This window comes from Streptomyces sp. NPDC035033, from assembly GCF_040636735.1.
Classification (GTDB): domain Bacteria; phylum Actinomycetota; class Actinomycetes; order Streptomycetales; family Streptomycetaceae; genus Streptomyces.
On record NZ_JBEZUZ010000024.1, the window covers coordinates 1 to 55,903 of the forward strand.

52 protein-coding genes (1 of these 52 cut by a window edge) are annotated in these 55,903 nt (G+C 72.8%); 12 read left to right on the plus strand and 40 right to left on the minus strand.

The genetic code is table 11. The features are described from left to right. Positions 1–11 precede the first annotated feature (11 nt). The 4 genes from AB0E83_RS12740 to AB0E83_RS12755 all read right to left on the minus strand — a co-directional run bounded on the left by AB0E83_RS12740 (position 12) and on the right by AB0E83_RS12755 (position 3,758). Complete coding sequence (locus AB0E83_RS12740; protein WP_362109553.1) at positions 12–1,313, minus strand: tape-measure protein; 1,302 nt, start codon at positions 1,311–1,313, stop codon at positions 12–14. Beyond that, entirely contained in the window at positions 1,310–2,515 is a 1,206-nt protein-coding gene (locus tag AB0E83_RS12745; RefSeq protein WP_362109555.1) for a phage tail protein, read from the minus strand. Before AB0E83_RS12745 ends, AB0E83_RS12740 begins: the two co-directional genes overlap by 4 nt. Before the next feature lie 25 nt (positions 2,516–2,540). Continuing rightward, positions 2,541–3,452: a hypothetical protein gene (locus AB0E83_RS12750; RefSeq protein WP_362109557.1), complete on the minus strand. Its 912-nt coding sequence runs from the start codon at positions 3,450–3,452 to the stop codon at positions 2,541–2,543. Between the two features lie 93 nt (positions 3,453–3,545). Beyond that, positions 3,546–3,758, minus strand: a complete 213-nt coding sequence (locus AB0E83_RS12755) for a hypothetical protein (RefSeq protein WP_362109559.1) — start codon at positions 3,756–3,758, stop codon at positions 3,546–3,548. Between the two features lie 303 nt (positions 3,759–4,061). Between AB0E83_RS12755 and AB0E83_RS12760 the strand changes: the two genes are divergently transcribed. Further along, complete coding sequence (locus AB0E83_RS12760; protein ID WP_362109561.1) at positions 4,062–4,895, plus strand: hypothetical protein; 834 nt, start codon at positions 4,062–4,064, stop codon at positions 4,893–4,895. A 36-nt stretch (positions 4,896–4,931) separates the two neighbouring features. Here AB0E83_RS12760 and AB0E83_RS12765 read toward each other — a convergent pair whose 3' ends face one another. From AB0E83_RS12765 to AB0E83_RS12780, 4 genes are all read right to left on the minus strand, one after another. Further along, positions 4,932–5,273, minus strand: coding sequence for a hypothetical protein (locus AB0E83_RS12765; protein ID WP_362109676.1), 342 nt, complete (start codon positions 5,271–5,273; stop codon positions 4,932–4,934). A 65-nt stretch (positions 5,274–5,338) separates the two neighbouring features. Then, positions 5,339–5,629 carry a hypothetical protein gene (locus tag AB0E83_RS12770; RefSeq protein WP_362109563.1) on the minus strand — a complete coding sequence of 97 codons (291 nt, stop codon included), beginning with the start codon at positions 5,627–5,629 and terminating at the stop codon, positions 5,339–5,341. A gap of 89 nt (positions 5,630–5,718) precedes the next feature. Next, on the minus strand, positions 5,719–6,330 hold the full coding sequence (locus AB0E83_RS12775; RefSeq protein WP_362109565.1) for a phage tail protein: 612 nt from the start codon (positions 6,328–6,330) through the stop codon (positions 5,719–5,721). A 216-nt stretch (positions 6,331–6,546) separates the two neighbouring features. Then, positions 6,547–6,954 (minus strand): hypothetical protein, encoded by a 408-nt coding sequence (locus AB0E83_RS12780; protein WP_362109567.1) that lies wholly within the window; start codon positions 6,952–6,954, stop codon positions 6,547–6,549. A gap of 336 nt (positions 6,955–7,290) precedes the next feature. On the opposite strand from AB0E83_RS12780, the gene AB0E83_RS12785 reads away from it, so the two are divergent. Further along, positions 7,291–8,121 (plus strand): hypothetical protein, encoded by an 831-nt coding sequence (locus AB0E83_RS12785; protein ID WP_362109569.1) that lies wholly within the window; start codon positions 7,291–7,293, stop codon positions 8,119–8,121. A gap of 102 nt (positions 8,122–8,223) precedes the next feature. Here the strand turns inward: AB0E83_RS12785 and AB0E83_RS12790 are convergent, their stop codons facing one another. Genes AB0E83_RS12790 through AB0E83_RS12800 form a run of 3 tightly spaced genes read right to left on the minus strand, consistent with a single transcriptional unit; the run spans position 8,224 to position 9,553 of the window. Further along, on the minus strand, positions 8,224–8,427 hold the full coding sequence (locus AB0E83_RS12790) for a hypothetical protein (protein ID WP_362109571.1): 204 nt from the start codon (positions 8,425–8,427) through the stop codon (positions 8,224–8,226). Further along, positions 8,421–9,155 (minus strand): hypothetical protein, encoded by a 735-nt coding sequence (locus tag AB0E83_RS12795; protein ID WP_362109573.1) that lies wholly within the window; start codon positions 9,153–9,155, stop codon positions 8,421–8,423. Before AB0E83_RS12795 ends, AB0E83_RS12790 begins: the two co-directional genes overlap by 7 nt. Then, positions 9,152–9,553, minus strand: a complete 402-nt coding sequence (locus tag AB0E83_RS12800; protein ID WP_362109575.1) for a WhiB family transcriptional regulator — start codon at positions 9,551–9,553, stop codon at positions 9,152–9,154. Before AB0E83_RS12800 ends, AB0E83_RS12795 begins: the two co-directional genes overlap by 4 nt. 242 nt (positions 9,554–9,795) lie before the next feature. Between AB0E83_RS12800 and AB0E83_RS12805 the strand changes: the two genes are divergently transcribed. The 5 genes from AB0E83_RS12805 to tuf all read left to right on the plus strand — a co-directional run bounded on the left by AB0E83_RS12805 (position 9,796) and on the right by tuf (position 14,912). Next, positions 9,796–10,245, plus strand: a complete 450-nt coding sequence (locus AB0E83_RS12805; protein ID WP_362109577.1) for a helix-turn-helix transcriptional regulator — start codon at positions 9,796–9,798, stop codon at positions 10,243–10,245. Between the two features lie 300 nt (positions 10,246–10,545). Continuing rightward, the gene (gene rpsL / locus AB0E83_RS12810; RefSeq protein ID WP_003948652.1) at positions 10,546–10,917 is read left to right on the plus strand and encodes a 30S ribosomal protein S12; all 372 of its coding nucleotides are present in this window, start codon (positions 10,546–10,548) and stop codon (positions 10,915–10,917) included. Positions 10,918–10,919: 2 nt separating this feature from the next. After that, on the plus strand, positions 10,920–11,390 hold the full coding sequence (rpsG, locus tag AB0E83_RS12815; protein WP_030494244.1) for a 30S ribosomal protein S7: 471 nt from the start codon (positions 10,920–10,922) through the stop codon (positions 11,388–11,390). Positions 11,391–11,429: 39 nt separating this feature from the next. Further along, on the plus strand, positions 11,430–13,556 hold the full coding sequence (gene fusA / locus AB0E83_RS12820; protein WP_362109579.1) for an elongation factor G: 2,127 nt from the start codon (positions 11,430–11,432) through the stop codon (positions 13,554–13,556). Positions 13,557–13,718: 162 nt separating this feature from the next. Continuing rightward, positions 13,719–14,912: an elongation factor Tu gene (tuf, locus tag AB0E83_RS12825; protein ID WP_031012088.1), complete on the plus strand. Its 1,194-nt coding sequence runs from the start codon at positions 13,719–13,721 to the stop codon at positions 14,910–14,912. 323 nt (positions 14,913–15,235) lie between these two features. Here tuf and AB0E83_RS12830 read toward each other — a convergent pair whose 3' ends face one another. Continuing rightward, entirely contained in the window at positions 15,236–16,198 is a 963-nt protein-coding gene (locus AB0E83_RS12830) for a 2-hydroxyacid dehydrogenase (RefSeq protein ID WP_362109581.1), read from the minus strand. Positions 16,199–16,273: 75 nt separating this feature from the next. On the opposite strand from AB0E83_RS12830, the gene AB0E83_RS12835 reads away from it, so the two are divergent. Both AB0E83_RS12835 and AB0E83_RS12840 read left to right on the plus strand, forming a co-directional pair. Next, complete coding sequence (locus AB0E83_RS12835; protein WP_362109583.1) at positions 16,274–17,275, plus strand: aldo/keto reductase; 1,002 nt, start codon at positions 16,274–16,276, stop codon at positions 17,273–17,275. Positions 17,276–17,408: 133 nt separating this feature from the next. Continuing rightward, complete coding sequence (locus tag AB0E83_RS12840) at positions 17,409–18,548, plus strand: PQQ-dependent sugar dehydrogenase (RefSeq protein WP_362109585.1); 1,140 nt, start codon at positions 17,409–17,411, stop codon at positions 18,546–18,548. A gap of 38 nt (positions 18,549–18,586) precedes the next feature. On the opposite strand, the gene AB0E83_RS12845 is transcribed toward AB0E83_RS12840, so the two are convergent. The 5 genes from AB0E83_RS12845 to AB0E83_RS12865 form a co-directional block, all read right to left on the minus strand. Beyond that, a complete protein-coding gene (locus AB0E83_RS12845; protein ID WP_362109587.1) occupies positions 18,587–21,646 on the minus strand; it encodes an AAA family ATPase in 3,060 nt (1,019 codons plus the stop codon). 7 nt (positions 21,647–21,653) lie between these two features. After that, positions 21,654–21,827 carry a hypothetical protein gene (locus AB0E83_RS12850; RefSeq protein WP_362109589.1) on the minus strand — a complete coding sequence of 58 codons (174 nt, stop codon included), beginning with the start codon at positions 21,825–21,827 and terminating at the stop codon, positions 21,654–21,656. Between the two features lie 136 nt (positions 21,828–21,963). Further along, positions 21,964–22,560 (minus strand): GNAT family protein, encoded by a 597-nt coding sequence (locus AB0E83_RS12855; protein ID WP_362109591.1) that lies wholly within the window; start codon positions 22,558–22,560, stop codon positions 21,964–21,966. Next, positions 22,538–24,781, minus strand: a complete 2,244-nt coding sequence (locus AB0E83_RS12860) for an MMPL family transporter (protein ID WP_362109593.1) — start codon at positions 24,779–24,781, stop codon at positions 22,538–22,540. The genes AB0E83_RS12855 and AB0E83_RS12860 overlap by 23 nt, the downstream gene beginning before the upstream one ends. A gap of 149 nt (positions 24,782–24,930) precedes the next feature. Continuing rightward, complete coding sequence (locus AB0E83_RS12865; RefSeq protein ID WP_362109595.1) at positions 24,931–27,021, minus strand: phosphocholine-specific phospholipase C; 2,091 nt, start codon at positions 27,019–27,021, stop codon at positions 24,931–24,933. Positions 27,022–27,301: 280 nt separating this feature from the next. On the opposite strand from AB0E83_RS12865, the gene AB0E83_RS12870 reads away from it, so the two are divergent. Further along, the gene (locus AB0E83_RS12870; RefSeq protein ID WP_362109597.1) at positions 27,302–29,302 is read left to right on the plus strand and encodes a protein kinase; all 2,001 of its coding nucleotides are present in this window, start codon (positions 27,302–27,304) and stop codon (positions 29,300–29,302) included. Positions 29,303–29,374: 72 nt separating this feature from the next. Here the strand turns inward: AB0E83_RS12870 and gatB are convergent, their stop codons facing one another. From gatB to AB0E83_RS12930, 12 genes are all read right to left on the minus strand, one after another. Beyond that, positions 29,375–30,886 carry an Asp-tRNA(Asn)/Glu-tRNA(Gln) amidotransferase subunit GatB gene (gene gatB / locus AB0E83_RS12875; RefSeq protein ID WP_362109599.1) on the minus strand — a complete coding sequence of 504 codons (1,512 nt, stop codon included), beginning with the start codon at positions 30,884–30,886 and terminating at the stop codon, positions 29,375–29,377. Positions 30,887–30,902: 16 nt separating this feature from the next. Next, positions 30,903–31,136, minus strand: coding sequence for a hypothetical protein (locus tag AB0E83_RS12880; protein WP_362109678.1), 234 nt, complete (start codon positions 31,134–31,136; stop codon positions 30,903–30,905). A gap of 5 nt (positions 31,137–31,141) precedes the next feature. After that, complete coding sequence (gene gatA / locus AB0E83_RS12885; RefSeq protein ID WP_362109601.1) at positions 31,142–32,635, minus strand: Asp-tRNA(Asn)/Glu-tRNA(Gln) amidotransferase subunit GatA; 1,494 nt, start codon at positions 32,633–32,635, stop codon at positions 31,142–31,144. A gap of 2 nt (positions 32,636–32,637) precedes the next feature. After that, a complete protein-coding gene (gene gatC, locus AB0E83_RS12890; protein ID WP_030492502.1) occupies positions 32,638–32,934 on the minus strand; it encodes an Asp-tRNA(Asn)/Glu-tRNA(Gln) amidotransferase subunit GatC in 297 nt (98 codons plus the stop codon). Between the two features lie 111 nt (positions 32,935–33,045). Next, the gene (locus tag AB0E83_RS12895) at positions 33,046–35,193 is read right to left on the minus strand and encodes a bifunctional diguanylate cyclase/phosphodiesterase (protein WP_362109603.1); all 2,148 of its coding nucleotides are present in this window, start codon (positions 35,191–35,193) and stop codon (positions 33,046–33,048) included. Between the two features lie 324 nt (positions 35,194–35,517). Next, positions 35,518–37,719, minus strand: coding sequence for an NAD-dependent DNA ligase LigA (gene ligA / locus AB0E83_RS12900; protein ID WP_362109605.1), 2,202 nt, complete (start codon positions 37,717–37,719; stop codon positions 35,518–35,520). A gap of 32 nt (positions 37,720–37,751) precedes the next feature. Then, entirely contained in the window at positions 37,752–38,750 is a 999-nt protein-coding gene (locus AB0E83_RS12905; RefSeq protein WP_362109607.1) for a methionine synthase, read from the minus strand. 10 nt (positions 38,751–38,760) lie between these two features. Further along, a complete protein-coding gene (locus AB0E83_RS12910; protein WP_362109609.1) occupies positions 38,761–39,450 on the minus strand; it encodes an SDR family oxidoreductase in 690 nt (229 codons plus the stop codon). 22 nt (positions 39,451–39,472) lie between these two features. Then, positions 39,473–40,048 carry a hypothetical protein gene (locus tag AB0E83_RS12915; protein ID WP_362109611.1) on the minus strand — a complete coding sequence of 192 codons (576 nt, stop codon included), beginning with the start codon at positions 40,046–40,048 and terminating at the stop codon, positions 39,473–39,475. Continuing rightward, entirely contained in the window at positions 40,045–41,844 is a 1,800-nt protein-coding gene (locus tag AB0E83_RS12920; RefSeq protein ID WP_362109613.1) for an alpha/beta hydrolase, read from the minus strand. The genes AB0E83_RS12915 and AB0E83_RS12920 overlap by 4 nt, the downstream gene beginning before the upstream one ends. Next, positions 41,841–42,269 (minus strand): hypothetical protein, encoded by a 429-nt coding sequence (locus tag AB0E83_RS12925; RefSeq protein WP_362109615.1) that lies wholly within the window; start codon positions 42,267–42,269, stop codon positions 41,841–41,843. The genes AB0E83_RS12920 and AB0E83_RS12925 overlap by 4 nt, the downstream gene beginning before the upstream one ends. Before the next feature lie 91 nt (positions 42,270–42,360). Continuing rightward, positions 42,361–42,894, minus strand: coding sequence for a TIGR00730 family Rossman fold protein (locus tag AB0E83_RS12930; protein ID WP_362109617.1), 534 nt, complete (start codon positions 42,892–42,894; stop codon positions 42,361–42,363). A 97-nt stretch (positions 42,895–42,991) separates the two neighbouring features. Here AB0E83_RS12930 and AB0E83_RS12935 point away from each other — a divergent pair, with 97 nt between their 5' ends. Beyond that, positions 42,992–43,660 carry an alpha/beta fold hydrolase gene (locus AB0E83_RS12935; protein ID WP_362109619.1) on the plus strand — a complete coding sequence of 223 codons (669 nt, stop codon included), beginning with the start codon at positions 42,992–42,994 and terminating at the stop codon, positions 43,658–43,660. A 92-nt stretch (positions 43,661–43,752) separates the two neighbouring features. Here AB0E83_RS12935 and mnmA read toward each other — a convergent pair whose 3' ends face one another. Next, positions 43,753–44,883 carry a tRNA 2-thiouridine(34) synthase MnmA gene (gene mnmA, locus AB0E83_RS12940; RefSeq protein WP_362109621.1) on the minus strand — a complete coding sequence of 377 codons (1,131 nt, stop codon included), beginning with the start codon at positions 44,881–44,883 and terminating at the stop codon, positions 43,753–43,755. Positions 44,884–44,943: 60 nt separating this feature from the next. On the opposite strand from mnmA, the gene AB0E83_RS12945 reads away from it, so the two are divergent. Next, positions 44,944–45,621, plus strand: a complete 678-nt coding sequence (locus AB0E83_RS12945; protein ID WP_362109623.1) for an N-acetylmuramoyl-L-alanine amidase — start codon at positions 44,944–44,946, stop codon at positions 45,619–45,621. On the opposite strand, the gene AB0E83_RS12950 is transcribed toward AB0E83_RS12945, so the two are convergent. The 10 genes from AB0E83_RS12950 to AB0E83_RS12995 all read right to left on the minus strand — a co-directional run. Further along, positions 45,618–46,781, minus strand: a complete 1,164-nt coding sequence (locus tag AB0E83_RS12950) for a cysteine desulfurase family protein (protein WP_362109625.1) — start codon at positions 46,779–46,781, stop codon at positions 45,618–45,620. The genes AB0E83_RS12945 and AB0E83_RS12950 overlap by 4 nt on opposite strands. A 70-nt stretch (positions 46,782–46,851) precedes the next feature. Next, a complete protein-coding gene (locus AB0E83_RS12955; protein WP_362109627.1) occupies positions 46,852–47,715 on the minus strand; it encodes a thioesterase family protein in 864 nt (287 codons plus the stop codon). Positions 47,716–47,737: 22 nt separating this feature from the next. After that, positions 47,738–48,412, minus strand: a complete 675-nt coding sequence (locus AB0E83_RS12960; protein ID WP_362109629.1) for a trimeric intracellular cation channel family protein — start codon at positions 48,410–48,412, stop codon at positions 47,738–47,740. Between the two features lie 69 nt (positions 48,413–48,481). Then, positions 48,482–49,780 (minus strand): oligopeptide/dipeptide ABC transporter ATP-binding protein, encoded by a 1,299-nt coding sequence (locus AB0E83_RS12965; protein ID WP_362109631.1) that lies wholly within the window; start codon positions 49,778–49,780, stop codon positions 48,482–48,484. Next, positions 49,777–50,769 (minus strand): ABC transporter ATP-binding protein, encoded by a 993-nt coding sequence (locus tag AB0E83_RS12970; protein WP_362109633.1) that lies wholly within the window; start codon positions 50,767–50,769, stop codon positions 49,777–49,779. Before AB0E83_RS12970 ends, AB0E83_RS12965 begins: the two co-directional genes overlap by 4 nt. Before the next feature lie 2 nt (positions 50,770–50,771). After that, positions 50,772–51,734, minus strand: coding sequence for an ABC transporter permease (locus AB0E83_RS12975; protein ID WP_362109635.1), 963 nt, complete (start codon positions 51,732–51,734; stop codon positions 50,772–50,774). After that, complete coding sequence (locus AB0E83_RS12980) at positions 51,734–52,738, minus strand: ABC transporter permease (RefSeq protein WP_362109637.1); 1,005 nt, start codon at positions 52,736–52,738, stop codon at positions 51,734–51,736. The genes AB0E83_RS12975 and AB0E83_RS12980 overlap by 1 nt, the downstream gene beginning before the upstream one ends. Positions 52,739–52,830: 92 nt before the next feature. Next, positions 52,831–54,501, minus strand: coding sequence for an ABC transporter substrate-binding protein (locus AB0E83_RS12985; protein WP_362109639.1), 1,671 nt, complete (start codon positions 54,499–54,501; stop codon positions 52,831–52,833). A 226-nt stretch (positions 54,502–54,727) separates the two neighbouring features. Next, the gene (locus tag AB0E83_RS12990) at positions 54,728–55,522 is read right to left on the minus strand and encodes an enhanced serine sensitivity protein SseB C-terminal domain-containing protein (protein WP_362109641.1); all 795 of its coding nucleotides are present in this window, start codon (positions 55,520–55,522) and stop codon (positions 54,728–54,730) included. 96 nt (positions 55,523–55,618) lie between these two features. Next, positions 55,619–55,903, minus strand: the end of a protein-coding gene (locus tag AB0E83_RS12995; RefSeq protein WP_362109643.1) for an enhanced serine sensitivity protein SseB. 456 nt of this gene lie beyond the right edge of the window; the window shows 285 of its 741 coding nt (coding positions 457–741); its start codon lies off the right edge, out of view — the gene reads right to left on this strand; it ends in the stop codon at positions 55,619–55,621.

The window sequence follows — 55,903 nt, forward strand, 5'->3', positions numbered from 1 at the left end:
CCGGCGGCGGCTCAGGCGCGGGCGCCGGTGAGGGCCGGCCAGTCGGCCGCGTCCTGCGGCCCGGTGTGGGCGGTCAGCAGGAAGAGCAGGTCCTCGGCGGCCGACCGGGGGCCGGCCCCGGGCTCCTCGTGGAAGTCCCGGATGCGGTGCGGCCGCGGCGGCGCCTCGGTGAGGGCCGGGACGCGGCGGTTCTCCAGCTGGGACAGCGGGTCGATGCGGTGCTCGTCCGGGGTGCCGGGCGAGACGATGCCGCCCTCGGCGAGCATCGGGAGCTTGTCGAGTTCGACGCCGAACTTCTTGCCGGTGAGCGGGATCTCGAAGGACAGCTTGTCGAGTCCGTCGATGATCCAGTTGGCGAAGGCGATGAGGCCGTTGACCGGCCCTTTGACGACGCCGAGGACGGCGCTGAGGCCGCCCTTGACGAGTTCGCCGATGCCGCGCAGGGCCTTCGAGACGGCGTCCTTGGCGGTGCGGAAGAAGCCGGGGATCTTGTCGGTGATCCACCGGACGACGGGCTGGACGGCGCTCTTGACGCCGCCGATGGTGCGGGAGGCGATGGAGCGCAGGGCGGTGGTCGCGGAGCGCACGGCGGAGCCGATCCTCGCGATCCCGCCGATGGCCGCGCCGACGATCCGCAGAGCGCTCTTGAAGACCGTCAGGTACGCCTTGGCGTAGGTGGTGACGGCCTTGCCGATGAGCTTCAGGACCGGCTGGAGGAAGGTCCAGACCGCCCGGAAGCCCTTGAGGGCCTGCTGGAGGCCCTGCCGGACGATCCGCTGCCCGGTCCGGGAACTGACGGCCAGTTCGACGAGGTACGCCGCGACGGGCACGATCAGGCCGACGAGGAAGCCGAGCGGGTTGGCCCGCATGGCGACGTTGACGCCTGTCATGGCGACCGAGGCGACGGTCATGACGGTGCCGAAGGTGCCCATCAGGCCGGCGATGACGTCGGTGACGGGGAGCAGGGGCAGCAGGACGCCGAGGACCGCGCCGGCGCCGGTGGCGATCCTCCGGGTGGCGGTGCGGGCCTTGCCGGCCGCGGTGCCGAGCCGCTTGACGCGGGCGGTGGCGGGGGAGCGGCGGAGCTTGTCGAGGGCGGTGCGGGTCCCGGCGGCGTTCTGGCCGAGGGTGCGCACGGCCGTGCCCGCGGTGCGGGCCGCGGTGCCGAGGGCGCCGGTGCCGCCGGCGGCCCGCTGGACGGCCTGCCGGAGGTTCCGGGCCGCGCCGCTCGCCCCCGCGGCCCCCTGCTGGAGGCTCCTCATGGGGGAGAGCGCCATGCGGAACCGCGGCATGGCGACGGCCGCGGCACTCATGCGCGGGCTCCCCGCGCCTTCACCAGGTACATGAGGGCGTCGGCGGTGGCCTTCGGGTTGTTGTCGCGGGCCGCGTGGTAGTGCTCGATGTGCAGTCCGCCGCCGGCGGAGGCGGCCGGGCCCTGGGCCTGGCGGGCCCGGCGGGCGGTGAGGGCGAGCAGCCGGTCGAGCTTGGAGAGCGGCAGGACGGCCTCGGCCTCGCCGGCCTCGGCGAGGATCGCGGGGACGCCGCCGGTGCGGGGCATGACGACACCGCCGGTGGCGAGCATCGGGATGGTCGGGATGGAGACGCCGAAGGTCTTGCCGCCGACGACGGGCACCCAGCCGGGGACGCTGACCTTGACCTTGTTCAGGGCGCCGATCATGCGGTTGATGAGGCCGATGACGGAGTTGATCGGGCCCTTCACGCCGTTCTTGATGCCGTCGAAGGCCCGGGACGCGATGGACTTCAGTCCGTTCCAGATCGAGGACATCTTGTCCTTGACCGCGCTGAACGCCCGGGGGATCGCGGACTTGATCCAGTTGACGACGGGGGTGATGACGCGCTTGATGCCGTTCCAGACGGTGCTGATCACCGTCTTGATCGCCTTCATCACCGTGGTGATGACCGTCTTCCAGACCTTCACATAGGTCTTGATGACGGTGGCGACCGCCTTGACGACGGTCGAGATGGCCTTCTTGATGCCGTTCCAGACCGTCTTGATCAGCGATCCGGCCTTCTTCATGATCGGCCCGATGGCCTTCATGACCGAGCTGATCACGCTCTTGATCGCGCTGAACGCCTTCTTCAGGACCGTCTGCATCGTCTTCGAGCGCAGCGCCATGTCGACGATCGCCTCGATGAGCGGCATGAAGAGTTCGAGCAGCCGGACCAGGAAGTTGCCCTTCATGGACCTGTTGAGCCTGTCCTGGCCCTTGGCGGCCTTGCCGGCGCCGGATTCGTACCGGGCGAGCTTGCCGCCGGCCGACTGGGCGGTGGAGCCGGCCTTCCGCATGGCCCGCTCGGCCTGGTCGGACGCGGTCTTGAGGTTCTTGAGCTGGGTGCCGGCGCCCTGGGCGTTCGTACGCAGCGTCCTGAGCTGACCGGACGCGGACCGGCCGGCGTCCCCGACCTTCTTGACCGAGGTGCCGGCGTTCGCCGCCTGGGACTTGAAACCGCTGAGGGCGGTCGACGCGTTCTTGAGGTTCCTGACGAGAGACATGGTGTACCTCCTTTCGTGGGTGGGGTCAGCGGGCGCCTGAGCCGGCGATGACGTCGTCGAGGGAGCTGATGCTGCCGCGCAGACCCTGGAACTTCTCCCGGAGGGACTCGGTCTGGGTGACGAGGTTGCTCATCGCCTGGGCGGTGTTCCCGAGCTGGGTGTCCGTGGGCAGCTTGGTGGGCTGGAAGGTGTCCAGCTCCCTGTTGAGTTTTTCGAGGCCGTCGGCGATCTTCTTCAGCTTCGCGGTGTTGACCTTCTTGATGGCCTCGCCCACCGTTCCGAGGACGGTCGCCGCCTTGTCGGCCTTGCTCTGGTTCGGCAGCCTCTGGAACGAGTTCAGGAACGAGGGGGCTTTCGCGTCGAACCTCTCCACCTGCGGGTTCAGCTTCTCGAGCGCCCTGGCCAGCGTCTCGGCCTGCTGGGCGTTGGCCGGGTTGCTCACGAGGTCGGCGAGGCTGGTGCCGCCGTTGGCGACCCGGCGTTCCCGGTCCTCGATCGCCCGGCGGGTCTGCCGGGTGACGTCGCCGTTCGCGTCGTAGCCCCGGATGAGGCCGTCGCGACTGAAGAACTCCTGGATCGACCGCTGGATGTTGGTGAGCTTGCCCGAGATGTAGAGGGCGACGCCGCCGATGACGATGGCCGCCAGGGCGCCGGCGCCGTTCGACAGCCAGTAGTTGATGGCGGTGCCGATGCCCTCGCCCTCGTACAGCTTCTCGATGCCGGCGGCGATGCCGCCGAAGCCGGCGGCCTCCCAGTACTCCGTGACGGGGTTCTTGACGATCTCCTTGTGCATCTCGTCGACCTTCTCCTTGAGGTAGGAGAAGTTGATCGACAGCTCGCCGAGGACCTCGGCGTGCTCCAGGATCTGCCGTATGTGCCCCTGGACCACCGTGATCTTGAGGTCCGCGATCAGGTCGGGGACGTTCGTTTCTGCCATGGTTGCTCCGCTTCCGGCCCGTGCGGGCCAAGCGCCGAAAAGCCCCTGCCGGTCTCCGGCAGGGGCTCGTTCGCGGGGGCGGTGCGCTGGGGGCTAGGCGTCGGGGGCCCGGCGGGGGCCGCGCCGCACCGCCGCCAGGGCGTCGTTCCAGCCGGCGGCGTACGCACGGGCCTCGTACCGGGAGACCTCGGCGCACAACGTGCCGAGCAGCGCTCTCCGGTCGAGGGCGACGGGGCCGTCGAGGAGCCGGCGGAGGCGGTCCTGGAGCGGGATGTGCGGTCGCGATGCCTCGCCCGGCTGAGTCATGGACGCCTGCCTTCCGTTGCTTGCCCGTGCGTGCGTGGCGGCGCCGCGGGGTGGGGAGCGGGGGCACCACGTTTTCGAACTGTTGTGCGAACAGAGTGTGGGACATCTGTTCGGGGTTTGTCGAGCGGGATAGGTCTGACGGCGTGTCTTCTCGTCACGTTCCCGAACGAGTTGGCGGTGATCGAAGGAAAAGTTCGAGCAGGTAATCTGGACGACGCGTTCCCTCGAACCGACCGCTCGGGGGGCGAGGGGCGCGAGGGGCGCGCGGGGGATCCCCAGGGGGCTGGAAGGCAGCACTGACGCATGGACACGGAGCCCGGAGCGAACCGGCGGGAGCGGGTGGTCGACTGGCTCGCCTCCCATCCCGATCTGCCCCACCTCTTCGCACGCCTTTCCGAGCTCGTCCACGTCCACGGGCACGCCCCCGAGGAGCTCGTGGTCATCCCCCGGTCCGAGATCGACCGCCGGGAGACCACCGCCTTCACCTCCGGCTGGGCCGAGGCCGTCTCCGACGAACTCCCCCGGATACGCCGGGAGTACGAGCGCCGGGTCGCCGACGCGTACGCCCAGGGGCAGAGCGACGCGCGGGGCATCCGGCGGCCGCAGCGCCGGACCGACGACGGCCCCCGGGACGGGGCCCGCGTCATCGCGCTGCCCTTCGCCCGGCTCCTCGAACCGCCGGCCGCCGTCGTCGAGGCGGAGGAGCGGGTGCGCCGGGAGCGCGAGCTCTTCGAACAGCGCCCCGCGCGCGAGGAGCCGTACGACCAGCGCCCCGCGCGCGAGGAGCCGTACGGGCAATCCGCCGCGTACGAGCCGGAGTTCGGCGCGCGCGAGCCGGAGCCCGAGCACGACAAGGAGCCCGCCCCCGGCCCGGAGCCGGAGTTCCCGCCCGCGGCCCAGGAGGGCCGCACGCGCCGGAACCCGCAGCCCGTCCGGAAGGTCGTCCGCGGCAAGGGCGGCCGCCCGATCGTCCCGCCGCTCTCCCACGTCCCCGGCCAGCAGGGCGCGGGCGGCGAGCGCAGGGAGCCCGACCAGCGCCCCGGCCGGGGCCGGCGCCTCTCCGAGCGGGCCAAGGCCCTGGAGGAGGACCTGGCCGCCGAGCGGACACCGGAAGCGCCCCCGGAGTCCGCCCCCTGACGGGAGCCGGACCCCGGGGGCCGGGGCGCGGACCGGTCAGCCGAAGAAACGGGCCAGCTCGCCGGCGGAGACCGCCTCGGCGGGCCGTTCCGGCTCTCCGTCCCGGCTCTCCTCCCCGTCCCCTCCGGTGCCCGGCCGGGGCACCGGCTTCGGGGGTTCGGGCTGGTCGCCGTCCTCGGTCCCGTTGACGGACAGGAACATCCAGTTGGCGACGGCCAGGTGGTCCACCGCCGCCGCCAGCAGGTGGTCGGTGACCGACCACCCGGCCGCCTCGCCGTGCAGCTCGTGCTGGACGGCGCTGCCCGGGGGCAGGTGCTTGATCAGCAGCAGCAGCCGGCGGCTGGAGAGCTCACCGCGGTGCCAGTCGAGGAGGTCGATCCCGTAGTGGCGGAGGAGGTCCGCTTCGAGGGCCTCGGCGTGTTCGTCGACGAACTCGACGAGGCTCAGTCTTCCCCCAGGCCGAGCCCGGTCTCCTTGCCGTACGCCTCCAGGACGGCGGCGATGTCCTGCATGGTGACGTCGTGCTCCTCGAAGCGGGCGAACTGCTCCTCGCCCAGCAGGAGCGCGAGCAGGCCGTCCACGTCGTTGTCGTCGAGCTTGCGCAGCGCCTTGGCGGTCGCGCGGGAGAGCTCCGTCGGAAGGGTGAAGGCGTCACCGTCCAGCTCGAAGGACCAGGTGCGGCCGTGGGCCTCCTGGCGCTGGGCACGGGCGGCGTTGACGTCGAAGCGGGCCATGGCGATGCGTACTCCTTGATCGGGTGCGTGCGAGGGGAGAGGGGGCCCGGGGCGGGACGGCGGCCGGCCGTCCCGCCCCGGAGGAGGGGTCAGGCCGAGGCGCCGGTCTTGTACTGGTCGTCCTTCATGAGGAAGGTCGCCAGCGGCTTGCCGTCGCCGTTCGACATGGCGGTGAAGGTGATGCCCAGGGTGGACGCCGCCTTGCGGGCCAGCTTGATGTCGTCGGAGGCGGTGACCTGGCCGCGCGGGATGATGAAGCGGTACGTGACTGCGGCGCCGCCGACCTTGACGTCGGTGAACTCCAGGCCGAGGGCGCGGACGTCCGCGTACGGGCGCTCGGCGATGTCGTACTTGTACGTGTCGGTCGACGCGGCCGGCTCCGCCTCGACCTTGCCGCCGCCCATGAAGAAGGGCAGCGTGTCCTCGTTGAACTGGAGCATCGAGAACTTCAGCGAGAGGTCGCGGCTGGAGTAGATGAAGTGCACCGGGGAGACCGACTGCCAGGTGTCGATCGGCTCCAGCTTGTCCTTCTTGGAGAAGGTGACGCCGTCGCCGGTGGTGTAGCCGAGGTTCGTCCAGGTCGCCGAGGCCCAGTCGGCGGCCGGGTCGGTGCCGAAGGACGGGGCGGTGGCGCCGGCGGCGGCCACGAAGAGCTTGCCCTGTCCGGCGACGCGGATCTCGGCGGAGTTGTTTCCTGCCATGGTGGTGTTCTCCTTGGGTTGGGTGAGGGCGCCGAGCCCGGGGAAGGGAAGGCCCGGGTACGGCGAAGGCCCCGCCGGTCGGCAGGGCCTGGTCTGTGGGCGAGCGGCCCGGGGGCGCGCTCGGAGGGCGGCCGTCGGGGACGGCCCGGGTCCGCCGGGGGGCGGCGGGCGGCGTCGGGAGACGGCCCGGGTCCGCCGGAAGCCGGCGGGGCGCCGTCAGAAGACGGTGAGGGAGAGGCGCAGCACGCAGAGGTAGCGGTTGGCGCCCCGGTAGAGGTAGTCGGGCAGCCAGCGCGGCCCGTCCTGCTCCTCCACGTCGTGGAAGACGTTGGCGCCGAACCGCTTGCCGATCATGGCGAGCAGCGCGCGCCGGGCGCCGTTGGCGAGCACGTGGGCGGCCTCCTTGGTGGGGCCGTACACCTCGAACTCGACGAGCGGCATGTCGACGTGCAGGTCGCCGATCCAGGCGCCGCCGCGGCGGTTCACGAGCACGGCGCTCTGCGTGCCGTCGAAGCCGGCCGGGGCCTGGACGGCGATCACCGCCCCGGCCAGTGCCGGGTCGGCCTTGAGGACGTCGACGACCAGCTTCTCGACGTCCGGGAACGCACTCGGGGGAGTGGTCATGACGGTTCTCCTCGGGAGGGGCGGTGGGGTGGCGGGGGCCGTCCGGGGGTCCCGGCGGGAGGGGGAGGGGCGCGCGGCGGCCGCCCGGACGGCGAACGGCGGAGCCGCGGCCCGTCTCGCGGGCACAGCTCCGCCGCTGCACCAACTGTGACAGAGAGCGTGCGCGCACGCAACTAAAACCGGGAGGGGACTGACCGGATCCCAGGGACACGGCCCTGACCTGCTGCGACACCTGTCCGACCACCGGCACCGGCCGATAGGTTGACCCTCCCCGACCCCTCTTCCGTCCCTCCCCGACCTTTCCCCATCCCCTTCCCGCCCCCCGAGGAGCCGCCCGTGTCCGCCCCGCGCCCCCGCCTGCTCTACGTCACCGACCTCGCCTATCCGGCCCGCGGGCGCCGCTACTGCGACGAGGACATCGACCTCACCGCGCGGCTCCGCGCCTCCTTCGACCTCGCCCTCTGCCACCCGCGCGAGGCCGCCGCCCTCATGGACGGCTTCGACGCCGTCGTCGTCCGCAACAGCGGCCCGGTCCTCCACCACCAGGAGGCGTACGACCGCTTCCGCGAGCGCGCCGGCGCCCTCGGCACCCGCGTCTACAACCCGCTCCACGGACGCGGCGACATGGCCGGCAAGCAGTACCTCGTCGACCTCACCGCCGCCGGCCGCCCCGTCATCCCCACCGTCGACCGGCCCGAGGACCTGCACCGCCTCCCCGCGGCCCGGGAGTACGCGGTCAAGCCCAAGGCCGGCGCCGACTCCATAGGGCTGCGCTTCCTCCCGCGCGAGGAGCTGTCCGGCCTCGCGGCGGACGGCGGCCTCCTCGTCCAGCCGCGGATCGACTTCGCGTACGAGGTCTCCTTCGTCTTCGTCGACGACCTCTTCCAGTACGCGCTGTACGCCCCCGACCCCGAGCGCCGCTGGGTCCTGGAGCCGTACGAACCCACCGAGGCCGACCTCGCCTTCGCCCGCGCCTTCGTCGAGTGGAACACCCTGCGCCACGGCGTCCAGCGCGTCGACGCCTGCCGCACCCGGGACGGCGACCTGCTCCTGGTCGAACTGGAGGACCTCAACCCGTACCTCTCGCTCGACCGCGTCGGCGAACCCGTCCGTGCCCGCTTCACCGAGGCGCTGACCCGCTCGCTCCACGCCTTCCTCGCGGCATGACGGAGCGCCCCGCGTCCGGTGACGGACGCGGGGCGCTCGGGGTCGTACGGAAGGTCCGCCGGCGCTCGCCGGCGCCCATGGGGGCTCGCGGGGGCTCGCGGATCAGGCGGTGCGGGTACGGCGGCGGGCCGCCCGCTCCGCCGCGAAGACGTCCTCCAGGCGGAAGAGCTGCGCCCGGCCCGCCTTGCCGGCGGCCCGCAGGTGGCCCAGCTGGACCCACTTGCGGATGGTCGCGGGGGCGACCCCCGCCTCCTCGGCGGCGAGCGGGCCCGGGACGAGGACGGGCAGGTGGGGCGAGCTCAGCACGGGGTCTCCTCCGGTTCGTCCATCGCGGCTTCGATCTCTTCCGTACGGGCCCCGGAGGCGTCCGCCAGCTCCGCCCACGCGTCCTCCCGCCACAGGTGCCGGTAGGCCGGGTCGTCCTGGCAGCCGCACACCGGGTCGGCGCACATGCAGGCCGGGTTCACGCACAGCACCGCCCGGCGGTCCGGGAAGGCGCGCAGCGAGACCGAGTCGCACCACGGGCAGCGCCCGGCCACCCGGACCACGCTCTCCGCCTCGCCCAGCGTGCGGGCGCACCGGCGGGCCATCCGCCGGACCTCGTCCCGCACGTGCCGGGCGAGGACCGGGTGCGCGGCGATGTCGTCGAGCAGCCCGACGATCCGGCGCAGCCGCTCGATGACCCCGGCCCGGGGCGGGCGGGGCAGCCCGAGGCGGGCGCGGACGGCCTCCTCCAGCTCGACCACGCCGTCCGTGACGTCCCGGATGCAGTCGGAGACGTGCAGCCGGATCGGGGCGGCGCCGTGCCCGGGGACGGCGAGGCCGTGCCGCTGCTCCAGGAGCAGCGCCTCGCGCCGCTCCTGGCGCAGGAGTGCGCCGGCGCCGGGGGGCGGGGCGGCCGGCGCGGTCCCGGCGGGGGAGCGGCGGCCGGGCGCCAGTTCCTCGGCGAGCTCCGGGAACTGGCGGACCAGGGCGGCGGCCCAGAGCGCGATGTCGCGCGGGACGGCCTCGGCGCCGCCGGAGCGCCCGCTCACGCCGTCACCCCGCCGCGCCCCGCCCCGGCCCCCGCGAGCACGCCGTCGAGCCGCGCCGCGACGGCCCGGGGGTCGAAGGGGTCGAAGGAGTCGAAGGGGTCGGAGGAGTCGGCGGGGCCGGCGGCCCCCGGGGCCCCGGCGGCCGCGTGCCGCCGGCCCGGCTTCGGGCGGGGCTTCTTCACCGGCCGCCCGTTGCGCCAGAGGCGGCCCGCGCAGACTCCGTCGAACCAGCTCTCGGCGGGGGCGACGGCCTCCTCGCACTCGCGGGGGACGGGACAGGCGGCGCAGGCCCGCAGCGCGGGGGCGGCCTGCCGCTCGCGGCGGGCGAAGACGACGGACGGGGAGAGGCCGGCGCACGCGGCGGCGGCCTGCCAGGGGGTGGGGTCGGGCTGGGACAAGACGGTTCTCTCCACGGTCCGGGGCCACCGGGACGCCGGGGACCCCGGAGGGGCCCGGCGCGCGGGGCCGGCGAGTGCGGCGGCAGCAGACTCGCATGTTGCGTGCGAGCTCGCAACTAGCGATGTGGAGGGGTCTCCATCGATTCGACACGATTGCGTGCCCGAAAGCACGTAATTCCGTGCGCGCAAGCACGCTACAGTGAGGGGCCCGGAGGGTGGGGATGATGAGGGAGCGGTAGAGCATGAACAGTCAAGGACTCGACGAGTTCGCCGGCTGGGTCGAAGGCCTGATGAGACGGCGCGGATACGACATCGACAGCCCGCGCGGCGGCGGCAAGTCCCGGATCGCGGACGAGGCCGGCGTCCACCGGGCCGCGGTGACCCGCCTGCTCCAGCGGCAGAGCATGCCCGACCTGGAGACCATGCGCCGCATCGCCCCGCTCCTCGGGGTCTCCGTCCGGGACATGCTGATCCGCTCCGGCCGGGTCACCCCGGAGGAGCTGCCGCTCGCGGCGGACCTGCTCCCGCCGACCGACTGGCAGCCCACCATGGAGGACTTCGCCCGCTGGCTGGGCGTCCCCGACGAGCGCATGGGCGTCTTCGTCAAGGTCGTCAGCCAGTTCCTGGAGCCCGACGCGGCCGACGAGCCCGACGAACCCCGCGCCGAACCCCGCCGCAGCGCCCGGGATTGACACGGGGCCGCGATTGTGCCCCACCGGGGCGGGTCCAAGATCCACCGGGCGCCCGCCCCGGCGGCGTGGCCTTTTCTTTTGACCGCAGTCCGTGCGATAGGTACGCTCATGCCTTGTGCCTGGGGTGTGCCTGGGCTCCTGTGCGTGTCCACAACCGCACGGCGAGTCCGATGTCGGCCACCGTGATCCGCGCCCTTTCCGCGCTCTGCGGAGGTCCGCCGGGTCCGACACGCCCGACCGCGTGGGTCGGTGAATGTTCCAGGTTAGTAGTACTTACGGCACACAGAAACCGGAGAAGTAGTGCCTACGATCCAGCAGCTGGTCCGGAAGGGCCGGCAGGACAAGGTCGAGAAGAACAAGACGCCCGCTCTCGAGGGTTCGCCCCAGCGCCGTGGCGTCTGCACGCGTGTGTTCACGACCACCCCGAAGAAGCCGAACTCGGCCCTCCGTAAGGTCGCGCGTGTGCGTCTGACCAGCGGCATCGAGGTCACGGCCTACATCCCGGGTGAGGGACACAACCTGCAGGAGCACTCCATCGTGCTCGTGCGTGGTGGCCGTGTGAAGGACCTGCCTGGTGTTCGTTACAAGATCATCCGCGGTTCCCTCGACACCCAGGGTGTCAAGAACCGCAAGCAGGCCCGCAGCCGCTACGGCGCCAAGAAGGAGAAGTAAGAATGCCTCGTAAGGGCCCCGCCCCGAAGCGCCCGGTCATCATCGACCCGGTCTACGGTTCTCCTCTTGTCACGTCGCTGATCAACAAGATCCTGCTCGACGGCAAGCGCTCCACCGCCGAGCGCATCGTCTACGGCGCCATGGAGGGCCTGCGCGAGAAGACCGGTGCCGACCCGGTCGTCACGCTGAAGCGCGCCCTCGAGAACGTCAAGCCGGCTCTTGAGGTCAAGTCCCGTCGTGTCGGTGGCGCCACCTACCAGGTGCCGATCGAGGTCAAGCCCGGTCGTGCCTCCACCCTCGCGCTGCGCTGGCTCGTCGGTTACTCCCGCGCCCGCCGCGAGAAGACCATGACCGAGCGCCTCATGAACGAGCTCCTGGACGCCTCGAACGGCCTGGGTGCTTCGGTCAAGAAGCGTGAGGACACGCACAAGATGGCCGAGTCCAACAAGGCCTTCGCGCACTACCGCTGGTAGTCGCAACCCCCATCGAGACCGAGAGAAGACTGAAGCCTTATGGCTACCACTTCGCTTGACCTGGCCAAGGTGCGCAACATCGGCATCATGGCCCACATCGACGCGGGCAAGACGACCACCACCGAGCGGATCCTGTTCTACACCGGTGTCTCGTACAAGATCGGTGAGGTCCACGACGGCGCCGCCACGATGGACTGGATGGAGCAGGAGCAGGAGCGTGGCATCACGATCACGTCCGCTGCCACCACCTGCCACTGGTCGCTCGAGAACGTCGATCACACGATCAACATCATCGACACGCCGGGCCACGTCGACTTCACCGTCGAGGTGGAGCGTTCGCTGCGCGTGCTCGACGGTGCCGTGACCGTGTTCGACGGCGTGGCCGGTGTCGAGCCCCAGTCCGAGACCGTCTGGCGTCAGGCGGACCGCTACGGCGTTCCGCGCATCTGCTTCGTCAACAAGCTCGACCGCACGGGCGCCGACTTCTTCCGCTGCGTCGACATGATCGTGAGCCGCCTCGGCGCGACCCCGATCGTCATGCAGCTCCCGATCGGTGCCGAGGCCGACTTCCAGGGCGTCATCGACCTCGTGAAGATGAAGGCCCTCGTCTGGTCCGCCGAGGCGACCAAGGGCGAGATGTACGACGTCGTCGACATCCCGGCCGACAAGCAGGAGCTCGCCGACGAGTGGCGCGCCAAGCTCGTCGAGGCCGTCGCCGAGAACGACGAGGAGCTCATGGAGCTCTTCCTCGAGGGCGAGGAGCCCACCGAGGAGCAGCTCTACACCGCGATCCGTCGCATCACCATCGCCTCCGGCAAGGGCGGCGACACCACGGTCACCCCGGTGTTCTGTGGCACCGCGTTCAAGAACAAGGGCGTCCAGCCCCTGCTCGACGCCGTCGTCCGCTACCTGCCGTCGCCCCTCGATGTCGAGGCCATCGAGGGCCAGGACGTCAAGGACGCCGAGGTCGTCGTCCGCCGCAAGCCGTCCGACGACGAGCCGCTGGCCGCCCTCGCGTTCAAGATCGCGAGCGACCCGCACCTCGGCAAGCTCACCTTCGTCCGGATCTACTCCGGTCGCCTGGAGGCCGGCACCGCGGTGCTGAACTCCGTCAAGGGCAAGAAGGAGCGCATCGGCAAGATCTACCGCATGCACGCCAACAAGCGTGAGGAGATCGACTCGGTGGGCGCCGGCGACATCGTCGCCGTCATGGGCCTGAAGCAGACCACCACCGGTGAGACGCTGTGCGACGAGAAGAACCCGGTCATCCTGGAGTCCATGGACTTCCCGGCGCCGGTCATCCAGGTCGCGATCGAGCCCAAGTCCAAGGGTGACCAGGAGAAGCTGGGTGTCGCCATCCAGCGTCTCGCGGAGGAGGACCCCTCCTTCCAGGTGCACTCGGACGAGGAGACCGGCCAGACCATCATCGGTGGCATGGGCGAGCTCCACCTCGACATCCTCGTCGACCGCATGCGTCGCGAGTTCAAGGTCGAGGCCAACGTCGGCAAGCCGCAGGTGGCCTACCGCGAGACGATCCGCAAGGCCGTCGAGCGCGTCGACTACACGCACAAGAAGCAGACCGGTGGTACGGGCCAGTTCGCCAAGGTCCAGATCGGCATCGAGCCGATCGAGGGCGGCGAGACCTCGTACGAGTTCGTGAACAAGGTCACCGGTGGCCGCATCCCCAAGGAGTACATCCCCTCGGTGGACGCGGGTGCGCAGGAGGCCATGCAGTTCGGCATCCTCGCCGGCTACGAGATGACCGGCGTCCGCGTCATCCTGCACGACGGTGCCTACCACGAGGTCGACTCCTCCGAGCTCGCCTTCAAGATCGCCGGCTCGCAGGCCTTCAAGGAGGCCGCGCGCAAGGCTTCGCCCGTGCTCCTCGAGCCGATGATGGCCGTCGAGGTCACCACGCCCGAGGACTACATGGGTGAGGTCATCGGCGACATCAACTCCCGCCGTGGCCAGATCCAGGCCATGGAGGAGCGGGCCGGTGCCCGCGTCGTGAAGGGCCTCGTGCCCCTCTCGGAGATGTTCGGCTACGTCGGCGACCTGCGCAGCAAGACGTCCGGCCGTGCCAGCTACTCCATGCAGTTCGACTCCTACGCCGAGGTTCCGCGGAACGTCGCCGAGGAGATCATCGCGAAGGCCAAGGGCGAGTAACGCAACCGCGTTCAACGCACCGCGTTCACACGCTTTAGGCTTGACACCGACCGGTGGGGGGCCGTCCCGAGAGGGAGGACCCCCTGCCGGGCGGCACCCCAGCAAAGATCACCTGGCGCCGATGAAGCAAGGCGTTCAGAACCACTCCACAGGAGGACCCCAGTGGCGAAGGCGAAGTTCGAGCGGACTAAGCCGCACGTCAACATCGGCACCATCGGTCACATCGACCACGGTAAGACGACCCTCACGGCCGCCATTACCAAGGTGCTGCACGACGCGTACCCGGACCTGAACGAGGCCTCGGCCTTCGACCAGATCGACAAGGCTCCCGAGGAGCGCCAGCGCGGTATCACGATCTCGATCGCGCACGTCGAGTACCAGACCGAGTCGCGTCACTACGCCCACGTCGACTGCCCCGGTCACGCGGACTACATCAAGAACATGATCACGGGTGCCGCGCAGATGGACGGCGCCATCCTCGTGGTCGCCGCCACCGACGGCCCGATGCCGCAGACCAAGGAGCACGTGCTCCTGGCCCGCCAGGTCGGCGTTCCGTACATCGTCGTCGCCCTGAACAAGGCCGACATGGTGGACGACGAGGAGATCCTGGAGCTCGTCGAGCTCGAGGTCCGTGAGCTCCTCTCCGAGTACGAGTTCCCGGGCGACGACCTGCCGGTCGTCCGCGTCTCCGCGCTCAAGGCCCTCGAGGGCGACAAGGAGTGGGGCGAGAAGCTCCTCGGCCTCATGAAGGCCGTGGACGAGTCCATCCCGCAGCCCGAGCGCGACGTCGACAAGCCGTTCCTGATGCCGATCGAGGACGTCTTCACGATCACCGGTCGTGGCACCGTCGTCACCGGCCGCATCGAGCGTGGTGTCCTCAAGGTCAACGAGACCGTCGACATCATCGGCATCAAGACCGAGAAGACCACCACCACGGTCACCGGCATCGAGATGTTCCGCAAGCTCCTCGACGAGGGCCAGGCCGGTGAGAACGTCGGTCTGCTCCTCCGTGGCATCAAGCGCGAGGACGTCGAGCGCGGCCAGGTCATCATCAAGCCGGGCTCGGTCACGCCGCACACCTCCTTCGAGGCCCAGGCGTACATCCTGTCGAAGGACGAGGGTGGCCGTCACACCCCGTTCTTCAACAACTACCGCCCGCAGTTCTACTTCCGTACCACGGACGTGACCGGCGTCGTGACCCTCCCCGAGGGCACCGAGATGGTCATGCCGGGCGACAACACCTCCATGTCCGTCGAGCTGATCCAGCCCGTCGCCATGGAGGAGGGCCTCAAGTTCGCCATCCGTGAGGGTGGCCGGACCGTCGGCGCCGGCCAGGTCGTCAAGATCAACGCCTGATCTTGAACTGACCTGGTGGCTCGCAGGAGCCGCTGAGCAGTACCGGCACCGAACGCGCGAGACCGGCAGCGAGGCGCGGGAGGGTCGCCGGCGGCGTCGCCGCGCGGGGCCGCTGGTCCGTCGGCCGTGTTCCACCCGTCACCCCCCTCGGAATCTGATGTCCCGTCACTTCGCTCCCCGGCGTCAGCCCGTACACGACGCAGTCCCCCGATCCGGGACGATACACCAGGATCGTCACACAGGGACAGGGGTGAAGTACTCTCCGTGACGATCTGGGGGCTTGCGGGCGGCGCGCGGCGGGGGCGCGCGCCGCCGGACCGGCCTCAGGTGACGCGGAGGACGTTCGCGAGCTCCTCCCCCGCCGCGAACCGTCCGACCTGCGCCGCGATCAGCCGCTTCGCCCTCGGCATGAAGGCGGAGGTGGAGCCTCCGACGTGGGGCGTGACGAGGACACCGGGAGCGTGCCACAGCGGATGCCCGGCCGGCAGCGGTTCCGGGTCGGTCACGTCCAGGGCCGCCGTGATCCGCCCGCTCTCCACCTCCTTGAGCAGCGCGTTCGTGTCGACCACCGGGCCGCGGGCGACGTTGACGAGGAGCGCTCCGTCCTTCATCCGGGCGAGGAAGCCCGCGTCGGCCAGGTGCCGGGTCTCCGGCGTGAGCGGGGTGGAGAGCACGACCACGTCGGCCTCGGGCAGCAGCGCGGGCAGGTCGGCCAGGGCGTGCACGGGGCCGCGGGGCGCGGGGCGGGCGGAGCGGGCGACGCGCACCACCCGCGCGCACTCGAAGGGCGCGAGCCGGTCCTCGATGGCCGAGCCGATCGATCCGTACCCGACGATCAGGACGGACTTGTCGGCGAGCGCCGGGTAGAAGCCGTCCCGCCACTCCTCGGCGTCCTGGCCGCGCACGAAGCGGGGGATGCCGCGCAGCGAGGCGAGGATCAGGGCGAGGGTGAGTTCGGCGGTGCTGGCCTCGTGGACGCCCTTGGCGTTGCAGACCGAGACGCCGGGGGCGAGCGCGCCGAGTCCGGGGACGACGTGGTCGATGCCGGCCGAGAGGGTCTGGACGACGCGCAGCGAGGTCATCGCGGCGAGCGGCCGGACCGCGACCTCGGCGCCCTTCATGTACGGGACGACGTAGAAGGCGCAGTCGGCGGGGTCGGCCGGGAAATCGGCTCCGCCGTCCCAGAGGCGGTAGTTCAGCCCCGACGCGCCCGGATCGGGCAGCCCGTCGATCTCTTCGGCGGGGATCGGAAGCCACACGTCGGCGGTGGCGGGTGCGAGTGTCATGACCGGGAGGCTATGCGAAGAATCCGGCACGTCATTGGTTACTTTGGGGGGCGGCACAAGGAGGGGTAGCGGCACGTGGAGCGCAGGACTATCGGGGCGACGGCGCTCGACGTGGGTGCGATCGGCCTCGGATGCATGCCGATGAACTGGGCCTACAGCCGTTCGGAGCAGCGGGGCGACCGCTCGCTGCGGGCCGTGCACGCGGCCCTCGACGCCGGGGTGAGCCTGCTCGACACCGCCGACATGTACGGCCCGTTCACCAACGAGCTGCTGCTGGGGCGGGTACTGAAGGAGCGTCGGGCGGACGCCTTCGTGTCGACGAAGTGCGGGCTGCTCGTCGGGGACGGGCACGTGGTCACCAACGGCCGTCCGGAGTACGTGCGCCGGGCCTGCGACGCCTCGCTGCGGCGGCTCCAGACGGACGTCATCGACCTCTACCTCCTGCACCGGGCGGACCCGGAGGTCCCGGTGGAGGAGACCTGGGGGGCGCTGGCGGAGCTGGTGGCGGCGGGCAAGGTGCGGGCGCTCGGCCTGAGCGCGGTCGGGGTGCGCGGGGGCCGGCGCCCGCGCACCGGCGACCTGTACGAGGGAACGATCCGTCAGCTGGCGCGGGTGCAGCAGGTGTTCCCGGTGGCGGCGGTCCAGGCCGAGCTGTCGGTGTGGGCGCCGGAGGCGCTGGCGCGGCTGCTGCCCTGGTGCGCGGCGCGCGGGATCGGGCTGCTCGCGGCGATGCCGCTGGGCAGCGGTTTCCTGACCGGGAAGCTGACGCCGGGCGGCGGCTTCGAGCCGGACGACCCCCGGGCCCGGCACCCCCGCTTCACGGCCGAGATGATGGCGGCGAACCAGCCGCTGGTGGCCGGGCTGCGGCGGGTGGCCGCCCGGCACGGGGACGGGGTGACGGCGGCGCAGGTGGCGCTGGCGTGGGTGCTGGGGCAGGGGCGGCACGTGGTGCCGGTGCCGGGGACCAAGCGGGAGCGGTGGGCGGTGGAGAACGCCGGGGCGGCGGGGGTGCGGCTGACGGCCGGGGACCTGGCGGAGCTCGCGGCGCTGCCGGCGGCCCGGGAGTCCTGGGACTAGCACCGCCCTGACCTGCGGTTTCGGCGAAGATCCGAGAAAGGTCGCCGGGGACGGGAACGCGATCGGGGCGAGCGGTGTATCAAGGGTGGAAGGGATGCCGCTCGACCTCTCGTACCGTCGAAGGGACCGGATCATGAGCCGTCCTGCTGTTCTGAAGGCCCTGGGGGGCGTCGCCGCGCTGGTGTTCGCGGCGGGGTGTTCCTCGGGCGGTGACACCGGCGCCCGGGGCACCTCGCCGCCGCCCGGTTCGGCGTCGTCCCCGGTCTCGTCCTCGGCGCCCGCGCCCGTGCGCGGGGACGGGCGGGTGACGGTGGCGGGGACGCTCGCCGAGGGGCTGCGCTCGCCCTGGGGGCTCGCCGCGCTGCCGGGCGGCGACCTGCTGGTCTCCTCGCGGGACGAGCGGACGATCACCCGGGTGGACGGGCGGAGCGGGGCGAAGCGCTCGCTGGGCGAGGTGCCGGGCGTGGTGCCGGGCGGCGAGGGCGGGCTGATGGGCCTGGCCGTGCGGGACGGATGGGTGTACGCGTACCTGACCGCCGCCTCGGACAACCGGATCGTGCGGATGCGGTACGACGGCGGGGACGGCGACCGGCTCGGGCCGCCGCGGCCGGTGCTCACCGGCATCCCCAAGGGCACGGTCCACAACGGCGGGCGGATCGCCTTCGGGCCGGACGGCATGCTCTACGCGGGGACGGGCGAGACGGGCGAGACGGGGCTGGCGCAGGACCGGGAGTCGCTGGGCGGGAAGATCCTGCGGATGACCCCGGAGGGGAAGCCGGCGCCGGGCAACCCCTTCGAGGGCTCGGTGGTCTACTCGTACGGCCACCGGAACGTGCAGGGGATCGCCTGGGACGCCGAAGGGCGGCTGTGGGCCGCCGAGTTCGGGCAGAACACCTGGGACGAGCTGAACCTGGTGGAGCCGGGGCGGAACTACGGCTGGCCGGAGGTCGAGGGCGGGGCCGGGCGGTCGGGGTTCGTGGATCCGGTGGCGCAGTGGCCGACCTCGGAGGCGTCCCCGAGCGGGATCGCGTACGCCCGGGGCGCGATCTGGATGGCGGGGCTGCGGGGCGAGCGGCTGTGGCGGATCCCGCTGGACGGGGAGCGGCGGTCCGGGGAGCCGGAGTCCTTCCTGAGCGGGGAGTACGGGCGGCTGCGGACGGTCCTCGCGGACGCGGACGGGGACGGGCGGCTGTGGCTGGTGACGAGCGAGACCGACGGCCGTGGCACGCCCGGGTCCGGTGACGACCGGATCCTCCGGCTGGAGGTGAGATGACGGCCCCGGCCCGGTCCGGTGCGGGCGGGGGCGCGGGGTCAGCGGGGGGTGTCGAGGAGGTGGAGGCGGTGGGCCATGGCGGCGGCCTCGCCGCGGCCGGAGACGCCGAGCTTGGCGAGGATGTTGGAGACGTGGACGCTGGCGGTCTTCGGTGAGATGAACAGCTCCTCGGCGATCCGCCGGTTGGTGCGGCCGGCCGCGACCAGGCGCAGGACGTCCTGTTCGCGGGGGGTCAGGCCGAAGGCGTCGCCCTCGGGCCCCGGCTCCGGTGCGCCGGGGGCGGGGGTCTCGGCGAGGGCGATCCGGGCGCGGGCGGCGAGCAGTTCGACGTCCTCGCGGAGGGGGCGGGCGCCGAGGGCGGTGGCGGTGGCGTGGACCTGCCGGAGGAGGGCCGCGGCCTCCTCGCGCCGGCCTCCCTCGACGAGGAGGGCGTCGGCGAGCCGGTGGCGGGCCCGGGCCAGCTGGTGGGGGCGTTCGAGCGGCTCGTGGGCGGCGACGACCTCGGCCCAGCGGGCGGCGGACTCGCGGCCCTCGGCGCGGGCGAGCTCCTCGGAGACGTGCAGGGAGTAGGCCCTCCAGACCGGGGCCGGGGTGGCGAGGCCGCGGACGCAGCGGCGGATGGTGGCGAGGGCCTCCGCGCGGCCCTCGGCGGCGGCGGGCAGCCCGCGGCTGTCGGCCTCGGCGGTGACGGCGGTGAGGACCAGCGGCCAGCCGTAGCGGTGGGTGGCGGGCGGGAAGCCGGCCTCGGCGGCGGACGCGAGCTCGGCGCGCACGTCGGCGAGGCGGCCCTCGGCGGCGGCCAGGGCGGCGGTGACGTGGCTCAGCTTCAGGGCGTACTGCGGGATGGGGTCACGGGTGCCGTAGACGGCGCGGGCCTCGGCGAGGCGGTGTCCGGCGGCTTCCAGGTCGCCCCGGGCCACGGCGATCTGGGCGAGGCGGAGAGAGGCCGAGCCGCGGGGCTTGGTGCTGGTCGCCGAGTGCAGCAGCCGCTCGGCGAGTTCCCGGGCCTCGTCCCAGCGTCCCAGGGAGAAGAGGGAGTCGGTGCGGTTGGCCTCGACCCAGCCGACGCTCTCGACGAGTCCGTAGGAGCGGGCGAGACGGATGCCGGCGTCGGCGACCTCGACGGCCTCGTGGGAGCGGCCGAGGGATTCCAGGGCGGAGGAGATGTTGATGTGGGCGCGTGCCGCTTCGCTGTACTGGCCGAGGACGACGGCCCGTTCCCGTACCTCGTGCATCTCGGCGAGGCCGGCGTCGACGTCGCCGGCCCCGACCGTGATGGTGCCGTGGGTGAGGCGGGCGTTGAGCTCGATCGGTTCGGCCTTGACCAGGCGGGCGTACTCGACGGCGCGTTCGGCGGTGGCGAGGGCCTCGGGGCCGGGGCTGCGGAGCATGCCCCAGCCGGCGGCGGCGACCAGGACGGTGGCGTGGACGGCGGAGGGCGGGAGGCCCTTGACGAGTTCCTGGGCGCGGGCGATCTCGGCCCGGCCGTCGCCCCGGCCGAGGTTGGACTGGAGGCGGGCCTTCTCGGTCCAGAACCAGGCGGCGCGCAGGGGGTCGTGCTCGTCCTCGCCGTCGAGGAGGCGGAGCGCCATCTTGCCGATCTTGAGGGCGCGTTCGCGTTCGCCGCAGAGGCGGGCGGCGACGGCGGCCTCGGCGAGGAGGTCGAGGTGGCGCAGCGGGTGGGTGCCGGGGTCGCAGCCGCAGGCCGGGTAGGCGTCGGCGTAGTCGATGGGGCGCAGGCCGGCGCGGACCTCGGCGGGGACCTTGTCCCAGAGCTCCATGGCCCGTTCGAGGAGGCGGAGCTGTTCGGCGTAGGCGTGGCGCTTGCGGGTGGCGACGGAGGCGTCGAGGACGGCGGGGAGGGCCTTGGCCGGGTCGTGGGCGTGGTACCAGTACGTGGCGAGGCGGGTGGCCCGCTCGTCGGGGCGGACGAGGTCGGGCGCGGCCTCCAGGGCCTCGGCGTAGCGGCGGTTGAGACGGGAGCGCTCGCCGGGCAGCAGGTCGTCGCTGACGGCCTCGCGGACCAGGGAGTGGCGGAAGCGGTAGCCGTCGCCGTCGGGGGCGGCGAGGAGGATGTTGGCGCCGACGGCGGCGCGCAGGGCCTCGATGAGGTCGTCCTCGGAGAGGCGGGAGACGGCGGCGAGGAGGCCGTGCTCGACGGTGGAACCGCCCTCGGCGACGATCCGGACGACGCGCTGGGCGTCCTCGGGGAGGGCCTCGACGCGGACCAGGAGGAGGTCGCGGAGGGAGTCGCTGAGGGGGCCGGCGCCGTCGCCGCAGGAGCGGGAGGCGACGAGTTCCTCGACGAAGAAGGCGTTGCCGTCGGAGCGGTCGAAGATCTCGTCGACGAGGCCGGGCGCGGGCTCGGCGGCGAGGATGCCGGTGAGCTGGCGGTGGACCTCGGTGCGGGTGAAGCGGGGGAGTTCGATGCGGCGGATGGTGCGCATCCGGTCGAGTTCGGCGAGGAGGGGGCGCAGCGGATGGCGGCGGTGGATGTCGTCGGCGCGGTAGGTGGCGACGACCGCGATCCGGCCGCGGCGCAGGGTGCGCAGCAGATAGGTGAGGAGGTGGCGGGTGGAGGTGTCGGCCCAGTGGAGGTCCTCCAGGACGAGGACGAGGGTGCGGTCGGCGGCGAGCCGTTCCAGGAGGCGGACGGTGAGTTCGAAGAGGCGGGCGGTGGCGTCCTCGTCGCCGGCGTCGGGGCCGCCGGGGTCGCCGAGCTCGGGCAGGAGGCGGGCGAGTTCGCCCTCGTGGCCGTCGGCGGCGGCGGTGAGCTCCTCGGGGAGCCGTCGGCGGAGGGCGCGCAGGGCGGCGGAGAAGGGGGCGAAGGGGAGCCCGTCGGCGCCGAGCTCCACGCAGCCGCCGAGGGCGACGACGGCGCCGGTCTCGCAGGCGGCGTCGAGGAACTCCTCGACGAGCCGGGTCTTGCCGACCCCGGCCTCGCCGGCGACGAGCAGCGCCTGGGGCTCTCCCGCGGTCGCGCGGGAGAGCGCCTCGGTGAGGGCGGTGAGTTCGCCGGCGCGGCCGACGAAGACGGGGCTGACGGACCTGGTCTCCACGGCGCCGAGCATCGCACAGGCGCCCCGCGGGCCGCTCATACGGGGGTCACGCGACCTGGGCGTAGCGGTCCTTGCCGGCGCTCACCCGCCCCTCGGGTTCATGGCGTCCGGCCCGGCGGGCGGCCCTGGCGGCGCGGGCGGCCTCGCGGCCGAGCCGCTGGGCGGCGGCCTCGCGGACCAGCTCGGCGTGGGCGGCGCGGTGAAGTTCGTAGGCGAACATGGGGTGCTCCCTGGGTCGTGGTGTCGGCATCGCTCCTTGCGATGCCTCCACCTTCCTCGCCCAGCCGGTGCGGGGGCATCGGGCGAGTGCCGCATGTTCGGGGTGCGGGGGGCCTTAGGGAGGGGCGGGGGGTGCCTTAGGGCGCCGCCGGGTCCGTCCCCGCACGGCGGTGGGGGTCCTGGGCGGAGCGGGCGGCGCGCCATTCCGGGGCGAGGAGGGACCAGATCTCGGTGTCGGTGCGGGTGCCGCGGTGGGTGTGGTTCTCGCGGAGGACGCCGTCCCTGGTCATGCCGAGCCGGCGGGCGACGGCGATGCTGGGCCGGTTCTTCGAGGAGGCGAGCCATTCGAGGCGGTGGATCCCGCGCTGGTCGACGGCCCAGTCGATGAGGATCCGGCAGGCGCGGGTGACCAGGCCGCGGCCGGCGGCGGAGGGCTCCAGCCAGCAGCCGATCTCGGCGTTGCCGGCGGCCACGTCCATGGTGCGGAACATGACGCCGCCGACGAGGGTGCCGCCGGTCCAGATGCCGTAGAGGCGTCCGGCGTCGTTCGCGGTCTTCTCGGCGTACCCGCGGAGGAAGGCGCGGGCGGAGTCGAGGTCGTGGACGGCGTCGGCGAGGCCGATGTGCGTGCCGATGAACTCCCGGCCCCGGTCCATGTGGGCGAGGAACTCCTCCGCCTGCCAGGGCTCCAGGGGCCTCAGCTCGGCGTCGTCACCCAGCGATGTCGCGAACATCCTCGATCTCCTCCGTGGCCGGTGTCGTCACGCGCTGCACCGGGATCTTCGCACGGGTGTCCGCGGCGACCCGGCTCTCGGGCGGCTCGATGCTGATCCGGGGCAGGATCCGGTCGAGGCTCCGGGGCAGCCACCAGTTGGCGCCGCCGAGCAGGTGCATGAGGGCGGGGACGAGGAGGGTGCGCAGGACGAAGGCGTCGAGGGCGACGGCGGCGGCCAGCGCGATGCCGAACATCGCGATGACCCGGTCGCCGGAGAGGACGAAGGCGAGGAAGACCGAGATCATGATGACCGCGGCGGAGTTGATCACCCGGCTGGTCTCGGCGAGGCCGACCCGGACCGCCCGCCGGTTGTCGCCGGTCTCCAGCCACTCCTCGTACATCCGGCTGACCAGGAAGACCTGGTAGTCCATGGAGAGGCCGAAGAGGACCGAGACCATGATCACGGGGAGGAAGGGCTCGATGGGCCCGGCGCTGCCGAGGCCGAGGAGTTCGGCGCCCCAGCCCCACTGGAAGATCGCGACGACGATGCCGAAGGCGGCGGCGACGGCGGCGACGTTCATGGCGGCGGCCTTGAGCGGGATGCCGACGGACCGGAAGGCGAGCAGCAGGAGCAGGCAGCCGAGGGCGACGACGACGCCGACGAAGAGCGGCAGCTTGCCGACGATGATCTCGGCGAAGTCGTCGTAGGAGGCGGTGATGCCGCCGACGTGGACCTCCAGGGAGGTGCCGGCCTCGGCGGTGGGGAGGACGTCCTGGCGGAGCCGGTCGACGAGCTCGCTGGTGGCCTTCGACTGGGGCGAGGAGTCGGGGACGACGGTGAGGACGGCGGTGTCGCCGGAGCCGTTGTAGGCGACCGGGGAGACGGAGGCGACGCCCTTGGTGGCGGCGAGCGCCTCCGGGAGCCGGTCGAGGGCGACCCGGTCGTCGGCGCCGTCGAGCCCGGCGACCAGGGTGAGGGGGCCGTTGACGCCGGGGCCGAAGCCCTCGGCGAGGAGGTCGTACGCCTGCCGGGTGGTGGCGGAGGCCGGGTTGTTGCCCTGGTCGGAGGTGCCGAGGTGGAGCGAGAGGGTGGGCAGCGCGAGGACGGCCATGACGACGGCGGCGACGGCGCCGAGGAGCTTGGGGTGGCGCTCGACGAAGGCCGACCAGCGGGCGGCGAAGCCGGTGGGCAGCTCGGGCTGCGGGCCGTGCTCGGCGAGGGCGCGGCGCTCGCGCCGGGAGAGGGCGCGCAGGCCGATGAGGGAGAGCAGGGCGGGCAGCAGGGTGACCGAGGCGGCGACGGTGAGGACGACGGTGAGGGAGGCGGCGATCGCGACGCCGTTGAGGAAGCTCAGCCGGAGGATGAGCATGCCGAGCAGCGCGATGCAGACGGTGGCGCCGGCGAAGACGACGGCCCGTCCGGTGGTGGCGACGGCGGTCTCGGCGGCCTCGGCGACGCTCAGGCCGCGTTTCAGGCCCTTGCGGTGGCGGGTGACGATGAAGAGCGCGTAGTCGATGCCGACGCCGAGGCCGATGAGCATGCCGAGCATGGGGGCGAAGTCGGCGACCGTCATCAGGTGGCCGAGGAGCACGATCCCGGAGTAGGCGATGCCGACGCTGACCAGGGCGGTGGCGATGGGCAGCAGGGAGGCGGCGAGGGAGCCGAAGGCGAGGAGGAGGACGACGGCGGCGACGGCCACGCCGACGGCCTCGGCGACGTGCCCGCCGGGGGCCTCGGTGAGGGCGACGGCGCTGCCGCCGAGCTCCACCTGGAGCCCGTCGGTGCCGGCCGCCTTCGCGGTGTCGACGAGGGCCCGCGCCTGCTCGACGGGGATGTCGTCGGCCTGCTCGCGGAAGGTGACGGTGGCGTAGGCGGTGTGCCCGTCCTCGCTGACCTGGCCGCGCGCGGCGCCGTCCCCGTACGGGGAGGCGACGGCGGCGACGCCGGGGAGCGCGGCGACCTCCTCCAGCATGGGCCCGACGCGTTCCTGCACGGCGTCGGCGCGGACGCTGCCGCGTTCGGTGTGCCAGACGATGGTGTCGGTGTCGCCGCCGAGCCCCTGGAAGCCGCGGTCGAGCAGGGCGGTGGCCCGTCCGGACTCGGTGCCGGGCACCTCGTAGTCGTTGGAGTACGCGCTGCCGGCGAAGGCGGCGGCGCCACCGACCCCGACGAGGGCGAGGACCCACAGGAGGACGGCGACGAGGCGGTGCCGGATGAACCACCGTGCGATGGCTGCCAAAGGACGTGCTCCCTGCCTGGATCGGTGCTCGGGGCCCACTGTCGCAGGCAAACGTGATCGTTTGCCCGTTTCGTGGCGATCCTCACAGGGTCTCCGCGGGGTTCGGGTCCGAGGTCCCGGACCCCGCGGACGAGGGTCCCCCGTCCGGCTCAGCCGGAGACGCTGGGGCGGCCGTTCTCGATGTGGCCCATGAGCCGGCGGCGGAAGCCGTCTGGGGCGGTGACCTCGATGTCGTACCAGCCGTGGGCGTCGGCCGCGGAGTGCACGACGGTGCGGTCGCGGCCGGGCTTCACGGTGACGGTGCGGCTCCAGTCCCGCAGGTCCTGCTCGTCGACGTAGCCGAGCGGCCGGACGGTGAAGGTGACCGGCGCCGTGCCCGTGTTCCGCAGGGTGAGGTGCAGGTCACGGTCGTGGTGGTCGATCCGGGAGGCCAGCTCGGCGCCGCCGGCGGCGGGGCCCGCGAACTCGCGGCGGAAGCCGTTGGGGCCGGTGATCGTGAAGCGGTAGCGGTCCTGCCGGACCGGGACGGTCCACTCCCCCGTCCCCCTGACGTCGGTGTGCTGCGGCACCTCGAACTCGCCGGCGTACGGGTAGAGGGCGAAGTGCGCGCTCGCCCGGCCGGTGTTGCGCAGGGCCACGGTGACCGTGCCGGCGCCGACGGTGGCGGAGGCGTCCGGCTGGTACGGCAGCGGGCGGGCCGGGCGGACGCCGGGCTCCTGGACCGGCATCGACTGGACGGCGGGCGGGCGGGGGCGCCAGCGGCCGGTGAAGGGCGGGACCGGCCCGGGCCGCTCGACGGGCGGCTGCCGGCGGGGCCGCCGGAAGTCGAAGGCGGAGGTGAGGTCGCCGGTGACGGTCCGGCGCCAGGGGGTGATGTTGGGCTCCCGGACGCCGGTGAGGCGTTCCAGGAAGCGGATCACGGAGGTGTGGTCGAAGGTCTCGGAGCAGACGTGGCCGCCGACCGACCACGGCGAGACCACCAGGAGCGGGACGCGGACGCCGAGGCCGGTGGGCAGCCCCTTCCACCGCTCGTCCGGGTCCGTCTCCGGCGGGACCGGCGGCGGCACGTGGTCGAAGAAGCCGTCGTTCTCGTCGTAGTTGATCAGCAGGACGGTGCGGCGCCAGACCTCGGGGTGCGAGCCGAGCGCGTCGAGGACCCGGTAGACGAGGGAGGCGGAGGCGATCGGCGAGGAGGAGCCGGGGTGCTCGGAGTCGATCGCGGAGGGCACCAGGTAGGAGACCTCGGGCAGGGTGCCGGCGGCGACGTCGGCGCGGAAGGCGTCGGCGAGCGTGCCGGACTCGACCCGGCGCAGCCCGCGCTCGAAGAGGGACCGCTCGGCGGGGGACAGGGCGTCGACGCCCTCCTCCAGGAGGGCGAGGAGGCGGGTGCGCTCGGCGGTGTCGTCGGTGTCGCGGACGGCGGCGTAGAAGGACTCCATGAAGGTGTGCCCGCCGGTCCGCGCGAGCGCCTTGCGGGCGATCTTCTTGAAGGTGGTGAAGAACTCGATGTTGTTGTCGGTGAAGTTCTCCCACTCGGTGTACGTCTTCCAGCTCCGTCCGGCCGCCTCCAGGCGCTCGGCGTAGGTGGGCCAGCCGTAGCCGGGGTGGGTGCCCTCGGCGTAGGCGGCGTTGGTGACGGCCCGGCTGCCGTCGGCCTCGTACCCGGTCCAGCCGGACCACAGGTGGTTGCGGTTGGGGCTGGTGGAGGTGTGGGTGGACGAGTGGTAGGCGTCGCAGATGGTGAAGGTGTCGGCCAGCTCGTAGTGGAGCGGGATGTCGCGCCGGTCGTAGTACGCCATGGTGGCGGCGGTCTTCGCGGAGACCCAGCCGTCCATCCAGCCGCCGCGCCACGCCTTGGCGCCGCCGCTCCACGAGTGGTCGAGGTCGCCGATGTACTGGAGGTCCTTCTGCTGCGTCTCGGCGGCGCCGCGGACCGGGAAGGGCAGCACGGTCCGGCCGGGGGCGGCGGGCTGCTCGAAGACGCTGCCGCCGGAGGGCAGCTCGATCGCGTTCCGGTCGCCGAAGCCGCGGACTCCGCGGAGGGTGCCGAAGTAATGGTCGAAGGAACGGTTCTCCTGCATCAGGATCACCACGTGCCGGACCGCCGACAGTCCTCCGGCCGGGGGCTCCGCCGCCATCGCGGCCTGCAAGGACGGCGGCAGCAACGATCCTGCCGCGGTGGCACCGAGGGCGCCGCCGCCCAGCGCGAGCAGCCTTCTGCGGGACATCGACGACGACAAGACCGACCTCCAGACGACGTCCCCCGGTTCGCCTTCGGACCGGGGGTGGTTCGCCCGGGACGCTAAGGGGACCGGATGACGCGGAGGAGGCCCGTCGGGGGCGCGTGCGTGAACGCCGGACCGGCCGGGAAGACACCACCCGGGGGGACGGGTCCCGGCCACGGGCCGTGCGGCTCCGGCGCCCGGCGCGGGGTTCCCCGGCCGCACCCCCGCGCGTTGACCCCGAGGGCGGCGGAACGGCAAGCTGACTTCCTGTCATTCACTGTGCCTTGGGGGGAAGTTGAGCAAGTCGGCACACCACATCGGGCCCGACTCCGCACCGGACCGCTACCGGCTGCTCCGCTCGATCGGGCGCGGCGGCGAGGCGGTGCTCTACCTCGCGGAGATCGAGCTGGCCGGCGGTACCGAGCCGGTGGTCGTGAAGGTCCTCGACTCGAAGACCACGATCACCCCCGAGCTCTTCGAGCGGGTCAGCCGCAAGTGGAACGAGCAGGCCGAGCTGCTGCGGTTCGTCAGCCGTCCCGGCGTCGTCGGCGTGCGCGAGCACTTCCAGGGGCCGCCCATCCACGCGGCCGGCGAGTCCGGCACCCTCACCGGGCGGGCCCTCGTCCTCGTCATGAACCACGTCGACGGCCTCGACCTGCGCGACTGGCGCGCCGAGCGGACGCTGGCCACCCACGCCGAGCGGCGCGAGGTCATGCGGACGCTGGAGCAGCTCGCGGACGTCCTCGACTGGCTGCACTCCGGCAGGGCGACGCCGTCCGGGCGGACCGTGGTGCACGGCGACCTCTCGCCGGGCAACGTGATGGTCGACGAGCACGGCCAGGCGACCCTCGTCGACTTCGGCCTCAGCAAGCTGACCGCCGACCACCAGACCGCCGAGGTGTGGTTCACCCCCGGGTACGCGGCGCCGGAGATCTTCGAGGGCAAGCGCACCCCGGCCACCGACCGGTACGCCTTCGGGGCCATCGCCTACTTCCTGCTGAGCGGCCAGTCCCCGCCGGCCTCGCCCGAGCAGCTGGCCGCCGCCCTCGGGGCCGTGCCGCAGATCGCCGGGCTGCCGGAGGAGCAGCGCAAGCGGGTGCTGGCCATCGCGGCGGCCGACGCGGACAGGCGCCCGCTGTCGCTGTCGGCGTGGGTCAAGGAGGTCCGGCACGGGGTGGTGTCCACCACGACGGCCTCCCGGCCCGCGACCCCGCAGGACGCGGTCCCGCCCCGCCCGGCCGGCGCGCCGGCCGTCCCGCCGCCGCCGGTCGCCCCGCCGGTGGCGCCCCCGGCACAGCCGCCGGCCTCGCCGCCCCGGGACGCCGTGCCGACGCCGCCGGAACAGCCGCCGGCCCCCGCGTCGGCGCCGACGCCGGTGGAACCGCCGGCCCCGGTGCCCACGCCCGCGCCGACGCCCGCGCCCGCTCCGGCTCCCGTCGCGCAGGCCCCCGCCGACCCGTCCCCGGCGGGCTTCGGCGACCCCGCCCCGGCCCCCGTCGGCCACGGCGCCGGGCAGGGCCCGTACGGCGCACCGGCCGCCGGCGTCCCCGCGTACGGCGCACCGGGCCACGGCGGTCAGGGCTTCGGGCCGCCGACGGCCGGCACGCCCACCGCCGGCGGGCCGGGCGGGCCCCGGCGGCCCGAACCGCGCAAGCGCCGCACGGGCCCGCTGATCGGCGCCGTCGCCGGCGTCCTCCTGGTCGCCGTCCTCGCGGTGGCCGGCATCCGGATGCTGGGCGACAAGAAGGCGGAGGACGGCAAGAACGACCAGGCCGGGCCGACCGCCACGACCTCGGCCCCGGCGGCCTCCGAGGAGCCGACGGAGGAGCCCACCACGGACGCGCCCGGCGAGGACGCCTCCCCGTCGGCCTCCCACACCCCCGGGCCCGGCCCGGACTCGGTCTCGCTCACCACGCTCGACGACGTGGGCGACTCCTCGTACTCCTCGCTGTCCGTCGGCAGCGGCACGGTGAAGGCCACCTACTACGAGACGGCTCTGCTCCCCGACGGCATCGACGAGGAGTGCTCGGGGTTCTCCGAGTACAACCTGGGCACCGAGTGGAAGACGCTCACCATGACCGCCGGCATCGAGGACTCCTCCTCCCACACCTCGGCCCGGCTCACCGTCTCGGTCGACGGCAAGGCCGTCCACACCGGCGTGGTCGATCTCGGCGAACCGGAGAAGCTGACGCTCGACCTCGACCACGGACTGCGCCTGCGCATCGCGTACCAGGATCCGGCCGACTCCTGCGACATGGGGCGGCTCGTCCTCGCCGAACCCACGCTCAGCAAGTGACGCGCCCGACGGGAGCGGCCCCGCACCGGAACTCCGGTGCGGGGCCGCTCCCGTGTGCGCACGGGCGGAGGGTCAGCCCTCGCTGACGCCCAGCTTCTCCAGGATGAGGTCCTTGACCTTCGCCGCGTCGGCCTGGCCGCGGGTGGCCTTCATGACCGCGCCGACCAGCGCGCCGACCGCCGCGACCTTGCCGCCGCGGATCTTGTCGGCGATGGCCGCGTTGCCCGCGATGGCCTCGTCGACGGCCGCGCCGAGCGCGCCGTCGTCCGAGACGACCTTCAGGCCGCGCTTCTCGACGACCTCGTCCGGGGTGCCCTCGCCGAGGAGGACGCCCTCGATGACCTGGCGGGCCAGCTTGTCGTTGAGGTCGCCGGCGGCCACCAGGGCCGAGACCCGGGCCACGTCCGCCGGGGTGATGGGCAGCTCCTCCAGGGAGACGCCCTTCTCGTTGGCGTTGCGGGCCAGCTCGCCCATCCACCACTTGCGGGCGGAGGCCGCGTCGGCGCCCGCCTCGATGGTGGCGACGATCGGGTCGACCGCGCCCGCGTTGAGGATGGACTGCATCTCCTGCTCGGAGACGCCCCACTCCTCGCGCAGCCGGTTGCGGCGCACGCGCGGCAGCTCGGGCAGGGCCTGGCGGAGCTTCTCGACCCACTCGCGGGACGGGGCGACCGGGACCAGGTCCGGCTCGGGGAAGTAGCGGTAGTCCTCGGCGTTGTCCTTGATGCGGCCGGAGGTGGTGGAGCCGTCGTCCTCGTGGAAGTGACGGGTCTCCTGCACGATCGTGCCGCCGGACTCCAGGACCGCCGCGTGGCGCTGGATCTCGAAGCGCGCCGCCCGCTCCACCGAGCGGAGCGAGTTGACGTTCTTCGTCTCCGAGCGGGTGCCGAAGGTCGTCGAGCCCTTCGGCATCAGCGACAGGTTGACGTCGCAGCGCATCTGGCCCTTGTCCATGCGCGCCTCGGAGACGCCCAGGGAGCGGATGACCTCGCGCAGCTCGGCCACGTACGCCTTGGCGACCTCGGGGGCGCGGTCGCCCGCACCGACGATCGGCTTGGTGACGATCTCGATGAGCGGGATGCCGGCCCGGTTGTAGTCGAGCAGCGAGTGCGAGGCGCCGTGGATGCGGCCGGTCGCGCCACCGATGTGGGTGGACTTGCCGGTGTCCTCCTCCATGTGGGCGCGCTCGATCTCCACGCGGAAGACCTCGCCGTCCTCCAGCTGGACGTCCAGGTAGCCGTTGAAGGCGATCGGCTCGTCGTACTGGGAGGTCTGGAAGTTCTTCGGCATGTCCGGATAGAAGTAGTTCTTCCGGGCGAAGCGGCACCACTCGGCGATCTCGCAGTGCAGCGCGAGGCCGATCTTGATCGCGGACTCGACGCCGATCTCGTTGACGACCGGCAGCGCGCCGGGCAGGCCGAGGCAGGTCGGGCAGGTCTGCGCGTTGGGGTCGGCGCCCAGCTCGGTCGAGCAGCCGCAGAACATCTTCGTCTTCGTGCCGAGCTCGACATGGACCTCCAGGCCCATGACGGGGTCGAACGCGGCCAGGGCGGCCTCGTACGACAGCAGTTCAGTGACAGTCACGGTGGAACTTTCCCTCTCAGCCCAGCAGGACGTCGTCGTCGCCGAGGCGCTTCAGCTCGCGGTACAGGATCGCGAGGCCGGTGACGATGGCGGCGGCGGACACGGCGGCGTCGGCCAGCCGCAGCATGTCGCCGTCGCTGCGGGCCAGCTTGGCCTGCTTGGCGACGCTCACCGCGCCGAACGCGGTGGTGGCCAGCGAGACGTAGACGCCGGTCTTCGACTTCTTGAAGTTCTTGGCCTTCTTTGCCATGGCGTTCACAGCGACGGAGCCTCCTCCAGCAGCGGGTGTCCCCACTTTTCCACGAAGGCCGCCTCGACGGCGGCACCGACCTTGTAGAGCCGGTCGTCCTGCATGGCGGGGGCGATGATCTGCAGCCCGACCGGGAGGCCGTCCTCCGGCGCCAGGCCGCAGGGCAGCGACATGGCGGCGTTGCCGGCCAGGTTGGTCGGGATGGTGCACAGGTCCGCGAGGTACATCGCCATCGGGTCGTCGGCGCGCTCGCCGATCGGGAAGGCGGTGGTCGGGGTCGTCGGGGAGACGATCACGTCGACCTGCTCGAAGGCCTTCTCGAACTCGCGGGTGATGAGGGTGCGGACCTTCTGGGCCGAGCCGAACCACGCGTCGTAGTAGCCGGAGCTGAGCGCGTACGTGCCCAGGATGATGCGGCGCTTCACCTCGGGGCCGAAGCCGGCCTCGCGGGTCAGGGCGGTGACGTCCTCGGCGGAGCGGGTGCCGTCGTCGCCGGCGCGCAGGCCGTAGCGCAGGCCGTCGAAGCGGGCCAGGTTGGACGAGCACTCGGACGGCGCGATCAGGTAGTACGCCGAGAGGGCCAGGTCGAAGGTCGGGCAGTCCAGCTCGACGATCTCGGCGCCCAGCTCCTTCAGCAGCTCGACGGACTCGTCGAAGCGCTGCATGACGCCGGCCTGGTAGCCCTCGCCGCGGAACTGCTTGACGACGCCGACGCGCATCCCGGCCACCGAGCCGTTGCGCGCGGCCTCGACCACCGGCGGGACCGGCAGGTCGATGGAGGTGGAGTCGAGCGGGTCGTGGCCGGCGATCGCCTCGTGCAGCAGGGCCGCGTCCAGGACCGTGCGGGCGCAGGGGCCGCCCTGGTCGAGGGAGGAGGAGAAGGCCACCATGCCGTAGCGGGAGACCGCGCCGTAGGTGGGCTTGACGCCGACGGTGCCGGTGACGGCGGCGGGCTGGCGGATGGAGCCACCGGTGTCCGTGCCGATGGCCAGCGGGGCCTGGTACGCGGCGAGCGCGGCCGAGGAGCCGCCGCCGGAGCCGCCGGGGATCCGGGTGAGGTCCCAGGGGTTGCCGGTCGGGCCGTAGGCGCTGTTCTCGGTGGAGGAGCCCATGGCGAACTCGTCCATGTTGGTCTTGCCGAGGATGACCACGTCGGCGGCCTTGAGCCGCTTGACCAGGGTCGCGTCGTACGGCGGGAGCCAGCCTTCGAGCATCTTCGAGCCGACCGTGGTCGGCACGCCCTGCGTGGTGAAGATGTCCTTGAGGGCGAGCGGGACGCCGGCCAGCGGGCCGAGCTTCTCGCCGCGGGCGCGCTTCTCGTCGACGGCGCGGGCCTGCGCGAGGGCGCCCTCGCGGTCGACGTGGAGGAAGGCGTGGACCTTCTCGTCGACGGCGTCGATGCGGGCCAGGTGGGCCTCGGTGACCTCGACCGCGGTGAGCTCGCCGGAGGCGATCCTCGCGGCGATCTCGGCGGCGGTGAGCTTGATGATGTCCGTCATGGTCAGTCCTCCCCCAGGATCTGCGGCACCTTGAAACGCTGCTGTTCCTGGGCGGGGGCGCCGGAGAGCGCCTGCGCGGGGGTGAGCGAAGGACGGACCTCGTCCGCGCGCATGACGTTGGTCAGCGGCAGCGGGTGGGAGGTCGGCGGTACGTCCTGCTCGGCGACCTCGGAGACGCGGGCGACCGCGCCGATGATGTCGTCGAGCTGACCGGCGAAGTGGTCGAGTTCCTCGTCGGCGAGTTCCAGACGCGCCAGCCGAGCGAGGTGTGCGACCTCCTCGCGCGTGATGCCAGGCATGCAGCGATCCTCTGGGGTGAGTCTGATGGTGTTGGCCCCAATCCTATGGGGCCGGTGCCGCTCCCCGTGAAACGGTCGGCCCGGACGGGCCCCCGGTCCGTCCCCTACGGGTCACTGCACGACGTGTCCGGGGGCCGGATCGAGGGCGGTGACGGGGGCGGTGTCGACCGCCCGGCGCCAGCCGTGCACGCCGCGGGCGAGCAGCCAGGCGGTCGTCTCGGCGGGCGGCATGGCGGCGGAGACGAGCCAGCCCTGGACGGCGTCGCAGCCCAGGTCGCGCAGCCGCTCCCAGGTCTCGTCGTCCTCGACGCCCTCGGCGACGACGAGGAGGCCGAGGGAGTGGGCGAGGTCGACGGTGCAGCGGACGATCTCGGCGTCCTCGGTGTCGACGGCGAGCCGGGCGACGAAGGAGCGGTCGATCTTCAGTTCGCTGACCGGGAGCCGGCGCAGGTGGACCAGGGAGGAGTAGCCGGTGCCGAAGTCGTCGAGGGACATCTTGACGCCGTGGCCGGTGAGGCCGTTGAGGGTGTCGGCGGCGCGCTGGGGGTCCTCCAGGAGGACGTGTTCCGTTATCTCCAGCTGGAGGGAGCCGGCCGGGACGCCGTGGCGGGCGAGCCGGGCGGCGACGGCGCCGGCGAAGCCGGGGGTGTGGACGTCGCGCGGCGAGACGTTGACGGCGACGGGCACCTCCAGGCCCTGGGCGCGCCAGCGGGCGACCTGGGCGAGGGCGGTCTCCAGGACGTACTCGGTGAGGTGCGGCATCAGGCCGGAGGACTCGGCGATGGCGATGAACTCGTCCGGTGGAACCTTTCCGCGCTCGGGGTGGACCCAGCGGACGAGGGCCTCCAGACCGGCGACCTGGCCGTCGAAGCGGACCTTCGGCTGGTAGTGGAGTTCGACCTCGCCGGCGTCGAGGGCGCGGCGCAGGTCGCCGAGGAGGCCGAGCCGGTCGGGGGTGTTGGAGTCGCGCTTGGACTCGTACACCTCGACGCCGGTGCGGTCGCGCTTGGCCTGGTACATGGCGACGTCGGCGCGGTCGCGCTTGGCCTGGTACATGGCGACGTCGGCGCGGCGCAGCAGGCCCTCGGCGTCCCCGGCGTGGTCGGGGTGGACGGCGACGCCGGCGCTGGCCTCCAGGACGAGGGTGAGCCCGTCGAGGTCGAGCGGGGAGGAGAGGGCGGCGACGAGGTGGCGGGCGACCCGCTGGGCGCTGGTGGTGGAGTCGGTGGCGGGCAGCAGGACGGCGAACTCGTCGCCGCCGAGCCGGGCGGCCTCGGCGCCGCGGGGCAGGGCGAGGCGGAGCCGCTCGGCGATCTGGAGGAGGAGCCGGTCGCCGGCGAGGTGGCCGAGGGTGTCGTTGACCGAGCGGAAGCGGTCGAGGTCGATGAGGACGAGGGCGGCGCGGGTCTGCTCGCCCTCGGCCTCCTCCAGGGCCGTCCAGGTGCGCTCCAGGAGCCACTGGCGGTTGGGGAGGCCGGTGAGCGGATCGCGGAGCTGTTCCTCGGCGCGGGCGCGGGCGATCCAGAGGGTGGAGTCGAGGGCGATCAGCGGGATCGCGAAGAGCGGCAGGAGGACCGGGAAGGCGGCGGCGACGACGCAGATCAGCGGGGCGATGCCGAGCAGGGCGACGGCGACGAGGCCCTGGCGGAGCAGGGCGGTGCGGGCGACGGTGGGCAGGCCGCGGCCGGGCGGGGCGAGGGTGTACCACAGCAGGAGCCGGGTCGCGAGGAGGTAGGCGCCGGCGGCGAGGACGATCTCCGGGGCGTCGGCGATCCCCCAGTCGAGGGGCTGCCAGGGCCGGTCGACGCTCGGGACGTCGCCGAAGACGGCGAGGACGAGGGCGGCGGCGCCGACGCCGAGGATGTCGGCGGCTCCGTGCAGCAGGCCCTGGCGCCAGCGGTGCCGGCGGGCGGCGCTGACGAGGACGACGACGGTGAGCGAGACGAGCCCGGCGGGGACCCAGCCGTACAGGAGGAGGACGGCGAGGGTGAGGGCGGCGCCGGAGCCGGTGCCGCCCCACCAGCGCTCGCGGCCGAGGGCGACGAGGTGGCCGACGATGAGCCCGGTGAGGAGGGCGAGGGACCAGCCGGCGACGCCGCCGGGGAAGAGCGGATGGCCGGCGGTCAGGGCCCGCTGAAGCCCGGTGACGAGCACGGCGGCGGCGGTGCCCAGCACGGCGGCGGGCAGGCCGGTGAAGCCCGTGGGGAGCACCCGGCCGCGCGGCCGTGGCACCGGGGCGGCACTCTCGGTCGGTTCCATTCCCGTCCCTCTCGCAGGCGGCGGTGCCGTCGCTGTCCGATGGGCCGCGGCGAGGCGGCCGTGGTGGCGTCCGGCCGTCGGTTCGCGCGCCCCGCCGGCTTCGGGGCGGGGCGCGTGGCGCGGGGCCGTTCGTCCTGGAGCACGGCCGCGCAGAACCCTCGCGCGGCGGTGCGGGACGAGACGCACGGTCACCACACTAGGCCGCCGAGGGCGCCGAGGGGCAGCGCTCTCCCTCTCTTGCCCGAATGCGGCCTGGCCACCCGTAACGATCTGGTATGCGCCGAACGGGTGAGCTCCCGCGCCTCCGAGGGGGGTGACCCGGGGTTACTCCTCGACCGGCTGTGCGACCTCGCGAGCGGCCTCGGGACCCTGTTCGAGCAGGATCTTGAAGCCCTCCTCGTCCAGAACCGGAACCTTCAGCTGCATCGCCTTGTCGTACTTGGAGCCCGGGTTCTCCCCCACGACGACGAAGCTCGTCTTCTTGGAAACGGAACCGGTGACCTTGGCTCCGCGGCTCTGGAGCGATTCTTTTGCGCCATCCCGGGTGAACTGCTCCAGGGTGCCGGTCACGACGACCGTCAGGCCCTCCAGGGGACGCGGCCCCTCGTCCTCCCCGGCGCCCTCGTCCTCCAGGGCGACGCCCGCGGCGCGCCACTTCCGCACGATCTCGCGGTGCCACTCCTCGGCGAACCACTGCTTCACGGCGGCGGCGATGATGCCGCCGACGCCGTCGACCGCGGCCAGCTCCTCCTCGGTGGCCTGCTCGATCCGCTCCAGGGAGCGGAACTCGCGGGCCAGCGCCTCGGCGGCGACCGGGCCGACGTGGCGGATGGAGAGGCCGTTGATGAAGCGGGCGAGCGGGCGGGTCTTCGCCGCCGCGATGTTCTCCAGCATGGCGAGGGCGTTCTTCTTCGGCTCGCCCTTCTGGTTGGCGAAGACGGTGACGATCTTCTCCTCGCCGGTCTTCGGGTCACGCTTGGGCAGTCCGCTGTCCGGGTCGAGGACGTACGCCTTGATCGGCAGCAGCTGCTCGATGGTGAGGTCGAAGAGGTCGCCCTCGTCGGTGAGCGGCGGCTCCGCCGGGGCCAGGGGCTGGGTCAGGGCGGCGGCGGCCACGGCGCCGAACTTCTCGATGTCCAGGCACTGGCGGCCGGCGAGGAACTCGACCCGCTCGCGGAGCTGGGCCGGGCAGGTCCGGGCGTTCGGACAGCGGAGGTCGATGTCGCCCTCCTTCATCGGCTTCAGCTCCGTGCCGCACTCGGGGCAGTCGGCCGGCATCACGAACTCCCGCTCGGTGCCGTCCCGCAGGTCGACGACCGGGCCGAGGATCTCGGGGATGACGTCGCCGGCCTTGCGGAGCACCACGGTGTCGCCGATGAGGACGCCCTTGGCCTTCACCACCTCCTGGTTGTGGAGGGTGGCGAACTCGACCTCGGAGCCGGCCACGGTGACCGGCTCCACCTGGGCGTAGGGGGTGACGCGGCCGGTGCGGCCGACGCCGACCTTGATGTCGACGAGCTTGGTGTTGACCTCCTCCGGCGCGTACTTCCAGGCGATGGCCCAGCGCGGGGCGCGCGCGGTGGAGCCGAGCCGGCCCTGGAGCGGGATCTCGTCGAGCTTGACGACGACGCCGTCGATCTCGTGCTCCACGGAGTGCCGGTGCTCGCCGTAGTACGCGATGAACTCCCGCACCTCGGCGAGGGAGCCGACGACCCTGTTGTGCGTGGAGGTGGGCAGGCCCCACTCGCGCAGCAGCCCGTACGCCTCCGAGAGCCGGGAGATCTCGAAGCCCTCGCGGGCGCCGATGCCGTGGACGACCATGTGGAGCGGGCGGCCGGCGGTGACCTTGGGGTCCTTCTGGCGCAGCGAGCCGGCGGCCGCGTTGCGCGGGTTGGCGAAGGGCTTGTCGCCGGCCTCCACCAGGCGGGCGTTGAGCGCCTCGAAGGCCTCCATGGGGAAGTAGACCTCGCCGCGGATCTCGACGAGCTCCGGGATCCGGTCGCCCCGGAGGCGCTCGGGGACGTCGGCGATGGTCCGCACGTTGGGCGTGATGTCCTCGCCGGTGCGGCCGTCGCCGCGGGTGGCGGCGCGGGTGAGCCTGCCGTGCTCGTAGGTGAGGTTGACGGCGAGGCCGTCGACCTTGAGCTCGCACAGGAAGTGGAAGTCGGGGGTGCCGACGTCCCGGGCGACGCGCTCGGCCCAGGTCGTCAGCTCCTCCTCGTCGAAGGCGTTGTCCAGCGAGAGCATCCGCTCGCGGTGCTCGACGGCGGTGAACTCGGTCTCGTACTGCCCGGCCACCTTCTGGGTCGGCGAGTCGGGGGTGCGCAGCTCGGGGTGCTCGTCCTCCAGCGCCTCCAGGGCGCGCAGGAGCCGGTCGAACTCCGCGTCGCTGATGACCGGCTGGTCCTTCACGTAGTACCGGAAGCGGTGCTCCTCGACCTGCTCGGCCAGCTCGGCGTGCTTCTCCCGTGCCTCGGCGGGCACAGGCCCCTGTCCGTCGGGCAGGGCCCCCTGTTCGACTGCCACCTTCGTCCGTCCTCCCGTGCTTCCGGCCCCGGTCACTCTGGGTTGTCCGCGAGCGATCTCGCCGCCCGGACGCAGTGGGCGAGCGCCGTCCGGGCGTACCCGGGCGAGGCGCCGGCGAGGCCGCAGGCGGGGGTGACGACCACGGACTCGGCGAGAGTCCCCGGATTCAGCCCCAGCCTGCGCCACAGCGTCCTGACACCCATGACGCTACCGCCCGGGTCGGACAATGCCGTGTCGGTGGACGGCACCACACCGGCGAAGAGCGTGGTGCCGGCCTCCACGGCCTCGCCGATCGGCTCCTCGTCACGGTCGGTGAGCAGCCCGAAGTCGAACGAGATCCCGGCGGCTCCGGCGCGGCGGAGCAGCGCGAAGGGGACGCCGGGGGCGCAGGAGTGGACGGTGACGGGCCCGTCGTGGGCGGCGATCACGTCCCGCAGGGCGGACTCGACGACCTGCCGGTCGACGGCCCGGTGGGTGCGGTAGCCGCTGGCGGTGCGGACCTGGCCGAGGAGGACGGCGGTGAGCGAGGGCTCGTCGAGCTGGAGCACGATCCGGGCGCCGGGGACGCGCTTGGCGACGTCGGCGAGGTGTTCGCGCAGGCCCTCGGCGAGGGAGGCCGCGAGGTCGCGGCAGGCTCCGGGGTCGCTCAGGGCGGCCTCGCCGCCGCGGAGTTCGAGGGCGGCGGCGAGCGTCCACGGGCCGACGGCCTGGACCTTGAGCGGACCCTCGTACCCCTGGGTGAACTCCTCCAGGGCGTCGAGGTCCTCGCCGAGCCAGGAGCGGGCGCGGCGGGTGTCGCGGCCGGGCCGGTCGCTGATCCGCCAGCCGCTGGGCTCCACGTGCGCGTACAGGTCGACGAGCATCCCGAGGGTGCGGCCGATCATGTCGGCGCCGGGTCCGCGGGCGGGGAGTTCGGCGAGGAAGGGGAAGTCCTCGAAGGTGCCGGTGACGGTCTTGGCGGCCTCGCGGGCGTCGCCGCCGGGCAGGGACCCGACGCCGGTGGCCGGGCCCCACTGCTGGGTGTCGCTCATGGCTCCGGCCCTACCGTCCCGGACGGACCGTCAGGTCGTTGACCTCGGCGTCGCGCGGCAGGTCGAGGGCCATCACGATGGTGGTGGCCACGGACTCGGGGTCGATCCACTGCGAGGCGTCGTACTCCTTGCCCTCCTGCTGGTGCACCTTGGCCTGCATGGGGCTGGCGGTGCGGCCCGGATAGACGGAGGTGACGCGGACGCCGTTCGCGTGCTCCTCGTGGCGCAGCGAGTCGGCGAGCGCCTTCAGGCCGTGCTTGGAGGCGGCGTACGCGCTCCACTCGGCGTGCGCGTTCAGCCCGGCGCCGGAGTTCACGAAGAGGACGTGTCCCTGGGAGAGGCGGAGCTGCGGCAGGAAGTGCCGGGTCAGCTCGGCGGGGGCGATCAGGTTGACGTTCAGCTGGTGGTGCCAGGCCTTGGGGGTCAGCTCCCCGACCCCGCCGAGGTCGACGACCCCGGCGATGTGCAGCAGCGAGTCGACCCGGTCCGGCAGGCTCTGGTGCGAGAAGGCCCAGGAGAGCCGGTCCGGGTCGGCGAGGTCGCCGACGAGCGTGCGGGCGCCGGGGAACTCGGCCGCCAGCTCCTTCGCCCGCCCCGCGTCGCGCGCGTGCAGCACGAGTTCGTCCCCGCGCGCGTGCAGCCGGCGCGCGACGGCGGCGCCGATGCCGGAACCGGCCCCGGTGATCACATGAGTAGCCATGGGGCCATGGTCCCACCTGCGCTCAGGAGGAGGGGGCTGGGGCGGGCGTGGTGGCGGACCAGAAATCGGAGCGGACGTGGGGGGTGGGGATCTGGCCGAGGGGGTAGGCGGGGCCGTTGGGCTCGGTGGTCGATTCGGCGACGTCGGACTTCTCGACGCACGGGGTGGTGACGTCGAAGAACACCTGGCCCTTGTAGGCGACCTCCACGGACATGGTGAAGCCGTCGGGCGTCCGGGCGAAGATGGCCGGCGCCTCCTTGTGGGGGTTCACGCCGGTGATCTCGTAGCCGCTCTTCTTCCAGAAGCGCTCGACCACGCCCAGGAAGCTGCCGCGCCGCTGCTCGGAGACGATCGTCGTGACGGTTCGCCGGCGGGTCACCGTACAGCTGCCGGACGTGGTCGTGTCGTGGGCCCACTGGACCTCGGGCACGAGCGCTCCCAGCGTCGCGTCGAGCATCGCGTCCGCGCTGTTCGCTGCTTCCTGCATGTCCATGTCCGACTTCGCTCCTTCGTCGTCCGTCGTTCCGCACCCCGCCAGCACCACGCCCGCCAGGAGGACGGAGGCGGTACCCCGTACCGCCCGTCCCATTCGTCTCATCGGTGCTCCTCCGTGGTGATCAGGTCGGGTTGGCCGGCGACGATCCGGGCGATGTTCTTGGCCGACTCCTCGTCCAGTTCGGGGGTGAAGTACTGGGAGTGGGCGTCGAAACCGCCCCCTTCCCGGACCATCGCCGGACCGTCGTCGACCTTGAAGCGCCGGGCGTCGAACGCCTCGCTCGCCGGGTCCTTGCCGAAGTAGACGTCGTCGTCGCCGATGTCGAAGAGGTCGCGGGCCGGCAGGACGCCCAACGGGCCGCCCAGCGCCCAGCCCAGCGCCGCCTCGTCCTTGTTCGGCAGGTGGGTGACCGGGTCGTTGTCGGCGGCACCGACGAAGACGTGGTCCTTGCCCACCCCGAGCTCCGTCGCCTTCTGCGCGTCCACGCCCGGGCTGCCGAGGAGGATGATGTCGTCGGCGCCAGGGATGCCGCCGGACCGCTGGGCGGCCGTACCCACGGTGAGCGAACCGTACGAGTGGCCGATCGCCGTCACATGGGGGTCCGCGTTCTGGTTGGTCGCCGAGAGCCCCGCCATGAACTCGTTGTACGCCGGGGCGCCCCGCTGGGCGTCGCCCTTCGTCATGACGTCCACGTGCTGCGGCGCGTCGTAGCCGAGCCAGACGATGGAGGCGCTGGACGGGTCGTGGCGCCGCGCGCCCTTGGCCGTGTCCTGCGCCCGTTTCATCGTGTCGTCGACGAACTCCTCGTTCAGCTTGGTCCCCAGGCCCGGTACGTACGCCGAGACGTTCCTCGACGTGTCCGGGTTGCCGTACGAGACGATCGCGCGGCCGTTGCCCTCGTCGCCGATACCGAGGAGGAACATCGGCGGATCGCTCGGCTCGTCCAGCTTCTTCTGGATGGCGCGCAGGGCGTCCAGTTTCGTCTTCGCGTCGTCGCCGCCCTCCCTGGCCAGTTCGTCCATGAGGATCGGCAGATAGGTGCGGTTGGCCTCGTCGCGGGCCGCGGCCGGGATGCCGTCGAGGCCGCCGACGAGGTCCGGGGCGACCTCCAGGTACTCCTCGCGCTGCTCGTCCGTCAGGCCGTCCCACCACTTCTTGCGCTCGGCGGGGCTCTTGTCGGTGGGCACGTCCTCGCCGAGGTACATGCCGGCCGTGCCGCGCACGTCGGCGGTGTCCCGGCGGACGTCCTTCAGGGTGGCCTCGGTGACGTCGAGGCCCTTCTCCGCCTTCAGGCAGGTGAGGGTCCTCGCGTAGCGGGCGTCGACCTCACCGGCGGAGCGCAGGGCGCGCGCGATGCGGTCGGCGACGGCCTGGGCCTTCGTCTGGTTCGGGTTGAGCGGCAGGAAGCCCGGGAAGCCGCCGTTCTGGGGGCTGCCGAGGGGCGGTGCCTCCAGCGGGAGCCGGGCACTGCCCCGGACGGTGCCGCCGGGGGCCTCCTTCGCCGTGCCCGCCAGGTCGGTGACCTCGGTGGCGGGGTAGCTCACGGAACCGTCCTCGTGGACGGTGAGGCCCTGGGCGGAGGCGTCGGCGAGGGCGTTCTTCAGCTGCGTCTGCGGCTCGGCGAGGTCGGCGGCGAGGCCGTTCAGCGTCGTCCTGACGAGGCCGCACTCGCTGTGCAGGTACGCGAAGTTGCGGCTCAGGCGCTTGAGCCGGCCGAGAGCCGCCTCCGCCGACGCGCTCTCCTGCGTCTCGCGGAGCTTCGCGGACATGGCCCGGTCGACCCGGGTCCGGTCGGCGTCGGAGCGGTTCGACACCTGGTGCCAGGCGTCTCCCGCCTCCGTGAGCTCGGAGGTCTTCAGGTCGCGCAGCTGCTGCCAGGTGAGGGTGGCGCCGGTCATCGCCTCTCCTCCCCCGGCTTGGTGTCGATGGAGGCGAGGGAGCTCTTGACCGAGGCGTCGGTCTCGCCCATCTCCTTCGCGACCGCGAGCAACGTCCCCTGGAGGGCCTCGCATTCGTCGCGTACGGACGCGAGCCTGTCCTCCCACGACCGGCGTACGGCGGTGAGTGCGGCGAGGGCAGAGAGTCCGGCTGCTCCGGAGGAGACTCCCTCGTGGCCGGGGCCGAGGGCGGCGCGGCTCGTCTCGGTGCTGGTCCGCAGGGCGCCCGCCGTACCGGATGCGCTGGTCCAGGGGCCGTCGCTGTGCTTGAGGTTGCCCGTTCCGGACGGGCCCGGGACGCCGCCCGGATCCGTGGAGGCCAGATTCATCCGGGTGTCGTCCCCGACCGCCCCGAACATGTCCTGCCAACGCTGTGTTGGGCTCACGATCCCCCGATCCCCGTTGCGTGTCATGTGCGCACGGCGACCTTAGCGGAGCTCGTTCCAGAGTACGCAATCGCGAAGCCGAGCCGGGCGGTCAGCTCAGCCGCCGCTCCAGGTACGCCAGGGCCGCCGGGCCGTTCTCGGCGAAGAAGGCCAGGTCGCCGAGGGGGCGCGGCAGGAAGCCCTCGTCCTCCATGCGGCGGAACTGCTCCTTGAGGCCGTCGTAGAAGCCGGCGGTGTTGAGGACGACGACGGGCTTGGTGTGCTTGCCGTGCTTCTTGAGCTCCAGGATCTCGGTGGCCTCGTCGAGGGTGCCGGTGCCGCCGACCATGACGACGATCGCGTCGGACTTGGCGAGGAGGAGCGCCTTCCGCTCGGCGAGGTCCTTGGTGATCGTCATCTCGTCGGCGCCCGGGCGGGCCTTGGCGGCGAGGAAGTCGACGGAGACGCCGACGAGCCGGCCGCCGGCCTCCTGGACGCCGTCCGCGACGACCTTCATCAGGCCGGTGTCCGAGCCGCCCCAGACGAGGGTGTGGCCGGCCTTGCCGAGGAGGCCGGCGAACTCGCGGGCGGGGGCGGTGTACCGCTCGTCGAGGTCGGCGGCGGAGAGGAAGACGCAGATGTTCATGCCGACACCGTATGCGGTGACCTGCGGGTTCCAAGATTTTTCGGGAAATCCCGGGGAGCGGCGATGAGTTCCGGTGGGTCCGCCGGTCTGCCCTGCCATGGACGAGGTGAGGACGGTCGTCTCGCGGGACGGGACGACCATCGCGTACGCGCGGTACGGGACGGGGGCCGCGGCCGGGCCCGCGGTGGTGCTGGTGAGCGGGGCGCTGCGGACGGGCGCCTGCGAGGCGCCGCTCGCCCGGCTGCTGGCCCGGAGCTTCCCCGTGTTCGTGTACGACCGCCGGGGGCTCGGCGGCAGCGGCGACACGGGGCCGTACGCGGTGGAGCGGGAGTTCGAGGACCTGGCGGCGGTGCTGGAGGCGGCGGGCCCGGGCGCGGCGGTGCACGGCAGCGGGACGGGCGGCGCGCTGGCGCTGGCGGCCGCGGCGGCGGGGCTGCCGGTGGGGGCGGTGTCGGTGTTCGAGCCGCCGTACGCGGTGCCGGGGCCGCGCCCGGAGGAGCCGGCCGCGTTCCCGTACCCGGCGGCGTGCGACCGGGCGGTGCCGGGGGACGGGGTCCCGCCGGAGGTGCACGCGCGCGTGCTGGTGATCGACGGCGGGGCGAGCCCGGCGCCGGTCCGGCGGGCGGCGCGGGCGCTCACGGCGTTCCTGCCGCGGGCCCGGCACCGGACGCTGACCGGGCAGACCCACGAGGTGGCGCCGCACGTGCTGGCGCCGGTGGTCGCGGAGTTCGTGACGGAGGTCGCGGAGGCGGCGGACGTGGCGTGAGCCGGCCGCCGGCGGGACGGCCGGGGGTGAAGCGCCCCGGCCGCCCGGACGGGGCGGCCGGGGGGTGAGCCGCTCCGGCCGCCGGGCGGGTGCTACGCGGGGGCGGTCGCCGTGCGGCGCGCCGTCGTCGCGATCGTCGCCGAGCCGACCACGCGGGTGCCGTCGTAGAGGACGATCGCCTGGCCGGGGGCGACGCCGCGGACGGGCTCGTCGAAGGCGACCTTCAGCTCGCCGTCCTCCAGGGCCGCGCTCACCGGCGTCTCGCCGCCGTGGGCGCGGAGCTGGGCGGTGTAGCGGCCGGGGCCCTCGGGGGCGGTGCCGCACCAGCGGGGCTTGATCGCGGTGAGGGCGGTGACGTCGAGGGACTCGGCGGGGCCGACGGTGACCGTGTTGTTCACGGGCGAGATGTCGAGGACGTAGCGGGGCTTGCCGTCGGGGGCCGGGTGGCCGATGCGCAGACCCTTGCGCTGGCCGATGGTGAAGCCGTACGCGCCCTCGTGGGTGCCGAGCTTGGCGCCGGACTCGTCGACGATGTCGCCCTCCGCGGTGCCGAGGCGGGAGGCGAGGAAGCCCTGGGTGTCGCCGTCGGCGATGAAGCAGATGTCGTGGCTGTCGGGCTTCTTGGCGACGGCGAGGCCGCGCCGCTCGGCCTCGGCCCGGATCTCGTCCTTGGTGGTGAGGGTGTCGCCGAGCGGGAACATCGCGTGGGCGAGCTGCCGCTCGTCGAGGACGCCGAGGACGTACGACTGGTCCTTGGCCGTGTCGGAGGCGCGGTGCAGCTCGCGGGTGCCGTCCTCGTTCAGGACGACGGTGGCGTAGTGGCCGGTGCAGACGGCGTCGAAGCCGAGGGCGAGCGCCTTGTCGAGCAGCGCGGCGAACTTGATCTTCTCGTTGCAGCGCAGGCACGGATTGGGCGTGCGGCCCGCCTCGTACTCCGCGACGAAGTCGTCGACGACGTCGGCGCGGAAGCGCTCGGCGAGGTCCCACACGTAGAAGGGGATGCCGATGACGTCGGCGGCCCGGCGCGCGTCGCGCGAGTCCTCGATGGTGCAGCAGCCGCGGGCTCCGGTGCGGAAGGACTGCGGGTTCGCGGAGAGCGCGAGGTGCACGCCGGTGACGTCGTGCCCGGCCTCGACGGCTCGGGCGGCGGCGACGGCGGAGTCCACTCCGCCCGACATGGCGGCGAGGACGCGGAGGGGGCGCGGGGGCGGAGTCTGAGTCATAGCCCTACCAGGGTACGGGGCGGCGGGAACCGCACGGCCGGAACCGGCGTTCTGGGGAGCATGGGGAGCGAGAACGCGAGGAAGCGGGGGGTCGGGCGGCGTGCCGTGCTGCTCGGCGGCGGCGCGGCCGTGCTGGGCACGGCGGTGCTGGCGCGCGAGGAGCTGGCGCGGGCCTGGTGGCGGCTGCCGGGGATGGAGAAGCCGCGGACGGACGGGGCGCTGGACCACGCGGCGGCCGAGTGGGCGGCGGCGCACCAGGCGAACTGGCGGCGGGCGGACCGGCCGGACGACTACACGGTCGACCGGGTGGTGATCCACGTGGTGCAGGGCTCGTACGCGACGGCGCTGAAGGTCTTCCGCAATCCGCTGCACGGGGCGGCCACGCACTACGTGGTCCGCAAGGACGGGCACGTGGCGCAGATGATCCGGGAGCTCGACGTGGCCTTCCACGCGGGGAACCGGGACATGAACGAGCGGAGCGTCGGCATCGAGCACGAGGGCTTCGTGGACCGGCCGCAGGACTTCACGCCGGAGATGTACGCGGGGTCGGCGCGGCTGACGGCGGACATCTGCCGGCGGCACGGGATACCGGTGGACCGGGAGCACATCATCGGGCACGTGGAGGTCGAGGGCACCGATCACACCGATCCCGGCCCGCACTGGGACTGGGACCGGTACATGGAGCTGGTCCGCCGGGAGCGGGCAAAGCTCCCGGCCGGCCGGCCGGACAGGGCCTAGCTGAGGCCGGCCGTCCGGGCGCGCTCGACCGCCGGGCCGATGGCCTCGGCGACGGCCTTCACGTCGTCCTCGGTGGAGGTGTGGCCGAGGGAGAAGCGGAGGGTGCCGCGGGCCAGGTCGGGGTCGGTGCCGGTGGCGAGCAGGACGTGGCTGGGCTGGGCGATGCCGGCGGTGCAGGCGGAGCCGGTGGAGCAGGCGATGCCGGCGGCGTCGAGGAGGAGCAGCAGGGAGTCGCCCTCGCAGCCGGGGAAGGTGAAGTGGGCGTTGGCGGGGAGCCGGTCGACCGGGTCGCCGCCGAGGATCGCGTCGGGGACGGCGGTGCGGACGGCGGTGACGAGCGCGTCGCGCAGGGCGCCGATCTCGCGGGCGAAGGCCTCCTGTCCGTCGGTGGCGAGGCGGGCGGCGGTGGCGAAGGCGGCGACGGCGGGGACGTCGAGGGTGCCGGAGCGGACGTGCCGCTCCTGGCCGCCGCCGTGCAGGACGGGGACGGGGGTGTGCTCGCGGCCGAGGAGCAGGGCGCCGATGCCGTAGGGGCCGCCGATCTTGTGGCCGGAGACGGTCATGGCGGCGAGGCCGGAGGCGCCGAAGTCGACCGGGACCTGGCCGACGGCCTGGACGGCGTCGGCGTGCAGCGGGACGCCGAACGCGGCGGCGGCGGCGGCGAGCGCGCGGACCGGCATGACGGTGCCGATCTCGTTGTTGGCCCACATCACGGTGGCCAGGGCGACGGAGTCCGGGTCGCGGGCGATGGCCTCGCGCAGCGCCTCGGGGTGGACCCGGCCGTGGGCGTCGACCGGCAGGTACTCGACGTCGGCGCCCTCGTGCGCGGCGAGCCAGTCGACGGCGTCGAGGACGGCGTGGTGCTCGACGGGGCTGGCCAGGACGCGGGTGCGGCGGGGGTCGGCGGCGCGGCGGGCCCAGTAGAGGCCCTTGACGGCGAGGTTGTCGGCCTCGGTGCCGCCGGAGGTGAACACCACCTCGCTGGGGCGGGCGCCGAGCGCGGCGGCGAGGGTCTCGCGGCCCTCCTCGACGGTCCGCCGGGCGCGCCGTCCGGCGGCGTGCAGGGAGGAGGCGTTGCCCGTGACGGCGAGCTGGGCGGTCATCGCCTCGATCGCCTCGGGGAGCATGGGCGTGGTCGCGGCGTGGTCGAGGTAAGCCATGGTGGGTCGATTCTACGAGCCCCGGAGCGGCGCTCCCCTCCGCACCGGGGTCGTACGGCGGCGTACCGGCTCAGCCGCGCGGGGCGCGGGCGAGCTGGCGGGACTGGGCGACGAGCCGGCCGGCGCCGTCCCAGACCTCGGCGTCCTCCTCCAGGAAGCCGCCGGCGAGGTTGCGGGTGGTGATGGCGACCCGCAGCGGGCCGGGGGCGGGGCGGCAGCGGACGTGGACGGTGAGCTCCACGGTCGGCGTCCAGCCCTTCAGGCCCAGCTCGAAGGAGGTCGGCGGCAGGGCGTCGACGGCGAGCAGCAGGGAGAGCGGGTCGGGCTCGCGGCCGTCGGCGAGGCCGAACCAGGCGCGCATCTCGCCCTTGCCGGAGGGCGCGCCGAGGGCCCAGCCGACGCAGGCGGGGTCGAGGCGGAGGTCGAGCCGGTCGGTGATGGCGGAGGAGCCGGGGATCGGCGGGGCCGGGCTGTCGGCGGCGCTGAAGCACTGCTCGATCGGGGCGAAGGCGGGCGGGGTCGCGCTGGTGCGGACGTCGTCCGGGAGGGCGCCGAGGTCGCCGTAGGAGGCGAGGACGCGGATCCGCTCGACCTCGGTGCCGTCCTCGGCGTACTGGTAGAGGGAGGCGGTGCCGGTGGAGAGGGTCCGGCCGGTGCGGACGGTCCCGGTCCGGACGACCGCGGGGCCCGGCACCGACGGCGTGAGGTAGTGCGCCGTGATGGTGAACGGGTCGGGGTGCGGCAGGTGGTCGCCCAGGGCGCGGCCGAGCAGGGCGAGGAGGTAGCCGCCGTTGACGGCGTGGATGATCGTCCAGCCGGCCGAGAGCTCGGCGTCGTAGACCCCGGGCTCGCGGAGGGTGACGGCGGTGTCCCGGTCGAACTCGCTGCGCGCCTCGGTCGCCGGGGCCGGGCTCGTCTCGGTACTCGTGCTCATGGCCCGAAGGTACAGCAGGAAACTACTGAGCGGTAGCTTTTTCGGTCTCCTCGCGGGCCGAGGAGCGGTTCCAGGCCCGCGGGGCCCGCCAGTGGTACCGCATGGCGAGCAGCCGCAGCAGGAAGGCGGTGAGCACGGCGGCGCCGCTGGTGTAGGCGTTCAGCACCTCGAAGCGGATGCACAGGACGACCATGGCCGCGCCGACGATCGCGGGGACGGCGTAGAGGTCGCGGTCCCAGCGGAGCAGCGAGGGCACCTCGTTGGCGAGGACGTCGCGCAGCACGCCGCCGCCGACGGCCGTGGCGAGGCCGAGCGCCGCCGAGGAGGTGAGGCCGAGGCCGTAGTCGTACGCCTTCGTCGTCCCGGTCACGCAGAACAGGCCGAGTCCGGCCGCGTCGAAGACGTTCACGGCGGTCTGGGTGCGCTCCACCTCGGGGTGGAGGAAGAAGACGAGGCCGGTGGCGACCAGCGGCATCAGGAAGTAGCCGAGGTCGGTGAAGGCGGCCGGGGGTACGGCTCCGATGATGAGGTCGCGCAGGAGACCGCCGCCGAGCGCGGTGACCTCGGCGAGCACGGCCATGCCGAAGACGTCGAAGTTCTTCCGGACGCCGAGGAGGGCGCCGGAGATGGCGAAGACGAAGATGCCGACGAGGTCGAGCGTGTGTTGGACCGACGGGCTGAACAGATCGTGGAGCACCGGCCAATTGTGCCGTGTGCGCGGAAGGGCCCCGGTCGCCGCGCGGTGACCGGGGCCCTTCCGGATGCCCTACTTCTTCTCGGAGACCTCGTCCGGGGCCTCGCCGGACGCCGGCGCGTCGGCCTCGGAAGCCTCGCCGGACGCCGGCGCGTCCGCCTTCGGAGCCTCGTCCGCCGGGGCCTCCGCCTTCGGGGCCGCGTCCGCCTTCGGGGCCGCGTCCGTCTTCGGGGCCTCGTCCGTCTTCGGCGCGTCCGTCTTGGGGGACTCCGCCTTCGGGGACTCGTCCGTCTTCGGCGCGTCCGTCTTGGGGGACTCGTCCGCCGGGGCCTTCGCCTGGGCCGGGATCGTGGCGGCGGTCGCCCGGTCGGCGGGGCGGAGGGTGCCGTCCTGGATCTCCCGGGTGAAGTGGCAGGCCACCTTGTGGCCGCCGCCCACGTCCGTCAGCTCCGGCCGCTCGGTGCCGCACCGCTCCTGCGCCCACGGGCAGCGGGTGTGGAAGCGGCAGCCCGACGGCGGGTTCGCCGGGGAGGGCAGGTCGCCGTGGAGCAGGATCCGCTCGCGCCGGTCCTCGACCTCCGGGTCCGGCACCGGCACCGCGGACATGAGCGCCTTGGTGTACGGGTGCAGCGGCTCCTCGTACAGCGTGTCGCTCGCCGCCTCCTCCACCAGCGACCCCAGGTACATCACGCCGATGACGTCCGAGATGTGCCGGACCACGGCGAGGTCGTGGGCGATGACCAGGTAGGTCAGGCCCATCGACTCCTGGAGCTCCTCCAGCAGGTTGATGACCTGCGCCTGGATGGAGACGTCGAGCGCGGAGACCGGCTCGTCGCAGATGATGAGGTCCGGCTCCAGGACCAGCGCGCGGGCGATGCCGATGCGCTGGCGCTGGCCGCCGGAGAACTCGTGCGGGTAGCGGGAGAGGGCGTTGGCGGGCAGGCCCACCTTGGCGAGGATCTCCCGGATCTTCTCCCGGCGCTCGTCCTGGTTCGCGCCGATCCCGTGCGCGGCCATGCCCTCGCTGAGGATCGACTCGATGTTCTGGCGCGGGTTGAGGCTGCCCAGCGGGTCCTGGAAGACCATCTGGAGCCGGCGGCGGAAGGAGCGCAGCTCCTTCTCCGGCAGCTTGGCCACGTCGGTGCCGTCGAGGACGACGGAGCCGTCGGTGACGTCCACGAGGCGCAGCACGGCCCGTCCGAGCGTGGTCTTGCCGCAGCCCGACTCGCCGACCAGGCCGTACGTCTGGCCCGCCTCGACCTTGAGCGAGATGCCGTCCACGGCGTAGACGTGGCCGACCGTCCGGTTGAAGAGGACGCCCTTCCTGACGGGGAAGTGGACCTTCACGCCGTCGAGTTCGAGCAGGCTCATGCCGGGACCTCCGTCGTGGCGAGGACCGGGTTGGCGCAGCGGGCGCGGTGGCCGGCCGCGCGCGGTTCGGTCAGTTCGGGCGTGCCGGTGAGGCACTCCATCTCGTACCGGTCGCAGCGCGGGGCGAAGGCGCAGCCGTCCGCCCAGGCGATCTGGTCGTTGATGGACCCGCGGATCGGGTGGAGCGGTTCGCCGCGCGGGGCGTCGAGCCGGGGGATGGAGCCGAGCAGGCCGTGGGTGTACGGGTGCGTCGGGTGGGCGAACAGCTCGCGCCGGCCCGCCGATTCGACGACCTTGCCCGCGTAGAGGACGTTCACCTGGTCGCAGAGGCCGGCGACGACACCCAGGTCGTGGGTGATCATCAGCAGCGCGGTGCCCTCCTGGTCGACCAGTTCCTTGAGGAGTTCGAGGATCTGGGCCTGGATGGTGACGTCGAGCGCGGTGGTCGGCTCGTCGGCGATGAGCAGGCGAGGGGCGCAGGCGACCGCCATGGCGATGAGCGCGCGCTGCCGCATGCCGCCGGAGAGCTGGTGCGGGTACTCCTTGAGGCGCCGGTCCGGGTCGGGGATGCCGACCCGGTCGAGCAGGTGCGCGGCCTCCTTGCGGGCGGCCTCGCCCTTCAGGCCGCGGTGGCGCTGGAGGATCTCGGTGACCTGGACGCCGATGGGGACGACCGGGTTCAGCGAGGAGAGCGGGTCCTGGAAGATCATCGCCATGTCGCGTCCGCGCAGGTCGCGCATCTTCGACGGGGACAGCGACAGCAGGTCCGTGCCGTCGAGGTCGGCACGGCCGCCGAGGGTGACGCCCTTGGCGGGCAGCAGCCCCATGAGGGCGAGCGAGGTCACGGACTTGCCGCAGCCCGACTCGCCGACGAGGCCGACGACCTGGCCCTGGTCGACGCTGAAGGAGACGCCGTTGACCGCCCGGACGTCCTTGCGGCCGCGGCCGCCGAAGGTGACGGTGAGTTCGTCCACGGTGAGCAGTGGCATGGTCAGCCTCGCAGCTTCGGGTCGAGGGCTTCGCGCATGGCCTCGCCGAGCAGGGTGAAGCCGAGGGCGGTGATGATGATGCCGACCGCGGGGAAGACGGACATCATCGGTGCGTTGTCGAAGAAGCGCTGGGCCTGGGAGAGCATGACGCCCCACTCCGGGACCGCCGGGTCGGGGTTGCCGAGACCGAGGTAGGAGAGGGCGGCGGCCTCGATGATGGCGGTGGCGAGGCTGAGCGTCGCCTGGACGATCACCGGGCTCAGCGAGTTCGGCAGGATCTGGGTCAGCACGATCCGCCGCTTGCGGATGCCGAGCGAGCGGGCGGCGAGCACGTAGTCGGTGCCGCCCTGGGCGAGCATCGAGCCGCGCAGCAGACGGGCGAAGACCGGGATCTGCACGACGCCGACGGCGATCATCACGGTGGTGAGGGACTGGCCCAGCACGGCGGCGACGGAGACGGCGAGGAGCAGCGACGGCAGCGCCAGCAGGATGTCCGTGACGCGCATGATGACGTCGTCGATCCGCCGGCCGGCCCGGCCGCCGAGGGTGGCGCAGGCGCCGGAGAGGGCGCCGACGAGCGCGCCGAGGACCAGGCCGATCAGCATCGAGACGACGCCGACGAGCAGGGTCTGGCGGGCGCCTTCGAGGAAGCGGGAGAAGGTGTCCCGGCCGAGGTGGTCGAGGCCGAACCAGTTGTCGGCGCGCGGGCCGACGAACTTGCCCTGGTTGGGGAAGACCTCGCCGCGCCAGGTCTGGTCGGTGGGGCCGTACGGGGCCAGCCAGGGCCCGACGACCGCGACGACCACGAACACCGCGATGATCGCGGCGCCGATGAGGGCCATCTTGCTGCCGCGCAGCCGCTTCAGCGCCTCGCGCCACAGGCCGGCGCCGCTGGAGGTCTCGGTCTTCGCCGTGAGTTCGGCGAGCCGGTCGAGCTTGGCCTTGTCGGTGGATATCAGGCTCATCAGTGCACCCGCACCCTCGGATCGATGACGCTGTAGGCGAGGTCGACCAGCATGTTGATCAGCACGTACACCATCGCGATGAACATGATGAAGCCGACGAGCACCGGGTAGTCACGGGCGTCGATGGCGGTCCGGATGAAGGAGCCGATGCCGCCGAAGGAGAAGACGGACTCGGTGAGGACCGCACCGGACAGGAGGCTGCCGGTGAGCAGGCCGACGGCGGTGACGACGGGCAGCAGCGCGTTGCGCAGGATGTGCCGGCCGCGGACGACGCTGCGCTCCAGGCCCTTGGACTCGGCGGTGCGGATGTAGTCCTCGCCGAGCACCTCCAGGACGCTGGCGCGGGTCATGCGCACGATGACCGCGAGGGGGATGGAGGCGAGGGCGATCGCCGGCAGCACCAGGTGCGTCAGCGCGTCCCACGAGGCGTCGAACTCGCCGGTGAGCAGGCCGTCGAGGACGGCGAAGCCGGTGACGCTGGTGGCGTCGATGCCGGTGGACTGGCGGCCGAAGCTGGGGAAGATGCCGAGCTCGACGGCGAAGACGCCCTTGAGCAGCAGGGCCAGGAAGAAGACCGGGATGCAGATGCCGACCAGGGAGCCGGAGACGGAGGCCACGTCGATCCAGCCGCCGCGCTTGCGGGCGGCGAGGTAGCCGAGCGGGATGCCCACGACGGTGGCGATGAACATGGCCGCCAGGCTGAGTTCGACCGTGGCGGGGAAGCGCAGCACGAACTCGTCCCAGACGGGCTGGCCGGTCTGCACCGAGGTGCCCAGGTCGAGGTCGAGGAGCCGCTTGAGGAAGCGTCCGTACTGGACGTAGATCGGCTGGTCGAGTCCCAGCGCGCGGTTGATCCGCGCCACGTCGGCTTCGGTCGCCCGCTCGCCCAGGATCGCTGAGGCGGGTCCGCCGGGCAGTCGGTTCAGCCAGATGAAGAGCAGAACCGACAGGCCGAGCAGGGTGGGTATGAGCTGGAGAAGTCGTCGTACGACGAGTCGCAACACCCCGCGTGCCCCTTTCTTGCGTGTGGAGGGTGGATGCGCGGACGCCCGGCCACGGGAGGAGCGCGTGACCGGGCGGACCGCTTACGGGTGTGTTACTTGAAGGAGACCTCGGCGAAGTTCTCCTGCGTCAGCGGGGAGACCTTCGGCGGGTTGACGTTCTTGCCGAACGCGATGGCCGGCGGGGAGGAGGTCAGCGGGAGACCCGGCAGGTACTCCATGATCGCCTCGTTGGCGGCCTTGTAGAGGTCCGTGCGCTTGGTCGGGTCGCCCTGGAGCGAGCCGGCCTTCACCGCGTTGAAGACCTTGTCGTCCTTGAAGCCCCACTGCTTGTCGTACCCGGCGAACCAGGTGCCGATGAAGTTGTAGCCGTCGTTGAAGTCACCGGTCCAGCCGAGCATGTGGAGCGGGCAGGAGCCGTGCTCGACCGCGTCGACGTAGTCCGGGTTCCACTTCTTCGGCTTCGGGTTGACCTTGATGCCGGCCTTCTCCAGGTCGGCCTTGACCAGCTCGAAGATGTCCTGCGGGGCGGGCATGTACGGGCGGGTGACCTCGGTCGGGTAGCAGAAGTCGACCGACAGGTTGCTCGCGCCGGCGCCGGCGAGGAGCGACTTGGCCTTGGCGGTGTCGAACGGGTACTTCTTCACGTTCTCCGAGTAGCCGGCGACCGTGTCGGGCATGAACTGGGTCGCGACCTTGCCGCCCTCGGGCAGCTGGGTCTTGACGATGTTCTCGCGGTCGACGGCGTGCGCGATGGCCTGGCGGACCTCGGGCTTCTTCAGCGCCGGGTTGGCCTCCTGCGTCATGCCGAGGTAGAGCAGGTTGAAGACGTCGCGGGTCGGGACCTGGAAGCCCGCGCCCTCGAGGGTCTTGATGTCGGCGGGCGCGACCAGGTCGTAGCCGTCGATGTCGCCGGCCTGCAGCGCCTGGCGGCGGCCGTCCTCGGTGTCGATGGTGCGGAAGACCAGGTTCTTGATCTTGGCCTTCTCGCCCCAGTAGTCGTCGAAGCGCTCGAGGGTGACTTCCTTGTTGCCCTTGTTCCACTTCGTGATCTTGTACGGGCCGGTGCCGGCGACCGTGCCGGCCTCCTGGCTGTACTGGGGGTACGTGATGGCGTCGCCCTTGGCGGTGGCCTGCTGCTTCGCGTACTCCTGGATCGCCTTGGGCGAGTGGATCGCGAGGGCGTTCAGGGAGAAGCCGCCGGGCAGGTTGGCGGAGGGCTCGAAGACCTCGATGACGGCGGTGGAGTCGTCCTTGGCCGTGCAGGACTTGTAGTTCGCCTTGGGCGTCTCCTTGTCCTCGTTGGCCTTGAAGCCGCCCATGATGGTCTGCCAGTAGTACGAGACCGCGCTCGACTGGTAGGTGCCCTTCCAGTTGAACCAGTAGTCGTAGTTGGCGCAGACCGCCTTCGCGTCGAAGGTCTCGCCGTCGTGGAACTTCACGCCCTTGCGGAGGTTGAAGGTCCAGACGGTGCCCTCGGGGTTGCTCGACCACTTCTCGGCGAGCCCGCCGACGAGCTTGCTGCCGCCGGACTCGTGCTCCAGGAGCGCCTCGAACGCCTGACGGGTGACCCGGAAGGTCTCGCCGTCGCTCGCGAGGGCCGGGTCGAGGGAGGCCGGGTCGCCGGGGGCACCGAACACGAAGGTGTCCTTGGCCCCGGACTTGTTCTCGTCCTTGTCCCGGTCGCTCGCGCAGCCCGTGGCGATGAGGCCGACCGTGATGGCCGCCGTCAGAGCCCGGGTCGACCGGGAATTGAGTATGCGCATGGGTCCACCCCTGGGTCGCCATGTGTGGTCTTGACCGGCCGAACGCTACTGGCGAGTGACGGTCCAGAGAACAGTCCGCATAGCGGTGATACCAACCTGAGACCCGGACACTCGCCAAAACGGTCCGATGCCGGACATCGGCGGCGGGAGCGGGACCGAGCGGACGCAAAACCCCGCCCTGGCAAGGTATTTCGGCCAGGGCGGGGAAAGGGGGGCGAAGCGGACGTCAGCGGTGCCGCGCCGGCGGGTAGCCGTATCCCGGACGGTGGGATCCCGCATGCTGGGACGGGGCGCCGTGCGCCTCGCGGTCGTAGAAGGGGCGGGCGTGGGCCCGCAGCCAGAGCGCCACCGGGTCGTACGCGTCGGAGAGCGCGACCGTCGAGACGGGCAGCCCCTCGGGCACGGCGCCGATCGACTGGCGCATCATCGCCCGCACCTCGTCGACGGCGGCCGCCGAACCGTCGTACAGGTCCAGGCCGATGACCAGGTACGGGGTCCCCAGCGCGGGCTGCACCCAGCCGCGGCGCAGCGAGCGGACGGCCGGGGTCCGGTGCGCGTTCTGGGTGAGCTGGGCGTAGAACTGCGGGAGTTCCAGGGCGGGTTCGGAGACCCGGAGGGGACCGGCGGGCATCCGGTCGAGGCCGGTCGCGATCCGGCGCAGATCGGCCCAGGGGATGCCGACGCCGCCGCCGGGGGCGTGCGGGTTGAGCCAGACGCCCCAGCGCTCGGGGTAGAGGGCGCGGGCGATCTCGCGGCCGGTGACGCGCTCGTGGGCGCGGTGCCAGCCGGAGGCGGCGAGCTCGCCGGCGGAGGTGACGCAGGGGGCGTAGCCGTACCCGTCGACCTCCATGTTGCCGTACTGGGCCTCCGGCGAGCCCGGAGCGCCCTGCCAGAGCAGCATGTACAGCTCCCCGTCGGCCAGGGCGTGCAGCAGTCCCTCGTACGCGTCGTAGCGTCCGGGCGCCACCTGGCGCAGCATGTGCTCGACCTGGCCGGTCGCTGCGCTGCCTGACGCGCTCACCCTGGGTCCCGCCCCTCTGTCCTCTGTGTCGTACGGCTCGGTCGGCTCGGTTCGATGGTTCGGTCTCGGTCGGTCCAGCTTAGACAGGACCGGAGGTCATCCGGCGGCGCGCCGGTAGAAGGGGCGCACCCGCTCCAGCATCCAGTCGCCGACCGGGTCCTGGGCCATGTCGAGGAGGATCAGGTTGACCGGCCAGGCGACCTCGACGCGGCCGAGGGCGCGGCCGAGGGCGTCCAGCGGCGCGTTGCGGTCGACGCCGTCCCAGCCGGTGAGCTGGACGCCGACGAAGAGGGCCGGTTCGGTGCCCTCGACGCTGGCCAGGGCGCGGCGGGCGGTGGCGACGACGCCGGTGGCCTCGAACTCGGCGGAGGCGGCGGCGAG

Excerpts from the sequence above, each read along its gene's own strand:
- AB0E83_RS12740 (WP_362109553.1), bottom strand. The coding sequence starts at position 1,313 with ATGAGTGCCGCGGCCGTCGCCATGCCGCGGTTCCGCATGGCGCTCTCC.
- AB0E83_RS12745 (WP_362109555.1), bottom strand. The coding sequence starts at position 2,515 with ATGTCTCTCGTCAGGAACCTCAAGAACGCGTCGACCGCCCTCAGCGGT.
- AB0E83_RS12750 (WP_362109557.1), bottom strand. The coding sequence starts at position 3,452 with ATGGCAGAAACGAACGTCCCCGACCTGATCGCGGACCTCAAGATCACG.
- AB0E83_RS12755 (WP_362109559.1), bottom strand. The coding sequence starts at position 3,758 with ATGACTCAGCCGGGCGAGGCATCGCGACCGCACATCCCGCTCCAGGAC.
- AB0E83_RS12760 (WP_362109561.1), top strand. The coding sequence starts at position 4,062 with ATGGACACGGAGCCCGGAGCGAACCGGCGGGAGCGGGTGGTCGACTGG.
- AB0E83_RS12770 (WP_362109563.1), bottom strand. The coding sequence starts at position 5,629 with ATGGCCCGCTTCGACGTCAACGCCGCCCGTGCCCAGCGCCAGGAGGCC.
- AB0E83_RS12775 (WP_362109565.1), bottom strand. The coding sequence starts at position 6,330 with ATGGCAGGAAACAACTCCGCCGAGATCCGCGTCGCCGGACAGGGCAAG.
- AB0E83_RS12780 (WP_362109567.1), bottom strand. The coding sequence starts at position 6,954 with ATGACCACTCCCCCGAGTGCGTTCCCGGACGTCGAGAAGCTGGTCGTC.
- AB0E83_RS12805 (WP_362109577.1), top strand. The coding sequence starts at position 9,796 with ATGAACAGTCAAGGACTCGACGAGTTCGCCGGCTGGGTCGAAGGCCTG.
- rpsG (WP_030494244.1), top strand. The coding sequence starts at position 10,920 with ATGCCTCGTAAGGGCCCCGCCCCGAAGCGCCCGGTCATCATCGACCCG.
- fusA (WP_362109579.1), top strand. The coding sequence starts at position 11,430 with ATGGCTACCACTTCGCTTGACCTGGCCAAGGTGCGCAACATCGGCATC.
- AB0E83_RS12830 (WP_362109581.1), bottom strand. The coding sequence starts at position 16,198 with ATGACACTCGCACCCGCCACCGCCGACGTGTGGCTTCCGATCCCCGCC.
- AB0E83_RS12840 (WP_362109585.1), top strand. The coding sequence starts at position 17,409 with ATGAGCCGTCCTGCTGTTCTGAAGGCCCTGGGGGGCGTCGCCGCGCTG.
- AB0E83_RS12845 (WP_362109587.1), bottom strand. The coding sequence starts at position 21,646 with ATGAGCGGCCCGCGGGGCGCCTGTGCGATGCTCGGCGCCGTGGAGACC.
- AB0E83_RS12850 (WP_362109589.1), bottom strand. The coding sequence starts at position 21,827 with ATGTTCGCCTACGAACTTCACCGCGCCGCCCACGCCGAGCTGGTCCGC.
- AB0E83_RS12855 (WP_362109591.1), bottom strand. The coding sequence starts at position 22,560 with ATGTTCGCGACATCGCTGGGTGACGACGCCGAGCTGAGGCCCCTGGAG.
- AB0E83_RS12880 (WP_362109678.1), bottom strand. The coding sequence starts at position 31,136 with ATGGCAAAGAAGGCCAAGAACTTCAAGAAGTCGAAGACCGGCGTCTAC.
- gatA (WP_362109601.1), bottom strand. The coding sequence starts at position 32,635 with ATGACGGACATCATCAAGCTCACCGCCGCCGAGATCGCCGCGAGGATC.
- gatC (WP_030492502.1), bottom strand. The coding sequence starts at position 32,934 with ATGCCTGGCATCACGCGCGAGGAGGTCGCACACCTCGCTCGGCTGGCG.
- AB0E83_RS12895 (WP_362109603.1), bottom strand. The coding sequence starts at position 35,193 with ATGGAACCGACCGAGAGTGCCGCCCCGGTGCCACGGCCGCGCGGCCGG.
- AB0E83_RS12905 (WP_362109607.1), bottom strand. The coding sequence starts at position 38,750 with ATGAGCGACACCCAGCAGTGGGGCCCGGCCACCGGCGTCGGGTCCCTG.
- AB0E83_RS12910 (WP_362109609.1), bottom strand. The coding sequence starts at position 39,450 with ATGGCTACTCATGTGATCACCGGGGCCGGTTCCGGCATCGGCGCCGCC.
- AB0E83_RS12915 (WP_362109611.1), bottom strand. The coding sequence starts at position 40,048 with ATGAGACGAATGGGACGGGCGGTACGGGGTACCGCCTCCGTCCTCCTG.
- AB0E83_RS12920 (WP_362109613.1), bottom strand. The coding sequence starts at position 41,844 with ATGACCGGCGCCACCCTCACCTGGCAGCAGCTGCGCGACCTGAAGACC.
- AB0E83_RS12930 (WP_362109617.1), bottom strand. The coding sequence starts at position 42,894 with ATGAACATCTGCGTCTTCCTCTCCGCCGCCGACCTCGACGAGCGGTAC.
- AB0E83_RS12935 (WP_362109619.1), top strand. The coding sequence starts at position 42,992 with ATGGACGAGGTGAGGACGGTCGTCTCGCGGGACGGGACGACCATCGCG.
- mnmA (WP_362109621.1), bottom strand. The coding sequence starts at position 44,883 with ATGACTCAGACTCCGCCCCCGCGCCCCCTCCGCGTCCTCGCCGCCATG.
- AB0E83_RS12945 (WP_362109623.1), top strand. The coding sequence starts at position 44,944 with ATGGGGAGCGAGAACGCGAGGAAGCGGGGGGTCGGGCGGCGTGCCGTG.
- AB0E83_RS12950 (WP_362109625.1), bottom strand. The coding sequence starts at position 46,781 with ATGGCTTACCTCGACCACGCCGCGACCACGCCCATGCTCCCCGAGGCG.
- AB0E83_RS12955 (WP_362109627.1), bottom strand. The coding sequence starts at position 47,715 with ATGAGCACGAGTACCGAGACGAGCCCGGCCCCGGCGACCGAGGCGCGC.
- AB0E83_RS12965 (WP_362109631.1), bottom strand. The coding sequence starts at position 49,780 with ATGAGCCTGCTCGAACTCGACGGCGTGAAGGTCCACTTCCCCGTCAGG.
- AB0E83_RS12970 (WP_362109633.1), bottom strand. The coding sequence starts at position 50,769 with ATGCCACTGCTCACCGTGGACGAACTCACCGTCACCTTCGGCGGCCGC.
- AB0E83_RS12975 (WP_362109635.1), bottom strand. The coding sequence starts at position 51,734 with ATGAGCCTGATATCCACCGACAAGGCCAAGCTCGACCGGCTCGCCGAA.
- AB0E83_RS12985 (WP_362109639.1), bottom strand. The coding sequence starts at position 54,501 with ATGCGCATACTCAATTCCCGGTCGACCCGGGCTCTGACGGCGGCCATC.